Source organism: Hydrogenophaga sp. RWCD_12 (genome assembly GCF_046604225.1).
Classification (GTDB): domain Bacteria; phylum Pseudomonadota; class Gammaproteobacteria; order Burkholderiales; family Burkholderiaceae_C; genus Hydrogenophaga.
Map to the genome: position 1 here is coordinate 883,626 of NZ_JBKIXC010000002.1, position 53,775 is coordinate 937,400.

The window sequence follows — 53,775 nt, forward strand, 5'->3', positions numbered from 1 at the left end:
TGTGGATGCTGTGGCAGCAGACGGCGCACCCGCCCCGGGTGCTGACCCAGAAGGACATCGACGCCGCCGTGCTGCGCAGCGTCACCACGCAGAATCTGCCTTCGCGCGCGGCGCGCGCCGCCGAAAAGATCCGGCCTTCGGTGGTGCGGGTGGTGTCCTACGTGAAGGACAAGAAGGGCGAAGACGTCGAACACGGCGTGGGCACCGGCGTCGTGATCCAGGACAAGGGTGTGATCCTGACCAACCTGCACGTGGTGCAGGCCGCGCAGTCGATCCGGGTGGTGTTCGCCGACGGCAGCGAGTCGGTGGCGAGCATCGCCGGCCTGCAGCCGCAGCACGATCTGGCGGTGCTGCAGGCGCAGACGATTCCCGATGACCTGCACGCGGCGACGCTGCGCACCACCGCCGACCTGGTGCCCGGCGACGAAGTGGTCGCAGTCGGTTTCCCCTTCGGCATCGGCCCCTCGACCTCGGCCGGCGTGATCTCTGGCCTGGGCCGTTCCTTCAAGTCGCACGAGGGTGTGCAGGAGATCCCCAACCTGATCCAGTTCGACGCCGCGGCCAATCCGGGCAACTCCGGCGGACCGCTGGTCACGATGGACGGCGAGGTGGTTGGCGTGGTCACCGGCATCCTCAACCCGACGCGCGCCCGGACTTTTCTGGGCATTGGCTTTGCCGTTCCGATCGAGAGTGCGGCCTCGGCCGCCGGCCTCCCCCCCTTCTGACACCCAGGAGTCTTCATGAGCGACAACACCCATCCCGACACCGCCCGCCTCATGGAGCAGATCCTGTACGAGGTCAAGCGCGTGGTGGTCGGGCAGGACCGTTTTCTGGAACGCGTGATGGTGGCGCTGCTGTCGGGTGGGCACCTGCTCGTGGAAGGTGTGCCAGGGCTGGCCAAGACGCTGACGGTGAAGACCCTCGCCAATGTCGTGCAGGGGCGCTTCAAGCGCATCCAGTTCACGCCCGACCTGGTGCCGGCCGACCTCGTGGGCACTCGCATCTACAACCAGAAGACCGGCGACTTCTCGACCGCGCTGGGCCCGGTGTTTGCCAACCTGTTGCTGGCCGACGAGATCAACCGCGCGCCGGCCAAGGTGCAGAGCGCGCTGCTGGAGGTGATGCAGGAGCGGCAGGTCACGATCGCGGGCGAGACACACCGCGTGCCAGAACCCTTCCTCGTGATGGCGACGCAGAACCCGATCGAGACCGAAGGTACCTACCCGCTGCCCGAAGCGCAGGTCGACCGCTTCATGATGAAGGTGCTGGTCGAGTACCCGACCGACGAGGAGGAATACGTCATCGTCGAACGCGTCACCGGTCCGGCGGTGCAGGTCAACGCCGTGGCCACGACCGAGCAGCTGGCCGCGCTGCAGGCGCTGTGCCGCGAGGTCTATGTCGACCCCTCGCTGGTGCAGTACGCGGTCAAGCTGGTGTCGGCCACCCGCACGCCCGACAAGCATGGCCTGAAGGACACGGCAAGGCTCATCACCTACGGAGCCAGCCCGCGCGCGACCATTGGCCTGGTCGAAGGCGCACGCGCCCTGGCCCTGCTGCGCGGTCGCAGCTACGCGCTGCCGGAGGACATGATGGATCTGGTGCCCGATGTGCTGCGCCACCGCGTGGTGCTGTCGTACGAGGCGCTGTCCGAAGGCCTCACCAGCGAGGCGCTGGTCCACCGCATCATGAAGGCGGTTCCACCCCCGGCACGGCCGCTGGACCACGAGAGAAAAGCAGCCTGAACGGAGCACCACCATGCTGCTGAGCCTGTTCAAACGCCGAACCGCCGATCCACCGGTCGCTCCCGTCGTGGGAGACCAGGGCCGCACAGAGGCATTGCTGCGCCGGCTGGAATGGACCGTGATCAAGCGGCTCGACGGTCTGCTGCAGGGCGATCACCGCACGCTGATGCGCGGCACCGGTCTGGACCTGGCCGACCTGCGGGAGTACCAGCACCACGACGACGTGCGCCACATCGACTGGAACGTCACCGCGCGGCTGCAGCAACCGCATGTGCGGGTGTTCACCGAAGACCGCGAGATGGCGGCCTGGTTCCTGCTTGACCTCAGCGCCTCGGTGGACTTCGGCTCGGGCGAGCGCCGCAAGCGGGAGGTGCTGCAGGCGTTCGCGGGTGTGCTCGCTCGGCTCATCAGCCGCCATGGCAACCGCGTCGGTGCGATGCTGTACGGCTCGCGCGGCGCGGCCGCGGTCGACGCGGTGCTGCCGGCGCGCGGTGGTCGGCTGCAGGTGCTGCGTCTGTTGAACATGTTGAACACCCCCGTCGCGCTGCGCGCGACCCCCTCAAGGGGGCGACACCAGCCGTCCGGCAAAGCCGGCCCGGCGGTGTCCTCGGCGAATGCAGGGCCCAAGGCATCCGCGCAAGCGGTCGGCGGTACTACGCGGCTGTCGGACCTGCTGCGCGCCGCAGCCCACACGGTGCGCCAGCGCAGCACGGTGTTTGTGGTGTCCGACTTCATCAGCGAACCGGGCTGGGAAAAGCCGCTCGGTGAACTCGCACGGCGACACGACGTGGTCGCGGTGCGTCTGGTCGATCCGCTCGAGCTGGAACTGCCCGATCTGGGTCTGCTGACGATCCGGGACGCCGAGTCCGGCGAACAGCTGTTGGTCGACACCCACGACAAGGGCTTCCGGCAACGCTTCGCCCGCATTGCGGCGCAACGCGAGGCGCAGTTGCTGGAGTCGCTGGGAAGGTCCGGTGTCGACACGCTGGAGCTGTCGACCGACGACGACCTGGCCGAGGCGATCCTGCGTTTCGTGGCGCTGCGACAGCGGCGGGTCCAGCGGCGTGTGGTGCCGGCCGGCCTGCGCCCCGCCCACATGTCCGGGGAGGCTGCATGAACGCGCTGCCGCTCAACTTCCTGTGGCCGCAGTTCCTCTGGCTGCTGGCGGCGCTGCCAGTGTTGCTGCTGCTGTACTGGTGGCTGCTGCACCGCCGCCGCAAGACGGCGCTGCGCTACGCCAGCCTGTCCATCGTGCGCGAGGCCATGGGCCGGGCGCCGAACTGGCGGCGCCACATCCCGCCGTTTCTGTTGCTGCTGGCCCTGGCGGCGATGTTGCTGGCCGCGGCACGCCCGGTGGCGACCATCACGCTGCCCTCGAGCCAGCAGACCATCATCCTGGCGATGGACGTTTCGGGAAGCATGCGCGCGACCGATGTGCAGCCCAACCGGCTGGTGGCTTCGCAGAACGCGGCCAAGGCCTTCCTCAAGGACCTGCCGCGCCATGTGCGCGTGGGCATCGTCGCGTTTGCCGGGTCGGCCCAGGTGGTGCAGCCGGTCACGCTCAGCCGTGAAGACCTCAACGCTGCCATCGACAAGTTCCAGATGCAGCGCGCCACCGCGATCGGCAGCGCCATCGTGGTCGCGCTGTCCGAGCTGTTCCCGGGCCAGGTCGATCTGGCCAGCGTGACCTACGGCCGAGGCAACAACGATCCGTTCGCGCCGCCGGGCAGGGCGATCGACCAGCCGAAGACCGAGAAGAAGCCGCTGGAGCCGGTGCCGCCCGGGTCGTACAACTCGGCTGCGATCATCCTGCTGACCGACGGACAGCGCACCACCGGCGTCGATACGGCGGAGGCAGCGAAGATGGCGGCCGACCGGGGCGTGCGGGTCTACACCGTCGGCATCGGCACGGTCGATGGCGAAGTGATCGGCTTCGAGGGCTGGTCGATGCGCGTCCGGCTGGACGAAGACACCCTCAAGAACGTCGCCCGCGAGACCAAGGGCGAGTACTTCTACGCCGGCACGGCCGACAACCTCAAGCAGGTCTACCAGTCGCTGAGCACGCGGCTGACGGTCGAGAAGAAGGAGACTGAAATCTCGGGCCTGCTGGCGCTGGCGGCGGCGGTGCTGGTGCTGCTGTCGGCGGGGCTTTCCCTGTTCTGGTTCCACCGGGTACTGTGACCCGCACCGGACCGTCGTCACCAGTCCCTGACCTTTGTCAACGCCGGGGCCATTCGGCCCGGCACAATCGGCGCCCATGAACAACAAGGTGGTCGTTGCCGGTGGTGGCATCGGTGGGCTGGCGACTGCGCTGGCTCTCTCGCGTGCCGGTGTGGAAGTGGACCTGCTGGAGCAGGCGTCCGCCTTCGGCGAGGTGGGGGCGGGCCTGCAGCTCGGTCCCAACGCTGTGCGGGTGCTCGACGCCTGGGGCCTGATCGACGAGCTGCACGCCTGTGCCGCCTTCCCCGAGTCGCTGCAGGTGCGCGATGCACACCACTCGAACACCCTGGGCCAGCTGCGCCTGGGGGCGCTCAGCAGGGCCCATTACGGGCAGCCCTACGCGACCATCTACCGCGTCGACCTGCATGCGCTGCTGCTGGAGGCCGTCCGGCATGAACCGCGCGTTCGCCTGCACCTGGACACGCGGCTGGCCGGCTACGAAGAGGCTGGCAATGGCGTGCGCGTGACCTGCGAGAACGACAAGGTGTTCGAGGTGGGCGCCCTGGTGGGGGCCGACGGCCTTTGGAGCCGGGTGCGGCAGGAGATGCTGGGCGCACAGCCGGCGCGGGTGAGCGGCCATCTGGCCTACCGCGGCATGGTGGCGGCCGGCGACCTGCCGGGCGTGTTGCGCGATCCGGTGGTCACCGCCTGGCTCGGTCCGAAGCTGCATGTGGTGCATTACCCGGTGCGCCGGGGCGAGTGGTTCAACGTGGTGGCGGTGGTCGAGGGCATGCTCGGCCACGGCCACGGCGGACCGCCCGGCAGCGACCCCCAGAGCTGGAGCCACGAAGCCCGGCAGGCCGACCTGCTGCGCGCGCTGGGGCCGGTCTGTGCCGAACTGAAGACGATGCTGGACCAGGTCGGAGAGTGGAAGCTGTGGGCGCTCAACGACCGCCATCCGGTGGCCAGTGCAGACGAACATGCCCGCGGCCGGGTGGCGCTGCTGGGCGATGCGGCGCATCCGTTGCGGCCCTATCTGGCGCAAGGCGCGGCGATGGCGATCGAAGACGCCTGGACACTGGGCCGGCTGGCCGGTGCGGCCAATGGCGCGCCCGACTGGCCTGCGCTGTTTGCCCGTTTTGCGCAGACCCGCTGGCAGCGCAATGCGCGCGTGCAGAGCCGGTCGCAGCGCAACGGCACGATCTTCCACGCCAGCGGTCCCTTGCGCATCGCGCGCAACGCAGCCATGGCGATGCTGGGTGAATCGCTGATGGACAATCCCTGGCTGTACAGCGGTCCGCCCGATCCCCTGGCGGACTGATTCACCGTCAAGGATTCGCCACATGTTCCAGACCCGCCGTCATGCCATCGCCGCCGCCCTGGCGCTTTGCTTCAGTGCCTCCGCCGTCTTCGCCCAGACCGCCTGGCCTAGCCACCCTGTCAAGCTGGTGGTGGGTTTTCCGGCCGGGTCTTCGCCCGACCTGATGGCGCGCACCATCGCCGAGCCGCTGTCGCAGGCGCTGGGCCAGCCGGTGGTGGTCGAGAACAAGGTGGGCGCTGGTGGCAACATCGGCGCCGACGCGGTGGCCAAGGCGACCGACGACCACACCCTGGGCCTGATGATCAACGGCAACCTGACCATCGCCAAGATCCTCAACCCGGCGACGACCTACGACCCGCTCAAGGACCTGCAGCCGGTGTCGTTGCTGGCGGTCTCGCCGCTGGTGCTGGCGGTGCCGGCGGGCACGGCGGCGAGCGGCAAGGCCTTCTTCGACGAGGCGCGCGCCAGTGGCGACAAATGGAACTACGGCACGCCGGGTGTCGGGACCGTGGCGCACCTGGGCATGGAGCTGCTCAAGGGCAAGGCTGGCATGGTGCCGGTGCACGTGCCCTATCCGGGCAATCCGCAGGTGATCACGGCCCTGATCGGCGGCCAGATCCAGATGGCGCTGCTGCCGCCTGGCCTGGCGCTGACCCAGGTCAAGGCCGGAAAGCTCAAGGCCATCGGCGTCACCTCCGCCGGCCGCAGCAGCGTGGCCCCCGAACTGCCCAGCCTGGGCGAGGCGGGCGTGCAGGGTCTGCAACTGGAGATCTGGAACGCGGTCGCCGCACCGGTGGGTTTGCCCAAGGCCCATGTGCAGAAGCTGGCCACCCTGTTGGCCGAGATCGTGCGCCGTCCCGACATTCGCCAGAAGATCCTCAACCAGGGCTGGCAGGTGGCAGGCACTTCGCCCGAAGGTCTGGCCAAGCGCATCGCGGTGGACACGGCGGCCATGTCCGATGTGATTCAGAAGAACAACATCAAGGCGAATTGATTCGTCACACCCCCGCCGCGCTGCGCGCGACCCCCTCAAGGGGTCGATGCGTGTGACCCGGCGGAGCCGGTTCCACCGCATCCTGGATGAGACACGCGCTCCGGGTCAGTTCTGTGCCAGCTCAAGAAAGCTGCTCATGTCTGCGAGTTCGGCGTCCAGCGCCTGCCGGTAGGCAGCTTCCTTCGGCGCCTGTCCGCTGACGTAGCCGATCTCTGCCTGCAGCCGGCCGTCGGTCACCGACAGGTTGCCCCAGCCGATGACCTGGTCGTGCCAGAGCAGGGGCATGGCGTAGTAGCCGCGCACGCGTTTGGCGGGAGGCGTGTAGGCCTCGAAGCGGTAGGCCCAGCCCCACAGGCGTTCGAAGCGGTCGCGGTCCCAGACCACCGGGTCGAACGGTGCCAGCAGGCGCACCCGCTCTTCTGGCTTCCATCGCCGCGAGCCCGGGTCTTCGCCTTCTGGCCAGAACCAGCACACACCGTCCACTTCCGAACTCGCCAGGCGTTGCATGGCACGTTGCAGCGCGGTGCGCAACTGCCCTTTCCATTGCGGCACGGCGTGCTGGAGCATGGCCACCAGCTGGCGCAGGCCTGGTTGGGGCAGGGGCGCGTATTTGTTGACCAGCACATCGACCAGTTGGTCCAGCACGGCCGCCATGTCCTCGGGCGCGGTCTGCGGCTGGTGCGCCGCGTAAAGGCGGATGCCGCCTTCGCGCCGCGCCACGCGCAGCAGGCCACGGTAGTGCATGGCATCCAGCAGTTGCGTGCTGGCTTTGGACTGCCCGCCAAAGCCGTTGGTGGTGTGGCCGTGGGCGAAGTGCGCGTCGACCTCACGCGGGTGGGCTTCGCCCAGCGTCTGCACGAAGTGCCAGACCGCTTCGGCCTGTGCCCAGCGCTCGGCCGGCCATTCGCGCAGCGCGCTGCGCGGGTGCATCAGCGCGTGCAGCGCGGGCGTGACGAAACCGTAGTTGACGAAGAAGTCCTCTTCCACGTCGAGCGCCGCGTAGCGCCGTTCCAGGTCACCGACCCGGTAGCCCTTGACCCGGTGGCGGAGGGTCAGGTCCTGCGCCCGCGCAGGCGCGCGGATCGGATCGGCCTGCACAAAGCCCAACCGTGCGATGGCTCTGGGCAAAGTGGTCGGGGTGAAGAGGCTGCGCGCCACGGCGTGGCGGCGCAGGTCGGCAAGGGTGAGAGCAGGCATGGACGAATCATGCCGCAGGCATGTGCCGTTCGGCGCTGACCCTGGCCGGTGGGCGTCTCAGGCAGCGACGGGATCGGGCGCCGGAAAGCCGTTGCGGCCCGGGAACTCCGGCGCCAGCGCACGCGCGTTGCCCATCTTGAGCCACAGGCGGATCATCTTGCGCCGCTGCGACAGGTCGGGGTCGTCCTCGAAGGCGGTGCGCGAGTGCAGCACCGCGTAGTTGTTGGCGAACTGGATATCGCCGGGCTCCATCATCATGTCCAGCCGGATGGCGGGGTCGTGCATGACCTCGTCGAACAGATCCAGCGCCGCGATTTCCACGCGCGAGAGCGGCTGTTGCATCACCTCGTGGCCCAGTTCGAGGTACTGGCGCAGATAGCGGCAGCTGAGCTTGCCCTGGTGGTAGCTGAAGATGGGCGAGAGGCTGGGGCGCGGTTCGCACAGGTGCTCGAAGTACATCGGCCGGTAGTACAGGCCGATGAATTCCGGGTGGCGGCGCAGGATTTCGTTGTGCACCGCGGCCACGCTGACCAGGCTGCTCAGGCCGCCCTGCATCGCCTTGCGCACGCACAGCAGGCCCACCACGTCGGACGGGTCGGAGTGGTAGGGCAGGTAGAGGTTGGTCTCGTAGACGCGCGTGGTCTTCTTGGTCACGTCGCCCACGTTCATCACCGCGCCCAGCAGTTCGCCGCGCGGGTTTTGGCGCACGGGCGTTCCCATGTGCAGGCCCAGGCCGTAGTAGAGCGCATTGAGCTCGTCTTCGCTGTAACGCTCGACCGGCAGGCCGCGCAGCAGCAGGAAGCCGCGGCCGTTCTCCAGTTCGTCGGCGAAACGGGCCAGTTCCGGCGCCAGAGCGTGAATCGGGAAGTCGTCGCGGCCGAAGTCCGGGAAGCGCAGGCCGCGCGCCTTCAGTTGTGCCAGCGCCGCGTCGAACAGCGCGATGTGCTCCGGCGTGAGGTGGTGGATCCAGCGCGTGTCACCGTCGAAGTCCGGACCGCGCCAGGCAGCGGGGCCGGTGATGGGCTGGGTGCGCACGATGTCCATGGGCGTCTCCTGTGTCTTGTGCGCTGGCGCATCCGCGTCACAGGGCCGTGCGCAGCGTCCAGATCTCCGGAAACAGTACCACGTCCAGCATCTTGCGCAGGTAGCTCACGCCACCCGTGCCGCCGGTGCCGCGTTTGAAGCCGATCACGCGCTCCACCGTGGTGACGTGACGGAAGCGCCAGAGGCGGAACGCGTCTTCCAGGTCGGTGAGTTCTTCGCCGAGCTGGTAGAGGTCCCAGTGCTCCTTGGGGTTGCGGTAGACCTGCAGCCAGGCCTGTTCCACGGCGTCGCTGGCCTCGTAGGGCTGGGTCCAGTCGCGCGCGGTGTGCGACGGCGGCACGGCGATGCCACGGCGCGCCAACAGGCGCAGGCACTCGTCGTACAGCGAGGGCGCTTCGTAGGCCGCCTGCACCATGGCCGCGCGCTCCACGTGGTGCGCGTGCGGCTTGAGCATGGCGGCGTTCTTGTTGCCCATCGCGAATTCGATGCAGCGGTACTGGAAGCTCTGGAAGCCGCTCGAATGGCCCAGGTAGGGCCGGATGGCGCTGTACTCGGGCGGCGTCATGGTGGCCAGCACATCCCAGGCATGCACCAGCTGCTCCATGATCTTGGAGACGCGCGCCATCTGCTTGAACGCGGCGTTGAGTTCGTCATTGGCGATGTTGCGCACGGCCGCCGTCAGCTCGTGCAGCATCAGCTTCATCCAGAGCTCGCTGGTCTGGTGCTGCACGATGAACAGCAGCTCGTCGTGCGCAGGCGAGAGCGGCTTCTGCGCGTTCAGGATGGCGTCGAGCTGCAGGTAGTCGCCGTAGCTCATGTCGCGGCTGAAATCCAGCTGCGCCTTTTCGTCGCGCACGATGGCCTCGGTGACCGAGGCCGGGGTGCTGTCGCCGGTGTCGTGGTAGGGGCAGGTCATGGTGCGTCTCCTTCAGGTCACCGCGTGCTTGCGGTTGAATTCGGGGCGCTGCCATTCGCCGCTGTCCAGCACCTGCTTCAGGTGTTCGACCGCGTTCCACACGTCGACAAAGCCGATGTACAGCGGCGTGAAACCGAAGCGCAGGATGTCCTTGTGGCGTCCGCCGTCGCCGGCGCGGTAGTCGCCGATCACGCCGCGCGCGATCAGGGCCTGCACGATGGCGTAGGCACCTTCGTCTCTGGTCAGGCAAACCTGCGAGCCGCGTTGCGCGTGTTCGCGCGGCGTCGCCAGGCCCAGTACGTGGCCTGCGCAGCGCTCTTCGACCAGCTGGATGAACAGGTCGGTCAGCGCCAGCGACTTGGCGCGCAGCGCGGCCATGCCGCCCAGCGGTTCAGCCCCCAGCAGCGTGTCGACGCCGCACTCCAGCGCGGCCAGGCTGATCATGGGTTGTGTGCCGCACTGGTAGCGCGTGATGCCCGGCGCGGGCTGGTAGTCGGGAGTGAAGGCGAACGGCGCGGCGTGGCCCCACCAGCCGGCCAGCGGCTGCCAGAACCGCTCGGCGTGTTGCGGGTTGACCCAGACGAAAGCGGGAGCGCCCGGGCCGCCGTTGAGGTACTTGTAGCCGCAGCCGACCGAGAAGTCGGCCTTGGCCTTCTTCAGGTCCACCGGCACCGCACCCGCGCTGTGCGCCAGGTCCCACACGGTGAGGATGCCCTCGGCATGCGCGGCGGCGGTCACGGCCGCCATGTCGTGCATCGCACCGGTGCGGTAGTTGACGTGCGTGAGCATCAGGATGGCGACATCGGCCGTCAGCGCCGAGGCGATCTCTTCGGGCTCGACCAGCACCAGCTCCATGCCGTGCTGCCTGCACAGTGCCTCTGCGATGTAGAGGTCGGTCGGGAAGTTGCTGCGCTCGCTCACGATGCGCTTGCGTTGCGGGGCATCGGCGGCGGCGATGTTCATGGCGGCGGTCAGCACCTTGAACAGGTTGACCGAGGTACTGTCGGTGGCCACCACTTCACCCGGCCCTGCGCCGATCAGGCGCGCGATCTTGTCGCCCACTTTCTGCGGCAGCTGGAACCAGCCGTGCTTGTTCCAGCTCTGGATCAGGTCGGTGCCCCATTCCTGGGTCACCACCTGGGCCACACGGCCGGGTGCACTGCGTGGCATGACGCCCAGCGAGTTGCCGTCGAGATAGATGGTGTCGACCGGCAGGTTGAACTCGTCGCGCAGGTCGCGCAACGGGTCCTGAACGTCGCGTTGCAGGCAGTCTTCTCTGGTGATCATGGCGTTGTCTCCGTCGGGTTCAAAGTTCTCGAAGCACCGCGCGCACCGGGCTGGCGTCGGCGGTGATCAATTTCAGGGGCAGGGCGATCAGCTCGTAGTCGCCTTCGGGCACGTCGTCGAGCAGCAGGTTCTCCAGCACACGGAGGCCGCGCTGGCGGATGGTCTGGTGGCTGTCCAGGGACTTGCTCTCGGCCGGGTCGATGCTCGCGCTGTCGATGCCGATCAGCAACACGCCGCGGTCGGCCAGCAGCGCGACGGTCTCGGGCGCGAAGGCGGGCAGGGCGGTGTCGAAGCGGTCCTGCGGCATGCGCTCGTAGACCCGGACCAGCACCCTGGGTGGCAGCCGGTCCATGGCATGGGCGAGGTGTTCCGGCCGTACCAGCGGTCCGCAGCCGATGGCGTGGATCACGCGGCAGGGGCCGAGGAAGGCCTGCAGGTCAACCGCGCCGATGGCCGCGCCATTGGGGTCGTAGTGCAGCGGCGCGTCGGCGTGCGCGCCGACGTGCGGGCTCAACGTGATGGCGCTGACATTGACCGGGCAGCCCGGGCCAATGCTCGCGACCCATTGCTGCATGTAGGCGGTGTCGCCCGGAAACACCGGCGACGCGGCGTGCACGGGCGGGGAGATGTCCCATAGCTTTTTCATGGCGGATGAAGGTAGCACCGCGTTTTGGGCCGTGGTGTCGGTAATTTCCAACGAGAAGCAAAAATACTTGAAGCCTAAACAAAATCATCAAGAGCCAGAAAACAGGCGAGACCTTGATAAAAGCTAAATGCGAAACATTACTATTACGGTATATTGATGCCATTCCAACGCCACCGCCACCATTGCCATGCCTGAAGCCACCATGCGTCTGAACATCCCGACCGACGGGGCGGCTGTGCCACCTTCCACGTCCTGGATCGGGCTGGATGCGTGGCCGCCGCAGCGACCTGCCGAGCTGGTGGCCTTGGCGCCGGCGCGCGACGACGAGCAGGCACGCACCCTGCACCGGCTGGCCGAGATCGGTTTCCTGCCGGGTGAGGTGTTGCGGGTGGTTTCGCGCGGCTGGCTGCGGGGCGGTCCGATCGCGGTTCGTGTGGGGCAGTCGACCTTTGCCTTGCGGTCCTATGAGGCGGCGTTGCTGCGCGTGCGTGCCGCTCATCCGGAAGCCTGAGCATGGACACCGTCGCCCCCAAACTCGCGCTGCTGGGCAACCCCAACTGCGGCAAGACCGCGCTGTTCAACCTGCTGACCGGCACCCGGCAGAAGGTCGCCAACTACGCTGGCGTCACGGTCGAGCGCAAGTCGGGCTGGGTCACGACTCCCGCCGGCCATCGCGCCCAATTGCTGGACTTGCCTGGCACCTACAGCCTGGCCCCGCTGAGCCACGACGAGGTGGTCACGCGCGATGTGGTGACCGGCCGCCTCGCGGGCGAGGCGCGGCCCGACCTGCTGGTCTGCGTGGCCGATGCGACCAACTTGCAGCTGAACCTGCGGCTGGTGCTGGAGGCGCAGGCGCTGGGTCTGCCGATGGTGCTGGTGCTCAATATGTTCGACGTGGCGCAGGCGCAGGGCATGCGCATCGACCATGCGAAGCTGGGCGAACGTCTGGGCATGCCGGTGGTGACGGCGGTCAGCGTGCACGGTGACGGGGCCAAGGATCTGCTGGCCCAGCTGGACGCCTCTCTGGCGCAGGGGCTGGCCGTTGCGTCGCCAGCCGTGGCCGGCGACGTGGGGGACATCGATCCGGTCTGGCTCAACATCCGGGTGCGCGAGCTGCTGGCCGATGTGCTGCAGGTGCCGCCGCGCCGCTGGGCGCTGAGCGACCGCATCGACCGCTGGGCCATGCACCCGTTCTTCGGTTACGTGCTGCTGGCCGCCTTGCTGATGCTGATGTTCCAGGCGGTGTTCGCCTGGGCTGCCTGGCCGATGGACGCGATCGAGGCCGGCATGGGCTGGCTGGGTGAGCAGGTGTCGACCCACATGGCCGACGGACCGCTGCGCAGCCTGCTGGTCGACGGTGTGATTGCCGGGGCGGGCGGCGTGCTGGTGTTCCTGCCGCAGATCCTGATCCTGTTCTTCTTCATCTTCCTGCTCGAAGACACCGGCTACCTGCCCCGCGCAGCCTTCCTGATGGACCGGGTGATGGGTACGGTCGGCCTGTCGGGCCGTTCCTTCATTCCGCTGCTGTCGAGCTTCGCCTGTGCGGTGCCCGGCATCATGGCCACGCGCACCATCAGCCACTGGCGCGACCGCTGGCTCACCATCCTGATTGCTCCGCTCATGACCTGTTCGGCCCGGCTGCCGGTGTACGCGCTGCTGATCGCGGCCTTCATCCCGCAACGCGAGGTGGCCGGCCTGTTCAATCTGCAGGGGCTGGTGCTGTTTGGTCTGTACGTGGCGGGCATCGTCAGCGCGATGCTGGTGGCCTTCATCGTTTCGCGCCGCACGGCGGGCGGGCAGCAGACGCCACTGCTGATGGAACTGCCAGCCTATCGCCTGCCCAGCGTGCGCAACATCGCGCGCGGCCTCTGGGAGCGCGGCAACATCTTCGTCAAGCGGGTCGGCGGCATCATCCTGGCGCTGATGGTGTTGCTGTGGTTCCTCTCCAGCTACCCCGCGCCGCCCGAAGGCTTCACCGGGCCGGCGGTCGAGTACAGCGCCGCCGGTCGCCTGGGACATTTCCTGGCACCGCTGTTTGCACCGCTGGGCTTCGACTGGCGCATCGTGGTGGCGCTGATTCCGGCGATGGCAGCGCGCGAGGTCGTGGTCGCGGCGCTGGGCACGGTGTACGCGCTGAGCGCCTCCGGTGACCAGGTCGCCGAGGCGCTGGGCGGCGTGATCGGTCAACAGTGGTCGCTGCCGACGGCGCTGTCGCTGATGGTCTGGTTCATCTATGCGCCGCAGTGTGTGGCCATGCTCGCGGCCGTCAAGCGCGAGGCTGGCGGTGCGCGCCATGTGGCGATCGTCACTGCCTACCTGTTTGCCCTGGCCTACCTGGCTTCGTGGCTGACCTACCGCATCGCCTTGCACTGGAGTGCCGCATGAATGCCCAGACCCTGATCGTCGTCTTTTGTGTGCTGGCGGCCTTCGTCTACCTCGTTCGTCCGCCGGTGCGGCGCTGGCTGGCGCAGCGGGCCGCAGGTCCGGTGGCGGTTTCGGTGCGCACGGACAAAGCCGCTGGCCCCGCCTGCGGTGGCTGCAAGGGCTGCGGCAGCGCGTCCGGCGGCTGCCACTGAGCCGCCCCGGTCAGCGCTTCACAGCGGTGGCAGCGACGCCACCATCACCTTCAGCGCCCGGTCGGGCGACACGTCCGCGAACACGGCCGGGTTGGCCAGCCGCTGCTCCATCACCATCGACGGTGCCTCGGCCGCCAACTGCTCGCGCAGGAACGATTCGGGAATCTCGGGCGCGTTCAGGCAGAGCAGGGCGCGACCGCCGGGCTTGAGCAGGTCCGGCAGGCGCCGCAGCATGCGCGGCCAGTCCTTGGTCGCGACGAAGCTGCCCTTCTGGTAGCTGGGCGGGTCGGCGATCACCAGGTCGTACGGCCCCATGCGCGTGACCTTGCCCCAGGAGCTGAACAGGTCGTGCGCGAGGAACTTGGCGCCACTGTTCAAACCGTTGAGCTGGTGGTTCTGCTGACCGGTGGTCAACGCGCCTTGCGCCATGTCGATGTTCACCACTTCCTTCGCGCCGGCTTCCAGCGCCACCACCGAAAAGGCGCAGGTGTAGGCGAACAGGTTCAGCACCTTGGCGCCTTTCGCATGCGCGCGCACCCAGCGCCTGCCTTCCGCCATGTCGAGAAACAGGCCGTGGTTCTGCCCGCGCTGCAGGTTCACGCGGTATCTCGTGTCGTCTTCCGTCACCAGGTGCGGCTCGGGCACGCTGCCGGCGAGCACATTGGTCTCGCTGCGCCCTTCGCGGCGGGTCTGCAGCACCACATTCAACGGCGCCTCGGGCGGAGCGACCTGTGAATGCCGCGCCTGCAGCGCAACCGTCAGCGCGGCTATCTCTTCCGGCGTTGCTTCTCCGAACTTGGTGAGCAGCCAGACGGGTGGAAAGGCGTCGAGGTTCCAGGCTTCGCAGCCCGGATACCGCCCGCCACGGCCGTGAAAGATGCGCTGCGCATCGGTCGGCATGACAGCGCTGGCGATGGCGTCGAACAGGGCCTGCATGGATGGGTCTCAGGAAGTCGGGCGTTCGCCGATGGGTGGCAGCCCGTGGCGGCGGCGGGCCTGGCCGCAGGCGTCGCTGCCTTCTTCAAACTCGCTGCACGGGTTGGGTCGCCACTCGTAGATGCCACAAACGGCTCTTTCGCCGACCTTGCCCGAGAGTGCGGCGCAGCGTGGGCTGCCGTGGTCGGTGCCGCGCATGCGGCTGATGCTGTCGGTCACCGGTACCCACAATCCGTCAGGCACGCTGCCGCCTTCGGACTGGGTCTCGAACACCGAGAAGTCCACGCGGAAGCTGGCGCAGCAGGCGCCGCAGGACGTGCAGGCGCTCATGCCGGGGTCAGGCCAGCTTGCCCAGCAGCAGATACTCCATCAGCGCCTTCTGCACGTGCATGCGGTTCTCCGCCTCGTCCCAGACCACGCTCTGCGGTCCGTCGATGACCTCGGCAGTCACTTCCTCGCCGCGGTGGGCGGGCAAGCAGTGCATGAACAGCGCGTCGGGCTGAGCGGCGGCCATCATGGCCTCGTCCACGCGCCACTGCTTGAAGGCGGCGCGGCGCACTTCGTTCTCGGCCTCGTAGCCCATGCTGGTCCAGACGTCGGTGGTCACCAGGTCGGCGCCTTTGCAGGCTTCATTCGGGTCGCTGTAGACCTTGTAGCAGGCCGGGTTGGCAATGCCGGCCAGCTTCGCGTCCACCTCATAGCCGCTGGGCGTGCTCACGTGCACCGTGAAGCCCAGCAACTCGGCCGCCTGCAGCCAGGTGTTGGCCATGTTGTTGCCGTCGCCGACCCAGGTCACGACCTTGCCCTTGATGGCGTCCAGCGGATCGCCGCTGGCGGCCGGGCGGTGTTCGACCAGGGTGAACAGGTCGGCCAGGATCTGGCAGGGATGGAACTCGTTGGTCAGGCCGTTGATGACTGGCACGCGAGAGAACTGCGCGAACTTCTCCAGCTTGTCCTGTCCGAAGGTGCGGATCATCACGATGTCCACCATGCGGCTGATGACACGTGCGCTGTCTTCAATGGGTTCGGCCCGGCCGAGCTGGCTGTCGCCGGTGGTCAGGTGCACCACCGAGCCGCCCATCTGGTACATGCCGGCTTCGAAGCTCACACGGGTGCGCGTGCTGGCCTTCTCGAAGATCATGGCCAGGGTGCGGTCCGGGTCGGCAAAGGGCTGGTATTTTTCGACCGCCTTGAACTTGGCCTTGATGAAGGCGGCGCGGCGCAGCAGGTAGCCGTACTCGTCGGCCGAAAAATCCTTGAACTGCAGGTAGTGGCGGATGCTCATGCGGTGCGCTCCGGGCAATCAGCCCTGTTCTTTGAGGAAGGTCTCGATGATGGGCAGCAGGCGGGCGACGATCTCGTCGGCCTCGGCGGCGCTGATGATCAGCGGCGGCACCAGCCGGATCACGCTGTCGGCCGTGACCGACAGCAGCAGGCCGGCGTCGGCCGCGCGTTGGGTGATCACGCCGCAGGGCATGTCCAGCTCGATGCCGATCATCAGGCCATGGCCGCGCACTTCCTTGACGCCCTTCTTGCCCATCAGGGCGGTCAGCAGCCGGGTCTGCAGGTGCAGGCCGACCTTCTCGGCATTGGCCAGCAGGCCCTCTTCTTCCATGATGCGGATGGTCTCGACCCCCGCGCGCATGGACAGCGGATTGCCGCCAAACGTGGTGCCGTGATTGCCCGGCTGGAAGATGTTTGCGGCCTTAGGGCCAGCGACCACCGCGCCGATCGGCACGCCCGAGCCCAGGCCCTTGGCCAGCGGCATCACGTCGGGCTGGATGCCCGCCCACTGGTGTGCGAACCACTTGCCGGTGCGGCCCATGCCGCACTGCACTTCGTCGATCATCATCAGCCAGTCGTTGGTGTCGCACAGGGCGCGCACCTGCTGGAGGTACTCGATGCGCATCGGGTTGATGCCGCCTTCGCCCTGGATGGTCTCGAAGAAAACGGCGACCACGTTGGGATTGCCGGCCGTGGTCTTCTTCAGCGCGTCGATGTCGTTCACCGGCACGCGGATGAAGCCTTCGACCAGCGGGCCGAAGCCGGCCTGTACTTTGGGATTGCCGGTGGCCGACAGGGTGGCGATCGAGCGGCCGTGGAAGGCCTTTTCATAGACCACGATCTCCGGACGCTCAATGCCCTTGTCGTGGCCGTACTTGCGCGCCAGCTTCAGCGCCGCTTCGTTGGCTTCCAGGCCGGTGGAGCAGAAAAAGACGTTGGTCAGGCCCGAGCGTTCCACCAGCAGCTTCGCCAGCTCTTCCTGGCCGGGCACGTGGTAGTAGTTGCAGCAGTGGATCATGTTGGCCACCTGCTCCTGCAGCGCTTTCACCAGTTTGGGGTGTCCATGCCCCAAGGTGTTCACCGCGATACCCGCCAGCGCGTCCAGGTATTCCTTGCCGTTGACGTCCCAGACGCGGCAGCCCTTGCCGTGCGACATGGCGATCGGCAGGCGCCCGTAGGTGTTCATCACGTGGGGCGACGACGGGACGACGGGGGCAGACACAGCGGCGTTCATGCGGACTCCAGAGGATCGGGAAGGGCCAAAAGAAAGCGGCTCAACGCAGGTTGAGCCGTTGAAAAGCGATTTTAGGCGCAGGATTGGGCATCATCTTTGCTTGTTCCGCATCAGAGCCATGCGGCACACTGCGGTCACCTTTGGGTGGCCCGCTGCGCGGCCGGGTTAACCCTAGGCTCAAGTCTTATATAAGATAGAATACCGCCATCCGCAACGGCATCTCATTCCATGGCTGAGACCCCCACCGCCAAACAAGTGTTCATCCAGGGTGTGACCCGGGGTGGACGCACGTTTCGGCCCAGCGACTGGGCCGAGCGGCTGGCGGGCGTGATGAGCCAGTTCCGCCCCGGCGGCGGCTCCGCCCGCATCGGCAGCCACATTGCGTATTCCCCCTGGTGCGTACCGACCGTGATGAACGGAGTGAAGGTCGTGATCGTGCACACCGACCTGCGCGAAGCCGAGCCCATGGCCTGGGACTTCTGCATGAACTTCGCCAAAGACAACGACCTGCAGGTCGTCGAGGGCTGCCTGCTGCCGGACGTGAAGTAGCGCGCACCCCTGCCGCGCTGCGCGCGACCACCTCAAGGGGGCAACGCGGTGCTGCCTGGGGGAGCCGGTTCCGCCGAGTTCTGGCATAGGGACACCCCGTTTCGTCTTCCGCTATCCTCCGCCGATTGCGGCGTGTGCCGTGTTTGCGGAGCGAATTTCATGGCAATGGACGTGGTGGACTACTACCTGCATGGCGACGACATGCAGTTCATCGAGATCGAGCTGGACCCCGGCGAGGCCGCGGTCGGCGAGGCCGGCAGCATGATGTACATGGAGGACGGGATCGCGATGACCACCGTCTTCGGCGACGGTTCGGCGGGTTCGTCGGGCGGCGGCCTGTTTGGCAAGCTGCTGGGCGCGGGCAAGCGCCTGATCACTGGCGAGTCGCTGTTCACCACGGTCTACACCAACCAGGGCAACGGCAAGCGCAAGGTCGCGTTCGCAGCGCCCTACACCGGCAAGATCATCCCGTTCGACCTGTCGCAGCTGGGCGGCACCCTGATCTGTCAGCGCGACGCCTTCCTGTGTGCGGCCAAGGGCGTGTCGCTGGGCATTGCCTTCCAGCGCAAGCTGGGCACCGGATTCTTCGGCGGCGAAGGCTTCATCATGCAGAAGCTCGAAGGCGACGGCCTGGCCTTCGTGCACTCGGGCGGCACGGTGCTCAAGCGCGATCTGGCGCCGGGCGAGGTACTGCGGGTGGATACCGGCTGTGTGGTGGCCTACACGACGGGGGTCGACTTCGACATCCAGTTCGTCGGTGGCGTCAAGACGGCACTGTTTGGTGGCGAGGGCCTGTTTTTCGCGACCCTGCGCGGCCCGGGCACGGTCTGGATCCAGTCGCTGCCGTTCGCCCGTCTGGCTTCTCGCATCTTTGCCGCCGCGCCCCGGACGCAGGGCGGCGGTGGCTCGGGTGGCGAGCAGGGCGGCCTGACGGCGGGCATTCTGGGCGGTGGTCTGCTGGGTGGTCTGATCGGCGGAGACGACGACTGAAACCGATTGCCCAAAGAAAAACCGCCCCGAGGGGCGGTTTTCTTTTTTGCTGGCAGCGCACCGTTTCAAACGGCAGACCAGGGAATCATGGATTCGATGGTCCGGGCTGATGGCCTGCCGGGGCAGGCCGTTGGCCGCTGCTGTTAAGCGGCGGTGGCCAGGGCCTTGACCTTGGCGGACAGGCGGCTCTTGTCGCGGGAAGCCTTGTTCTTGTGGAAGATGCCCTTGTCGGCCACGGTGTCGACCACGGCTTGCATCTTGGCGAACAGTTCGGCGGCCTTGGTCTTGTCGCCGGCCACAACGGCCTTCTCGACGTTCTTGACGGCGGTGCGGTACTTGGAACGCAGCGAGCTGTTGGCGGCGTTCAGTTTGACGTCCTGGCGGGCGCGTTTGCGGCCAGACGCCAGACGGGGGTTCTTTTTCTTCGGCTTGGTTGCCATGGTGTAAATCCTTTAAGTGTTTGGGGATGTTGCCAGCAAAGCCCGCGATTCTATCACGCACCCCCAAGCCAGGCCAGTCTGCCCGCCCGGCAGGGAGGGTGGGCAGTACACTGCCCCGGTGTCGCTCTTCAAGTCCGCCTCCCTCGTTTCCCTGCTGACCCTGGCCTCGCGCATCACCGGTCTGGTGCGCCAGCTGCTGATTGCCGCGCTGTTCGGCGCCAGCCCGCTGACCGACGCCTTCAATGTGGCGTTCCGGATTCCCAACATGTTCCGCCGGCTGTTTGCCGAAGGGGCCTTCAGCCAGGCTTTCGTGCCGGTGCTGGCGGGCGTGCGGGCCAAGGAAGGCGACGAGGCCACGCGCGACTTGGTCGACCAGATCGCCACCGTGCTGGTCTGGGCGCTGCTGCTGACCTGTGTGGCAGGGGTGGCACTGGCGCCGGTACTGGTCTGGGCCATGGCCAGCGGGCTGAAACAGAGCGTGGATGGATTCGAATCCGCGGTGTTCATGACCCGCTGGATGTTCCCGTACATCGGTTTCATGTCGCTGGTGGCCCTGTCGGCGGGCATTCTCAACACCTGGAAGCGGTTTGCCGTGCCCGCGGCGACGCCGGTGCTGCTCAACATCGCGATGATCGCGGCCGCGTCGCTGGGTGCCCCGTGGTTCCGGTCGATCGGCATTGCGCCCATTTATGCGCTGGCGGCGGGCGTGATGCTGGGCGGCATGCTGCAACTGGGCGTGCAGATTCCGGCGCTGCTGAAGATTGGCATGCTGCCGCGCATCGGCTGGCGCTGGTCGCAGATCAGGGCGGCCTGGTTCTATCCGGGCACGCGCCGCGTGACCAGCCTGATGCTGCCCGCGTTGCTGGGGGTGAGCGTGGCCCAGATTTCGCTGCTGATCAACACGCAGATCGCCTCGCATCTCGCACCCGGCAGCGTCAGCTGGCTTTCGTACGCCGACCTGCTGATGGAGTTTCCGACCGCCATGCTGGGCGTGGCGCTGGGCGTCGTGCTGCTGCCGCAGCTGGCCGCGGCGAAGGCGACCGACGACGGTGCCCGCTACAGCCAGCTGCTCGACTGGGGCCTGCGCCTGATGGTGCTGCTGGCGGTGCCCAGTGCGCTGGCGCTGCTGACCTTTGCCAAACCGCTGGTGGCGGTGCTCTACCACTACGGGGCGTTCACGGCCCGCGACGTGGAGCAGACTTCATACGCTCTCATGGGATATGGCGCCGGCCTGCTCGGGCTGGTGGCGATCAAGGTGCTGGCGCCCGGTTTCTACGCACGGCAGGACATCCGCACGCCGGTCAAGATTGCCATCCTGGTGCTGACACTGACGCAGGCCATGAATTTCCTGTTCGTGCCCCGGCTGGCGCACGCGGGACTGGCCCTGTCGATCGGGCTGGGCGCCATGGTGAATGCGACCCTGCTGCTGTTGGGGCTGATCCGCCGTGGCGCCTACCAGCCGTCCAGTGGCTGGGGCCGGTTCCTGATGCAGGTGCTGGCCGCGAGCGCGCTGATGGCGGTGTTCCTGCTCTGGAGCGCCGAGACGGTGAACTGGACCGCGTTCGAGGGCGGTCGCCTGCTGCGCGTGGGCCTGCTGGCGGCGATCGTGGCGGGCGCGGCCGCGCTGTATTTCGCTACGCTCACACTTTCGGGTTTAAAACTTCGGCAATTCGTCCGAAAATGAATCTGAGGGCGCGCTGACGGCGTCCGCCGAACGACCATGCCCACGCCCTTCGAACTTCCCTCGTCAACCCCGCTGGCCTACTTTGCCGCGCTGGTGAAAGACGACGACAGCCTGCCCCTGCTGGAGGCGGCGGCGTCCATCGCCCAGGACGAATACCCCACCCTGGATGTGCAGGAAGTGCTCGATGAAGTCGACGTGCTGATCTCGCGCCTGCGCCGCCGCTGCCCGTCCGATGCCGATCCGCTTCAGCGCCTGCGGGTGCTCAACCAGTTCTTCTTCCGCGACCTGGGTTTCGGCGGCAACGTCAACGATTACCTCGACCCGGACAACAGCCACCTCAACGTGCTGCTGCGCACCCGCCGTGGCATCCCGATTTCGCTGGCCGTGCTCTGGCTGGAGCTGGCGCAGGGGATGGGCCTGAAGGCCCGCGGTGTCAATTTTCCCGGCCACTTCCTGGTCAAGATCAACCTGCCGGAAGGGCAGGTGGTGATCGACCCGTTCAGCGGCCAGTCGCTCAGCCGCGAGGAACTGTCCGAGCGGCTGGAACCGTACAAGCGGCGCAACGGCCTGGTCGACGACTTCGATGTTCCGGTCGGGCTGTACCTGCAGGCCGCGCCGTCGCGCGACATCATCGCGCGCATGCTGCGCAACCTCAAGGAAATCCACAAGACGCAGGAAGACTGGCTGCGGCTGATTGCCGTGCTCGACCGACTGCTGGTGCTGCTGCCCGATGCCTGGGTCGAGTACCGCGATCGCGGCCTGGCGTGGGCCGAGATGGGTGATGCGCGGCTGGCGCTGACCGATCTGGAGCTGTACGTCGCGAACACCGACGACGCGCTGGACCGAGACGCGATCCAGGCGCGCATCCGCGAGCTTCGGCGCGAGACCAGCCGTGATTGATCAGAGCCCCCACGCTCCGCCGCTGCGCGGGTCGCTGCCCCCCGGGGGGGCTGGGCCTGCCTTGGGGCGGCCCGGCGGCTGGCCCTCCTGCTCCCGCGTTCTACCGCTGCGCGGGCTGCTGTCATGACGCGGCTGATGCTGCTGGGGGCGACCGGACTGGTGGGGCAGTCGGCGCTGCAGCGGGCATTGGCGGATGAACGTGTGACGCAGGTGGTTGCGCCCACACGGCGCGCCTTGCCCGCGCAGCCGAAACTGCTCAACCCGGTGCTCGACTTCGCAGAGCTGCCCGAAGACGCGCCGTGGTGGTCGGTCGACGCCGTGGTCTGTGCGCTGGGTACCACGATCAAGGTGGCCGGTTCGCAGGCGGCGTTCTACCGGGTGGACCACGACCTGCCCCTGCAGGTGGCTCGGCTGGCGCTGCGGCAAGGCGCACGCGCCTATGCACTCAATTCGGCGCTGGGCGCCAGCGCGGATTCGCGGGTGTTCTATTCGCGGACCAAGGGTGAGCTTGAACGCGACCTGCGTTCGCTGGGCTATGCGTCGTTGACGTTTGTCCGGCCCGGTCTGATCGGCGGTGATCGCCAGGAATCGCGGCCGGCCGAGCGCCTGGCGATTGCGGTGACGCGGGGGCTGGAACCGCTGCTGCCGCGCCGTTACCGCGTGGTGCCGGCCAGCCAGATCGCGGCCCACCTGCTGGCGGCGGCGGTGGCTGCGAAGCCCGGCGTTCATGTGCTGGAGTCCGAGCGCCTGCTCGACCCCGTGCCCGTCCGGTGATGATCAGTGAGGCCGGTCCCGGCCAGTGGCCTGGGCAGGAGCGCCTTCGTGGCCGTGCCGGTGCCAGGCGCGCCGCAGCTGTGCGTCGGAGCTGAACCCTGCGATCTCCGCGGCCTGTGTCACGTTGCGGCCACTGCGCAGCGCGGCCTGCGCCACCGCCAGCCGGATCTGCTGCAGGTAAACCAGCGGCGACACGCCCGCATGTTCCTCGAACAGCCGCCCCAGGTGCCGCGGCGAGGTGTGGCCGCATTCGGCCATGCGTGGCACGCTCCAGTCTTCCTGCGGCGCCTGACTCACGGCGTCCTGCACACGGTGCACCACCGGGTGCAGGTGGTTGCGATGGTTCAGAAAGGGAGACAGCTCAGGGTCCTGTGGTCCGCGCCTCAACGCTACCACCATGGTCTGTGCCACTTCGGCGGCCAGGGTTGGTCCGAGGTGGGCGGCAATGCGGTGCAGTGTCAGGTCGATGCCGGTGGTCACCCCCGCGCTGCTGAACACCGGAGCATCGAGAACGAACACCCGGTTGGCGAGTACTTCGCAATCGGGCGCGGCCTGCCGCAGCTCATCGAGATGGTGGTGGTGCGTGGTGGCCTTGTGGTGTGCCAGCAGGCCTGCGTGCGCCGCGATCACGGCACCGGCGCAGATGCACATCAGCTCGATGCGGCCCTCTGCCAGCCTCAATCCTCGCAGCCAGTGCAGCATGGCGCGCGCGGGTTCGCTCTCCAGTTCGATCTGGTCACCAGGCTGGCCAACCAGAACAATCCACTGAGGTCGCTCTGCATCCGAGAAGTCCGAGAGCGGTTCCAGTCCGGTGATGACCGCACCCACCGAGCTGCGGGTCTGTGCCTGTGGGCCGGCGAAATGCAGGGCAAAGGCGGGTGGCAATCCACGTGCCTGTAGACACCGGTTGGCGAAGCACAGCGCTTCGGCCGGGCCCGCCCAGTCCAGGATCAGGCTGTCGTCGAGCAGCACGAAGTGCACGTCGACAATGGGCTGGGCCTGGTGGTTCACAAGGGGTTTTTCAGCCATCGGTAGTCCATCTGTCGCGCCGTCCGTTCCGCCAGCGCTGAGCAGGTCAGTCGCGCCACCAGGTGCAGCGACATGTCGATGCCGGCACTGATGCCGGCCGAGCTGACGATGCGGCCGTCCTCGACCCATCGCACGCCGTCCTGCACGCGCAGCGCTGGCGATTGCGCGCGCAGGTCGTCCAGGTCTTCCCAGTGCGTGGTCATGCGCTCAGTGTGCACCACGCCCGCCGCCGCCAGCAGGAAGGCGCCGGTGCAGACCGAGGCGGTGAGGGCCGCGCCTTCGCTGTTCCGTCGCAGCCAGGCCAGCGTGTCGGCGCAACGGGCTGCGGCGTCGACCACACCGCCGGGGACGACCAGCAGGTCGATCGGTGCCGGATCGGCGAAGTCGCGGGTCGGCAGCACACGCAGGCCTGCACGCGCCCGAATCGGCGCCAGTGTGCGCGCCACGCAGTCGACCTGCCAGCCGGCCGCGAGATCGCGCCCCGGCCAGTCGGCGGCTTCGGGCCGGGCGGCCATGCGTGCGGCGGTGGTGAAGACCTCGTAGGGGCCGGCCAGATCCAGTGCCTCGACCTCGTCGAACGCCAGGATCGCGATGGCGTAGGGCCGGCTCACGCTGCCGCCTGCGCGCGCGACAGGGCCTCGTCGACGCTGCACAGCGTGCAGAAACGGTCCTGCAGCACGGTGGCGGTGCGTGCCTTGATCTCGGCAGCGGTCAGTGGCGACCCGTCGGGCTGCGTCATGTCGAAGGTCAGCGTCGCATCGGTCACGTAGTCGACCTGCCAGCCGAGATCGGAAGCGTGGCGCGTCGTGGTCTCGCAGCACTGCTCGGTGCGGATGCCGCTGACGATCAGGCGGCGGATGCCGTGTTCGGTCAGCCAGACGTCCAGGCCGGTGCCGACCAGGGCGCTGTGGCGGTGCTTGATGAAGGTGGATGCGGCATCGAAGCCGGTCAGGCCGGCGAGCGGCGAAACATGGCCGCTGGCCAGTGCAAACGCGTTGTTGGCCGTTTCCGGACCATCGCTGTGCAACACCCGGATCACCGGAATGCCGAGGCGGATGCTCCCTTCGATCAAGGCGTTCTGGGCCGCGAGGAAGTCCGGCAGGTCGCGGTCGGTGAAATAGGGCTCGTACCGGAAAGACGACTGCACGTCGATGACGATGAGGGCGGTGTGGCTGGTGGACATGGGCGAACTCCGTGGTGTGGGGATGTCTGCCATTCTGGCCATTGCCATCCACGCTGTCCGCCCGGTCAGCGACCGGTTTCGTTCGTTTTCGGACAGGTCAGCCCAGGGCGGGTGCGCTGGCTTCTGTCGCGGATTTCTGTGTCGCAGGGACGGGCTGCGGCGCTGTCCGGTCGGTGGCCTGGGCAGCTTGTGCGCTGGGCTGGCTGGCAGCTGCGAAGTGCTCTTCGGTGCTGCGATGCAGGGCCTGGGGAATGTCCAGTTCGGACAGTTGCCGTCCCGGGTGCATGACGCCCAAACGCTGGCCGTCCTTGCTCACGAGAAACTGCTCCGGTGGTCCCTTCTCCCCGTGGCGGGCGCAGTGCCCCACCGCTGCCGCGCAGACCTGCCCCACCTCCGCGGGAGACAGACCCGCATCGCGCAACCGGTCGCCGGTCTGCCGCCAGGCCATCACGAACTGGGCCTGCTGCTCGGGGCTGAGACTTTTCGCAGCGGTCCGGGTTCCAGACTCCTCCACGCGCAAGGCCACCGTTTCGGAATGGACGGGTTTGCCCTGTGCATCGAACTCCGTGACCCGGGCTGGCTGGTGGCGACGCTCGTTCATCTCAATCCGCATGCGCCGCCCATCCTTGCCGTAGTGATCGATGTCGATGCCGCCGTTGGAGCTGTCGACGCTGATGTGCTGCTGGCTGCCGTCCTCCCGCGTGACCACGAACCGGTCGCAGGGCGACGAAGGTCCGCGCGTTTCGGAGCAGATGGTTTTGACCACCGGCGACTCGGACAGGCGAGCGAACAGCTTGCGGGCCCCAGGCGGCAACTGCGCGAAGTCGGCATGACCTTCTGGGATGATGTAGCGGCCGTCTTTGCCTACAGAAAGGCCCTGCTGTCCGTCGACCAGTGCCTTGTTGGCGTGGTCGCTGGCCATCACGGAACCCGCGACGAGGGTGCCGCTGCCGCTGGCCATCAATACGGTCTTGAGCGGGGTCGGCAGCGACGAACCCGGCAACATCGTGGGACCCGGGGGCACATGCTGGCTGAGGTACTGGTCCTGCCTGACGCCACCATAGAAGTAGGTCGCGATGTCGTTGGGTGTGCGCACGTCGTGCACCTGGCGGCCGGAGGCCTGGTAGCGCGCCAGTGCCGCCGCGTAGCCACCCGCGTCCTTGAAGTAGTCACCCTCAATGGTGTCGCGGGCAACCGGCAGGCTGTTGTAGACGTAGGCGTCGAGGTTGTTCCTCAGCGCAAAACTCTGCGCCATGCCGCCGCCCAGGCTGTGGCCGGTGGTGGCGAAGCGGTAGTCCTTGTAGTCCGGGTTGTCCTTCAGGTACTCGTACGCTGCCTGCGCCTTGGCCTGGATCTTGGCAAATTCCGAGGCACCGGCGTTGCCCAGATCGGACTTCCAGTTGCTCCAGGCGTCGGAGCCCTTGAAGTCGAAGGTGATTTCGTGCGTTTCACGGTTGACCGAGACCTGGAACTGGTTCTCCAGTTTGCCCTCGGCGTTGTGTTGGGTGTTCCAGCCCTCTTGGGTCAGGACTGGTCTGCTGTTGGAATCGATCGCGTATCGGGCTTCTTTCCAATCGACAGGAAGATGGGTTCCTGGCTGGGCGTGTACCCAGTTCTGCGGGTACTTTGTCAGCTTCTCAGCCTGCTGGACATTTCCATGTGGATATGCCCAGTAGGCCAAAGACATTCCGACTTTTGAATCAAGCCTGTTAAATGCGCCACTCGGACTAGCTTTGAAGGGTGCTCCGGCATCCATGCTTCAGCCCTTGTGATTGGCTTCGCCCAGCCACTCGTCACTCGGTCGCCTGCAGTTGCGGTGAATTTCTTCCCATACTTTTTGCCGCTCTGAGTCTTTTGGAATCAGAGTTTCCCACTGTCCCTGTCTATTTTTGTATGAGCTGCCGTCACGAAAAGTCGGCCAGATCTCGTATGCAATGGAATACGACGTCATTTGAGGACGCCCCGTTTCCAGAACCAAGCGCCGCGCAAAACACTGCTCAGTCAACAGCGGTAGCAGTTTCCCAAGGCCAGCCTCCCAGGCTTGCAGGTTTTGCCGAGGTCCCTTCCCGTAATCCAGCTTCCCCGGAATCGGCTCACTCGTCGCCAACTGCAGCGCCAGCAAAATCTTCGCGTCCATCGACCCCTTGGCCGCGGCCTTCTCGAACAACCGGGTGATGGCCGCCGGGTCCTTGACGTCTTCGATCCATCCGTCGGAATTGCCCAGGGCGTAGAAGTAGTCGCCCAGCGGGTCGCCCTTGTCCTGCAGTGCCTTGATGTGTGCCCGCAGCACAGCGATGCCTTTGTCGAGGTCGCGTTGCGCAGAGGACCGCTCGATGGCGTTGACCGCCTGGACCGGTGCCATGCAGCCGGCATTGAGCGCGGCCAGAAGAATGGCGAGAGCGCCAGTGGCGATGTGTGAACGGATGTTGTGCATCTCGGTGTTCCTTCCCTTGGCGGCCGAATGTACCGCAAGCAACCCAAAAGACCACTGGTGCCGGCCCCCTCTTGGGGCATATGCTGGTTCAGGACGATCGAGCAGCCGGAGACATCGGCCGCAGCATCAGCACCAGCAGCGACAGGGCGGCCAGCCCCATGCCGGCGCCGAACGTGGCCCCGGCGCCCAGCTGGTCCCAGAGCAGGCCGGCCAGGCCGCTGGCGATCAGCATGGCCACGCCGGACACCAGGTTGAACAGGCCGAAGGCTGTTCCGCGCAGTTCCGGCGGCGAGGTGTCGGCCACCATGGCCGCCAGCAGGCCCTGGGTCATGGCCATGTGCACGCCCCAGAGCGCGATGCCTCCCCAGGCGACCAGGCCCTGGCCGCTCCATGCCAGCAGGGCGTCGGCGCCGATCAGCACCACCACGCCCATGGCCAGCAGGGAGCGCCGGTCCATGATGTCGGCCAGCCGCCCGAACGGGTAGGCGCCCAGCGCATAGATGGCATTCATCACGATCAGCACCATCGGTACCCACGCGATCGCCAGCCCACCCTGTTGTACCCGCAGCACCAGGAAGGCCTCGGAGAAACGCGCCAGCGTGAAGACGGCCCCGATGCCCACGACCCACCAGTAAGCGCCAGAGAGCTTGCGCAAGTTCTCGCGCGAGATCGGTTGCGTGCGCGGTGCGCCCGCGGGCCGCTCCGGCTCCTGCACGCCGAACATCAGCAGCAGGACGCAGAGCGCTGCCGGAATCACCGCAACCCAGAACACGGCCCGGAAATCGTTGTGCCAGAGCAGCATCAGGCCCATGGCCAGCAGCGGGCCGAGAAAGGCACCCACGGTGTCCAGCGACTGACGCAGTCCGAAAGCGGCGCCGCGCATGTCGGGCGGCGCGATGTCCGCGACCAGCGCATCGCGCGGGGCGCCGCGGATGCCCTTGCCGATGCGGTCGATCAGCCGCGCCGCAATGACCGGTTCGATTGTGGTGGCCAGGGCAAACAGGGGCTTGGTGGCGGCGCCGAGTCCGTAGCCCAGCAGCGCCAGCGGCTTGCGCTTGCCCCACCAGTCGCTCAGCGCGCCGGAGAACACCTTGACGATCAGGGCGGTCGCTTCGGCCGCACCTTCAAGCAGGCCCACAGTCACCATGCTGGCGCCCAGACCTGTGACCAGGAAAACGGGCAGCAGGCTGTGGATCAGCTCCGAAGAGATGTCCATCAGCAGGCTGACGAAACCCAGCGCCCAGATGGCGCCCGGGAGCCGGCGCCGGGATGTCGGGGCGCCGGTCATGCAGGCATCGTCAGGCGACGATCACCGATGCGCCGTCGCCCTTGGGCGCGATGGCGCCGATCTCGTAGACCGTCTCGCCCAGTTCGCGCAGCGTGGCGGCGCAGGCGGCAGCCTCTTCGGCGGCGATCACCACCACCATGCCGATGCCGTTGTTGAAGGTGCGGTTCATCTCGATGTCGTCGATGCCGGCCACCTTCTGCAGCCAGGCGAACAGCTCGGTCTGCGGCCAGCTGCCCTTCTTGAGGTGGGCGGCCGTGCCTTCGGGCAGCACGCGCGGAATGTTCTCCAGCAGGCCGCCCCCGGTGATGTGGGCCAGGGCCTTCACCGGGTGCTTGGCCAGGGTGGCGAGCACGTTCTTCACGTACAGGCGGGTCGGCGCCATGATGGCCTGCTTGAACGGCTGACCATCCAGCGTGGCGGGCAGGTCGCTGCCCGCACGCTCGATGCACTTGCGCACCAGCGAGAAGCCGTTGGAATGCACGCCGTGCGAGGCCAGGCCCAGCACCACGTCGCCGGGCTTGACGTTCTGGCCGGTCAGGATCTTGCTCTTCTCGACAGCGCCGACGCAGAAGCCCGCCAGGTCGTACTCGCCAGCCGGGTACATGCCCGGCATTTCGGCGGTTTCGCCGCCGATCAGGGCGCAACCCGACAGTTCACAACCCTTGGCGATCCCGCCGACCACGGCCGCGGCCGTTTCCACGTCCAGCTTGCCGCAGGCGAAGTAGTCCAGGAAGAACAGCGGCTCGGCGCCCTGCACCAGCACGTCGTTGACGCTCATGCCGACCAGGTCGATGCCCACGGTGTCGTGCAGGTTCCATTCGAAAGCCAGCTTGAGCTTGGTGCCCACGCCGTCGGTGCCGGAGACCAGCACCGGTTCCTGGTAACGCTTGGGCACTTCGAACAGGGCGCCAAAGCCGCCGATGCCGGCCAGCACGCCTTCGCGCATCGTCTTTTTGGCCAGCGGCTTGATGCGCTCGACCAGCGCGTCGCCCGCGTCGATGTCAACGCCGGCGTCTTTGTAGGAGAGGGGGGTGGTGCTGGAGGTCATGGGAAAGGGAGGCGGGGAGAGTGGCGGCGCAAGCCGGAGACTAGAATTTGCCCCTGATTTTAAGGGTTTGCCTCTGCAGGCCCGCCCACCGACGAGGCTCCCCCGTACATGACCTTCACCCCCGCACAGCTGCGCTCCCTGACCTGGGCCGCGATTGCCGTGGCGATCTGGGCCGCGCTGGCGGTGCTGTCGCCGGTGTTGATGCCATTTGTGATGGCGGCAGTGCTGGCCTATGCACTGCATCCGCTGGTCGAGAAACTCAACGACCGGCACATTCCGCGCTGGCTGGGTGCCGGCGTGGCGATCGCGATGCTGATGCTGGTGATGTTGGCCGTGGTGCTGTTGATCGTGCCGGTGATCACCAGGCAGCTGCCGTTGCTCAACGAGCAGGTGCCGGCGCTGCTGGACCAGATCAACCTGCAGCTGGTGCCACTGGCGGCCCGGCTGGGCATCGACCTGCAGATCGACACGGCGCAGGTGCGCGACTGGCTCAAGGAACTGGTGACCGGCCACGAGCAGGAGCTGCTCAAAGGTCTGCTGTCCTCGCTGCGCATTGGCGGCAGCGCGCTGGGCGCCGTGTTCGGCAACCTGGTGCTCACGCCCATCGTGGCGTATTACCTGCTGCTGGACTGGACGGGCATGGTCGAGCGCATGAAGCGCCTGATTCCGCCACGCTGGCTGCCGTCGGTGCAGAGCTTCCTGGACGAAACCGACGATGTGCTGGGCCAGTACCTGCGGGGTCAGTTGCTGGTGATGGGTGTGCTGGCGGTGTTCTACACCGTGGGGCTGGCGATGGTCGGGCTCAAACTGGCACTGCCGATCGGTGTGTTCACCGGGCTGGCCGTGTTCGTGCCGTATCTGGGGTTCGGTCTTGGCCTGGTGATGGGGCTTCTGGCGGCGGTGCTGCAGTTCCAGAGCCTGACCGGGGTGTTGCTGGTGGCGGCGGTGTACACGGTCGGCCAGATCGCCGAGAGTATGTATGTGACGCCGCGCCTCCTGGGCGAGCGCATCGGCTTGCACCCGATCTCGGTCATTTTTGCGTTGATGGCCTTTGGCCAGCTGTTCGGCTTTGTCGGCGTGCTGATCGCGCTGCCGGCCAGCGCGATCCTGCTGGTGGGCATCCGGCGCGCCAAGAAACACTATCTTGCCAGCGACCTCTACCAGCCCCAGGCGCCTCTGCCTGCCCAATCGATCGCGCCGCCCACGCAGGACGCTGCGGAATGAACCAGGGTCAACCGCCCATGAAGCAGATGGCGCTGGACATTGGCCTGGCGCCGGTGCCGACGCTGGGCAACTTCGTGCCCGTGGGCAACGAGGCGGTACTGGAGCATGTGCGGCTGTGGACCGGCAACCCGATGCGCTCACCCGTGCCCACCTTCCTCTGGGGCGAGGGTGGCAGCGGCAAGAGCCACCTTCTGCGCGCGGTGCGCGAGGCGTTGCGGGAACACGGCGCCCGTGTCGGCTGGATCGACGCGGCGAACCTGAACCCCGGCGAATTCGACGACGACTGGGAAGTGGTCATCCTCGACGACTGCCAGCTCTACACCGCCGAGCAGCAGGCCGCGGCCTTCAACTGGTTCGTCAATGCCCAGACGCCGGCCCATGGCCCGGCGCGCTGGGTGCTGGCGGCAGCCGACCGTCCGCCGGCCGACCTGCAGTTGCGCGAAGACCTGCGCACCCGCCTGGGCTGGGGGCATGTGTTCCAGCTCAAGGCGCTGGGCGAGACCGAACGCCGCGCGGTGTTGCGCCGGGCCGCCGACGAGCGCGGTGTGTTCCTTGGCGACGAGGTGATGGACTTCATGCTCAACCGCTTCTCGCGCGACCTGTCCAGCCTGATGATGCTGCTGGACCAGCTCGACGCCTACGCCCTGCGCACCCAGCGCGCCATCACGATTCCACTGATCAAGTCCATGCTGGACAACGAATAGACCCGAATGCGCCTCGCCCTCTTTGACCTCGACCACACCCTGCTGCCACTCGACTCGGATTACTCCTGGGGCCAGTTCACCGTCACCATCGGCTGGCGGGACGCCGAGAGCCACACCCGCGCCAACGACGCTTTCTACGAGCAGTACAAGGCCGGCACGCTGGATATCCACGAGTACACCCGCTTCTCGGTCGCGCCGCTGGCCGAACACGGCGTCGCGCAGTCCGATGCCGCCCACCGGCGGTTCATGGACGAAGTCATCCTGCCGGCCATGCGACCCGCTGCCGTTCAGCTGGTGTTCCAGCATCAAGTTGCCGGTGACGAGGTGCTGATCGTCACCGCCACCAACGAATTCGTCACCCGACCGATCGCCCAGGCCTTTGGCGTGCCGGAGCTGATCGCCATCGAGCTCGAGCGCGACGCGCAGGGCAACCCGACCGGTGAAATCCGGGGCACACCGTCGTTCCGGGAGGGCAAGGTCGCCCGTGTGGAACAATGGCTGGCATCGCGTGGCCTGTCCTGGGCAGATGTCACGCACAGCAGCTTCTACAGCGACTCCATCAACGATCTCCCGCTGCTGGAGAAAGTCACAGAGCCGGTGGCGACCAATCCGGACCCCCGCCTCAGCGCCATCGCCACCGAACGTGGCTGGCGCATCCTGAACCTATTCGAATGATCAAGAAATTCATCGACAAGCTGCTGGGCAAAGCCACCGGCAAGAGCGCCAAAGGGGCCAAGTTCGGCAAGCGCGAAGACGTGCCGGCTTCCGTCCATGGCATCGACCCCAAGCTGGTCGACCAGCGCGCGCTTGACGTGGTCCACACGCTCAAGCAGGCGGGCTTTGAGGCCTACATCGTCGGCGGCGCGGTGCGCGACCTGTTGCTGGGCCTGCGTCCCAAGGATTTCGACGTGGCGACGAGCGCCACGCCCGAGCAGGTCAAGAACCTGTTCCGCCGCGCCTTCATCATCGGCCGGCGCTTCCGCATCGTGCACGTGGTCTACGGCCGCGGCCGCGAACACGAGGTGATCGAGGTCTCGACCTTCCGCGCCTACCTCGACAGCGCCGATGCCGAACAGGTCTCGGGCAACGAACGCACCTCCAAGGGCGAACTCTCCAGCATGAAGCACGCGGTGGACGCCAGCGGGCGTGTGCTGCGCGACAACGTCTGGGGCCCGATCGAGCAGGACGCCGCTCGGCGCGACTTCTCGATCAACGCCATGTATTACGACCCGGTGTCGCAGGTGGTGGTCGACTTCCACCACGGCATCCGCGATGCCAAGAAGCTCACTCTGCGGATGATTGGCGATGCACCCACGCGCTACCGCGAAGACCCGGTGCGCATCATCCGCGCCGTGCGTTTCGCCGCCAAGCTCAACGCACTCGGGTTCAAGTTCGACGCCAAGACGCGCGAGCCGCTGGTGTCCTCGCTCACCCTGCTGCAGGATGTGCCGCAGAGTCGCCTGTTCGACGAGATGCTCAAGCTGCTGCAGACCGGGCATGCGCTGGCCAGCGTCGAGGCGCTCAAGGCCAACGGCCTGGCCAAGGGCATCTATCCGCTGCTCGACCTGGTGGTGCAGCGCGCCGACGACGACTTCGTCAAGCTCGCGCTGCAGGACACCGACCGCCGCGTCGGCGAGGGCAAGCCGGTGGCACCGAGCTTCCTGCTGGCCTGCGTGCTCTGGGCCGACGTGCGCCAGGGCTGGAGCCGCCGCCTGCAGCCGCGCGGCAACCAGCGTCCGCCGACGCCGTTCGCGGCCTTGCAGGACGCGGTCGACGAGGTGTTCGACGCCCGCATCGGCGACGTGTCGGGCCGCGGCAAGCTGGGCACCGACATGCGCGAGATCTGGCTGATGCAGCCGCGTTTCGACAAACGCGTGGGCAGCGGCCCGTTCAGCCTGGCCGAGCAGCCGCGCTTCCGCGCTGGCTTCGATTTCCTGCGCCTGCGTGCACAGACCGGCGAGGTCGACGAAGAGCTGGCGCACTGGTGGGAAACCTTCAGCACCGCCGACGACGACCACCGCCAGGACATGATCGATGCACAGCGCCGGGCCGGTCAGCCCAAGGGCAGTGGTGGCGGCAAGGTGCGACGCGTCAGAAAGGGAGATCCCGACCATCCGGCGGCATCGACATCGGCCGCCGACTCGCCCGAAGAAGATCCGCGTTTCCGCCCGGTCGCCGATGCGGACGACCGTGGCGATGACGATCAGGACCACGACGACGATCACGAACAGTCCGACCAGCCGGCACAGGGCATCCCGCCTGACGGCATCGCGCCGGCCAGGAAGCGCCGCCGCCGCCGCCGCAAGCCCGGTGGCGGTGCGGGTCGCGCCGAGGGCGAAGCGCCGTCTTCGGGCGAGTGATCGCCAGCCGGCAGACCGTGGACAGGGCCGAAGTCACTGCATGGGTGGCCCTCGGCGCCAACCTTGGCGATGCCGTGCAGACCCTGCGCGAGGCGATCACCGTGCTGGCCGACCTGCCCGGGGTGCGGGTGGTCAAGGCGTCCAGCCTTTACCGCACCGCGCCTATCGAGTCCAGCGGCCCGGACTACATCAATGCGGTGGCTGAAGTCGCCACCACGCTGACAGCGCCCGACCTGCTGTCGGCCCTGCAGGACATCGAGCAGGACTTTGGCCGCGAACGCCCGTACCACAACGCCCCGCGCACGCTGGACCTGGACCTGCTGCTCTACGGCGGCGCCAGCATCGACTCCCGGGCGCTGACCGTGCCGCATCCCCGGATGTGGTCAAGGGCCTTTGTGCTCGTGCCGCTCGCCGAGATCGCGCCGGCGCTGGTGTCCGAGGCCGACCTGGCGGCAGTGCAGGAACAGGGCATTGCGCGCTCGGATGACTCGTCGCCCGCTCAGACCTGAGGCATCAGGCCGGCCAGCTTTTCGCGCAGTGCCTGCATGCGCACCGGTTTGGGAAGAAAGTCGTCCATGCCCGCGGCCATGCAGCGCACCCGGTCGCTTTCGAACGCATTGGCAGTGAGTGCGACGATGGTGGGCTGCTGTGGCAGCTCCAGGCCGCGGATGAACTCGGTGGCCTGGGCGCCGTCCATACCGGGCATCTGCATGTCCATCAGCACGATGTCCACGCCGCCTTCGGTGACGCGGCTGACCGCATCCTCGCCGTTGGACACGGCCTCGGCGACCATGCCCAGCTTGCCCAGCATGGCAAGCGCCAGCGTGCGATTGACCAGATCGTCGTCGACCACCAGCACCTTGGGCATCCTGCGATCCACGGCCCTGGACGGAATGGGCGACAGCGCAGCGGGGACCGTCTCCTGGCTGCGTTCGGCGGAGGTCAGATGGACCGAGAAGCGGAAGGTGGAGCCAGCGCCGGGCTGGCTGGTCACGCGGATGCTCCCGCCCATGGCCTGACACAGGCGCGCGCAGATCACCAGGCCCAGACCGGTGCCGCCGTATTCGCGCGTGGTGGAGGTATCCACCTGCGAGAACGCCTGGAACAGCCGGTCCTGGCGGTTGGCAGGGATGCCGATGCCGCTGTCGTGCACCGCGACGTCGAGCATCAGCCCATGGTTCAGCCATTCGCCGACCCGGACGTTCACCCGCACATGTCCCTGCTGGGTGAACTTGATGGCGTTGCCGATGAGATTGGAGAGGATCTGCCGCAGCCGTGTGCGGTCGCCACGCACATGGACAGGAAGGTCCGAGGAAAGCTGCAGCTTGAGGGTCAGCCCCTTGCGGTCGGCCAGCGGCCGGTACAGGTCCATCGTGCTGACCAGCGCCCGTTCGAGGGCAAAGTCCTGAGCCTCCAGCACCAGCTTGCCCGCCTCGATCTTGGAGAAGTCCAGGATGTCGTCGATCAGCACCAGCAGCGCATCCCCGCTGCCGCGGATGGTGTTGACGTAGCTGCGCTGCTCGTCACTCATCACCGTGAGTTCCAGCAGCTGAGCCATGCCCAGGATGCCGTTCATGGGCGTGCGGATTTCGTGGCTCATCATGGCCAGGAATTCGCTCTTGGCCCGGGTCGATGCTTCTGCACGTTGCAGGGCCAGCTGCAGTTGCGCGGTGCGCTCGGCAACCTGCCGCTCCAGATCGTCGGCGAGGGACTGCAGCGACTGGTTGGCGTGGAACAGCTCCAGGCTCTTTTCTTCCAGCAGGCGCTCGGCCTCTTTGCGGGCCGCGCGCTCACGTTCCAGCCGTCGGGCGTGCCGGGCTTCGTCGTCTTGCATGGTGGTTCAGGCCTGGCGGGTGAGCGTGAAGCGTTGTCCGGTCGCGCCCGCGGTGGTGGATGCCTCGCGCTCGATGCGAATCACCTCACCAAAGTGCGCCACGCAGCCGTGCATCAGTCCTTCGGCCAGATCCTCGAAGTGGCGCGGCGACTGGTAGAGCAGCACCAGCGTCCGGGCATCCTGGTGTTCCACGATGAAGCGCGGCAGCTCGGCATCGGGGTAGAGCTTGAGCACTTCGGCGTGGATGATGTCTTCGATGCCCGAGAGAAACTGGAAGGCATCGGTCACGCCAGTGAAGAAGCTCGGGTAGGCCTGCACGAAGCGGCCGAACAGGTGCTGTCCGAAGGTGCGGACCAGGTCCGGCACCGCCACCCCCGAACGCTGCGACAGCGCCACCACCATGGCGACGATTTCGCTGTGGGGATAGGTGCCGACCGAGGTGTAGACACCGCCATGGGGCAGTTGGGCATCGTCAATGATGTCGTCGACCATGTCGGCCGAAAACCGGCCCTCGACCATCTCGAGGAACTCTGTGAAAACGACGCCTTTCATGGCGGACTCCTGCAGGTGAAGCGGTGGGTGCCCGCCCCGGCATCCGGGGAGAGTCATCTCCGCCTATTTCGGCAGAGCCCGGTTCAACTGAAGCGCGATCCCGCTGTCGGCGGGCAATCCCTGTCGCCGCCCGGACAGGTCAGGGCGCCAGCCGTTCCCGCAGCCAGTCGCCGCCAGGCTGCAGCGTATAGCGCAGCCGGTCGTGCAGCCGGCTCTTGCGGCCTTGCCAGAACTGCCAGTTGTCGGGCTTGAGGCGGTAGCCGCCCCAGTGCGGCGGGCGGGGCGGGCGCAGCAGGAACTGCGCACCGTATTTCGCGGCGTTGGTCACCAGCACCGTGCGGCTGTCGATCACTTCGCTCTGCGGGCTGGCCCAGGCTCCAATGCGGCTGTCCAGCGGGCGGCTGTGGAAATACGCGTCGCTCTCTGCGTCGCTGACCTTTTCGACCAGACCCTCGATGCGCACCACGCGTTCGAGCTCGACCCAGTGGAACTGCAGCGCGGCGTACGGATTGCCCGCCAGCTGGCGCCCCTTCTGGCTGTGGTAATTCGTGTACCAGACGATGCCGCGCTCGTCGTAACCCTTGATCAGCACCACGCGGGTGCTGGGCCGCAGGTCGGCGCCGACGGTGGCGAGGGTCATGGCGTTGGGTTCGGGTACTTCGCCCTGGATGGCTTCGTTGAGCCACTGGTCGAACTGTTTCAGCGGGTCGGCGTGCGAGGCGGACTCGCTCAGCTCGGCCTTCTCGTAGCTCTTGCGCAGGTCGGCGATGTTCATGGGGTCAGTATAGGAGCCGGGTCAGAGGTCGTCGGCCAGTTTCAGGATGCGGGCCAGTGCACGGTCTTCGATGCCATGCGCGCGCAGCCCTTCAAGGGTCTGGCGGGCGTAGTCCAGGGTGGTTCCGTAGCGGCCGCGGGCGTGCTGGAAGATCTCGCGGTAGCGCTCGTCGCTCAGGGGGCCGGTGTGGTTGGGGCTTCGAGGCGACAGTGTGAAGGCTAGGGCCCGCACCGGCCCTTTTGCGGTCTGGCACAGCAACCATTTCGGGTCGTAGACCGGGTTGGGCATCTCACGGGCCCAGAGCGCGGGCATGCTGGCCTCGACCTTTTCGTGCGGCAGGCGCAGGGCCATGCCAGTGCAGCTGCCGCCCGGCATGAGCGCGAACACCAGGCCCGGACGCTCGGGCGTGCCGCGGTTGACGCGGCTGTACATGTGCAGGCAGCGGTGGAAGCCGTGCACGCGGGCGATGCGCTGCTCGGCGGCTTCGAACTCGGGGCGCCAGACCAGCGAGGCGTAACCGAAGACCCAGAGGTCGGCGCGTGGCCCCAGCGAGCGCCACTGTGCCAGCGTGTCGGCCATCATTTGCGCCCCATTGCGCCGGGACGGCTCCCAGGTGGTGGGGGCGGGGCAGCGGGGCGCCGGGGGCAACTGGGGAGCGCGCGATGCGGCCATTTACAATGCTGGGTTGTTTGTGTTCGGCCGGTCTTCTGAGGCAGGGTCCGGGCGCCGGCGGTTTCCCCATCCCCCATTATTCTTCACGGAGTGTTACCCATGTCTTCTCAGGACGAAGAACAAGAAGGCCGCATCGTCGCGGCTGTGCTGATTGCGGCGCTGGTGCTGGCCGTTGGTCTGGTCGTCGGTGTGGCGATCCAGAAGGCCCGTTCGTTTGGTGCGAAGAAGGCTGCCCCGGCAGCGGCTGCGGTGGTCGCTCCGGCTGCCGATGCGCATGCTGCGGCCCCTGCTGCTCCCGCCGCCGACGCCGCTGCTGCCACTCCGGCCGCCGCTGCCGCAGGCAAGGACGACGCCAGCGTGGTGGTCGAAAACGGCGTGGTGAAGTTCTACTTCGCTTCCGGCAAGTCCGACCTGGCCCCGGGTGCCGTGGAAGCGCTGGGCGACGCCATCGCCGCCGGCAAGGCCGGCAAAAAGCTGGTGATCTCCGGTTTCCACGATTCGACCGGTGACCCGGCCAAGAACGCCGAACTCGCCAAGTTGCGCGCCTTCGCCGTGCGCGACGCGCTCAAGGGTGCTGGCGTGGCCGAGTCGGGCATCGAGCTGAAGAAGCCCGAAACCGCGACCGGTACCGGCAACAACGCCGAAGCCCGCCGCGTGGAAGTGGTGATTGCGCCCTAATCTGGCGCGGTTCCCGACAAAAAAGCCCGCTGGTTCAGCGGGCTTTTTTTGTGTCCTGCCGGGTCAGCGCAGACCCTGACCGGTCTGGGCGTCGGCGCGCTGGATCAGTTCGATCTTGTAGCCGTCGGGGTCGGTGACGAAGGCGATCACCGTGCTGCCGCCCTTGACCGGGCCGGCTTCCCGGGTGACGTTGCCGCCGGCCGCCTTGATCTTGTCGCAGGCCGCGTAGGCGTCTGGCACCCCGATGGCGATGTGGCCGTAGGCCGTGCCCATCTCGTACTGCTCGACACCCCAGTTCCACGTCAGCTCGATCTCGGCCTGGCCGGGGTTGCCGCCCTCGAAGCCGAGAAAGGCCAGCGAGTACTTGTACTCCGGGTTCTCGGAGGTTCGCAGCAGCTGCATGCCCAAGACCTGGGTGTAGAAATCGATCGAGCGCTGCAGGTTGCCCACGCGCAGCATGGTGTGAAGAAGTCTCATGGATCAGAAGGAGTTGGACGGTGATGTGATCGGCAAGGTGCCCATCATCGGGCCTTCGAGGGCTTCATGCCGGTGAGCGCTGCATAGGCCCGCTGGGTTGCCGGAGACACCGTGTCCAGCGCCTGCGCGAGCGTGGTCTTGTGCCGCGCCATCAGGCGGGCCGTGGCCAGGCTGCGCGAACGGCAGAACCAGTGGCAGCTGTGCTGCATCAGGTACACCTCGGCCAGCAGGGCGCGGGCCCGGTCGCTGGGTGAGAGCCGGTCTTCGTTGGCCACTGTCCGTTCGATGCCGCTCGCATGCATCCGCATCAGTTCCCGGGCGTCGCAACCGGGCACCAGGAATCCGGGCAGCCAGCGGTGGGCGTAGGGAAGGGGGATGAAGTTGATCCTCGCGTGGACGGCCTCGGTCTTGCCGAAGGATTCGGCAAAGCGCCGGAACTGCCCCGCCAGTTCGCGCTCGGTGGACTCCTGCAGCGGCCAGATCTGGGCCCGACGGGCGGGATCGCCTTCGGCCAGGGCGCGCTGGTAGCCCTCGTGCAGCCGTTCCATCAGCTTTTCAATCTGGAACGGTCCGAGCTGGCCGGACAGCAGGGCGATGCGCTGGCGCTGCTCGCCGGTCCGCAGCATGAAGCCCACGGCGGCGAACACAAGGGTGGTGGTGAGAAGGTCCATGGGATCGGGGCAAGAGGGGCCGCCAGTGTAGTGATTCCGTAAGCGCGGAACTGCGCGGCAGCGCTGGCGCTGTTTGCCGATTCAAGTCTCAGTCTGAGACGGACGATAAGGGAATGGCCAGAAAGGCGCGGGCAAGGTTCTGCTCGCCCGCTTGCCGGTGAATTTCAGAGAGGTCCGTCATGTTCAAGTCGTTGCGATTGTCCATCCTGATCCTGGGCGCCATTGGCGTCCTGGCTGCGCTCGGCGTGGCACTGCAGGGTTACTGGTCGCAGGGTCGCATGAGCCAGAGCGCCACCGAGGTGTTCATTTCCAAGGATGTGGTGGCCGACATCCTGCCGCCGCCGATGTACCTGATCGAGACCCGGCTGGTGCTGTCGCAGGCCGCCGAGGGCACGATGCAGGCCGAAGAGGCCCAGCGCCAGTTCCAGCGCCTCAAAGGTGAGTACGAAGCCCGCGCAAAGCATTGGCAGGCGAATCCGCCCTACGGGCTGGAGCAGCACCTGCTGGGGCCGCAGCATGCCGCCGCGCAGCGCTTCCTCACGGCGGCCGAAGACAAGATCATCAAGCCGCTGCTCGCCGGCGACCGCGAGCTGGCGCGGCGCAATCTGCCCGATGTGCAGCTGATCTACCAGGAACATCGCACCGGGGTCGACCGGACCGTGGCCGAGGGGAACAAGTTCGCCGAGGCGTCGATGGTGTCGTTCGAGGCCGTTCATTCGCTGTCGATGAAGGTCGCGGCCGCGATGGCGCTGTCGGCCGTGGCGCTGGTGGTGCTCGTGTATGTGCTGGTGCTGCGCAGCATCGACGGGCCGGTGCGCCGCTGCACCCTGATGGCGCAGCGCATCGCTGGTGGCGATCTGTCAACAGGGACGGGCGTCGAGAACGACCGTGTCGATGTGATCGGCCGGCTCGAACGTGCTCTGGAAGAAATGCGCAACCATCTTTCGGGTGTGGTGCGCGGCGTGCGCGAATCGGCCGACGCCGTGGCCACCGCCAGCTCGCAGATTGCTTCGGGCAACCTGGACCTGAGCCGCCGCACGGAGCAGCAGGCCGCTGCTTTGGAGGAGACGGCCGCGTCGATGGAAGAGCTGGGTTCCAACGTGCAGCTCAACGCCAACAACGCCCGGCAGGCCAGCCAGCTGGCCGATGGCGCCTCGCAGGTGGCGGCCCGCGGTGGTAACGTGGTGGAGCAGGTGGTCACGACCATGCAGGGCATCCAGCATTCGGCCCAGAAGATCGCCGACATCAGCAGCATGATCGACAGCATTGCCTTCCAGACCAACATCCTGGCGCTCAACGCGGCGGTCGAGGCCGCGCGCGCAGGCGAGCAGGGACGGGGCTTTGCGGTGGTGGCGGGCGAGGTGCGCAGCCTGGCACAGCGCAGCGCCGAGGCTTCCCGCGAAATCAAGGGACTGATCGGCACCAGCGTGGACGCGGCGACGCAGGGCGCGACGCTGGCCGACCATGCCGGTCACACCATGCAGGAAATCGTGGCGTCGATCCGGCGTGTGACCGAGGTGGTCGGGGAGATTTCCCTGGCCTCTGGTGAACAGAGCACCGGGGTAGCGCAGGTCGGGCAGGCCGTGGTCCAGATCGACCAGGCCACCCAGCAGAACGCCGCACTGGTGGAAGAGAGCGCCGCCGCGGCCGACAGCCTCAAGCAGCAGGCCGACCGGCTGGTGCAGGCGGTCTCGGTCTTTCGCCTGACGGCCTGAGCGCTCAGTTCGCCGGCAGGCCGGCGAAGGCGGCCAGCGCCGCCGTTTCCATCGCGCCAGCGCGCGCGACGACCTGTCCGGTGGTCGCATTTTTGGTCACGACATAAGGCACGGAATCGGCGCCCAGCCGGTCCAGCAGTCGCGTGTTGGCCTTGATTGCGGCCTCGATCTCGGCTGGGATGCTGGCGGAGGCGGACATACCGCCCGCGCCGGCCAGAAGGGCCTTTTCGTGCGCCGTCATCGCTTCGACCGGTTGGGCCGATTGCAACAGGGCCGCGCCTTGCGGCAGGCTCTTGGGCCCGATGATCGCCACCGGCGCCCAGACGAACTTGACCTTGGTCAGCAGCGGCTGTGCGGCTTCCCACAGATGGCTGCAATGCGGGCATTGCGGATCGAACAGCACGTAGACCGTGTGCGCGCTCATCATCGCGCCGGCCGTGAATCCCTTGGCTTCGGCGGCCAGTACGTCAAAGGCCTTGGCGGTGTCGATGTGCTCGTCGGCGGCTGCGGGAGCGGTCTTGGTGCCGGAAGTTTCCTGGGAGCAGGCGGCCAGCCAGACGGCGGGGGTGGCGAGCAGGGCGAGCGCGAAGCGTCGGTTGAGCATGGGTTTTCCTTGAGTACGTGTGTGAGTTCGCCGCGGTGGCAAAAAGTTCAGGTGCCGGGCCTCAGACGCGAGCACGCCAGCCTTGCAGCAGGGCACCGGCGAGAATGCCAGCCAGCGCCCAAAGCAGGTCCCAGTTGCCGGTGCCCAGTCCCGCGATGGCAGGCCCTGGGCAGACGCCGCACAGGCCCCAGCCCGCGCCGAACAGGGCGGCACCGAGGAAGGTGTCGCGGTTCCAGACGCTGACATGCTGGTGGAAATACCCGCCCAGCAGCGGCTGGCGCAGCAGCTTCGGGCCGAAGCGGTAGGCCAGCAGGGTGACCACCACCGCGCCGCCCATGACCAGCATCAGGCCCATGTCCTGGAAGCGCAGGAAGCTCAGCACCACCTCCGGCCGGATCATCGTCGCCAGCGACAAGCCGAAGCCGAACAGTGCGCCGCTGGCGAGCACGGCCAGCGCCTTGGACGGAGTCATCGTGAAGGCGCTCATGCGAACCGCCCGAACAGGTTGGCGACCAGGAAGGCGGTGGCCATGAAGGTCAGCACCGCACCCAGCGAAGGCAATTGCAGCGAGCCCAGGCCGCAGATGCCGTGTCCGGACGTGCAGCCGTTGCCCAGCCGGGCGCCGTAGCCCACCAGCAGCCCGCCAACGAGCAACTGCCAGGCCGGTATACGCGTCGAACCCTGGCTGTGGTCGGAAAAGAAGTACCACCAGAGCAGAGCGCCCAGGATCAGCCCCGCCGCATAGACCAGACGCCAGGCGCGCGACCCGGTGAACCGATCCTGCTGGAAGAAGGGGCGCTGCACGACAAACGACCAGGTGGAAGAAAACACCGTGCTCATGCCGCCCACCAGCCCGGTGCAGACAAACAGCAGGGCCACACCCGCGCCGATCAGCAGTCCGCCGGCCAGGTAGTGGCCCCAGCCCAGGGGGAAGAGTGAAGAGAGGACATCCATGGGACAGAAGCAAGAAAAAAGCCCTGGCTCTTGCGAACCAGGGCTTTTGATTTGGTGCCGGAGAGAGGAGTCGAACCCCCGACCTTCTCATTACGAATGAGCTGCTCTACCAACTGAGCTACACCGGCGAAGCCCGACATTCTAGCAAAAACTCACTGCGCGGTTTCGGCCTCGCGGTGATAGGCGGTGATGCGCTCGACTTCGTTCTTCGAGCCCAGGATCACACTGACCCGCTCGTGCAGCTTGGTCGGGGTGATCTCCAGGATACGGCTGTGACCATTGGTGGCGGCGCCGCCGGCCTGTTCGACCAGCCAGCTCATCGGATTGGCCTCGTACATCAGGCGCAGCTTGCCCGGCTTGTCCGGATCGCGCTTGTCCCAGGGGTACATGAACACGCCGCCACGGGTCAGGATGCGGTGCACGTCGGCCACCATCGAGGCCACCCAGCGCATGTTGAAGTCCTTGCCGCGCGGGCCTTCCTTGCCGGCCAGGCATTCGTCGACATAGCGCGTGACCGGGGGAGCCCAGTGACGCATGTTGCTCATGTTGATTGCGAATTCCTTGGTGTCGGCGGGGATCGTGACGTTTTCCTTGGTCAGCACGAAGGAACCCTGTTCGCGGTCCAGCGTGAACATCGCCACGCCATCGCCCACGGTCAGCACCATCGTGGTCTGCGGACCGTAGACGCAGTAGCCGGCCGCGACCTGCTGGCTGCCGGGCTGCATGAAATCCTGCTCGCTGACGCCGGGGCTGCCTTCGGCCTTCTTGAGCACGCTGAAGATGGTGCCGATCGAGACGTTGACGTCGATGTTGGAGGAGCCATCGAGCGGGTCGAACATCAGCAGGTATTCGCCTTGCGGATAGCGGTTGGGCACCACGTAGATGCTGTCCATTTCCTCGGACGCCATCGCTGCCAGGTGGCCACCCCATTCGTTGGCTTCGATCAGCACCTCGTTGGCGATGATGTCCAGCTTCTTCTGCACTTCGCCCTGCACGTTCTCGGTCTCGGCCGTGCCCATCACCTCGCCCAGGTCGCCCTTGTTGACGGCCTGGCTGATGCGCTTGCAGGCGCGCGCGACCACTTCCAGCAGCAGACGCAGGTCGCCGGGGATGTGGCCGTCGACGCGTTGCTGCTCGACAAGGTAGCGGGTGAGGGAGATGCGTTTCATGGTTCCTCCAGGAAATACTCTAGAAAGTGGGTCAAAGGCCGCAGCGCAGGGCCGCCCCAAGCAGGGCCAGCCCCTCGGGGGCAGCGACCCGCGAAGCGGCGGAGCGTGGGGCTGTCATTCCGCCAGCGCGCGGGTGACGACCTCGCGCGTGTCGGGGCTGAGATCGGACTTGGCGGCGACGCGGGCAATGGCTTCGCGGGCGGCGCTGCGGAAGGGTTCGGCCAGCTTCTTCCAGCGGTCCAGTGCGCGCGCCAGGCGGGCGGCGACCTGCGGATTGATGGCGTCGAGCTCGAGCACGCGCTCGCTCCAGAACACATAGCCGGCGGCGTCGTTGCGGTGAAAGCCTGCAGGGTTGGCGGAGCAGAAGCTGAAGATCACGCTGCGGGCGCGGTTGGGGTTCTTCAGGTTGAAGTCCGGGTGGTTCATCAGCTGGCGCACGGCGGGCAACACGTTGCCGCCGCGGTCGGGCGCGCCGGCTTGCAGTGCGAACCACTTGTCGATCACCAGGGCCTCGTTCTTGAACAGGGCATGGAACCGCGCCAGCGCCTCTTGCGCCAGCGGCTGACCGCTGACCACCAGGGCCGACAGCGCGTTGAAGCGGTCGGTCATGTTGCCGGCGTCCTTGAAGCGCTGGTAGGCCTTGCCTGGCCAGACGGTGTCGCCGCTTTCGCGGGCAGCCAGGCACAGCATGGTCAGCGACAGGCCGGCCAGCGCACGGCGGCCGCTGCTCAGCGGATCGGGGCGGTAGGCGCCGTTGTCCTTGTGCTGCTCGAAGGCCCAGACCCAGTCGGGCTGCAGCGCTTCGGCCAGCTGCTCGCGCATCGTCTCGCGCACCGCGTGGATTCGCTGCGGGTCAACTTCGTCGAGCTGCTCGGCGATGTAGGTTTCGGACGGCAGCGTGAGCACCAGTTCCTTGAGCGCAGCGTCCAGCGTCGGGTGGCGCAGCACCGCGCGCATGGCTTCAACGAAGGCCGTATCCAGTGGTGCCGGGCTCACCGGCCCATCGGCACGAACTGCCTGCACCGCCAGGCGCAGGGCCAGCTGCTGGCTGGCTTCCCAGCGGTTGAAGGCGTCGCCGTCGTGGGCCAGCAGATGGAGCAGCTGGGTGTCGGTCAGGCCGCTGTCGAGCACGACCGGGGCCGAGAAGCCCCGCAGCACCGACGGCACCGGCTCGGCGTCGATGTCATCGAACACGAAGGTCTGGCTGGCTTCGGAGAGCACCAGCAGGCGTGTCGTGCCGGCAGCGGCAGCCTCGCCCTGCAGGCGCAGCGGCAGGTCCTGGCCGCTGGCATCGACCAGGCCGACCGCCACCGGAATCACATAGGGCTGCTTCTCGCTCTGGCCCGGCGTGGCAGGGCAGGACTGGCTCAGGGTGAGCGCAAAGCGGCGTTCGGCCGCGTTGTACTGGCCGCTGACGCGGACGCGCGGCGTGCCAGACTGGCTGTACCAGCGCTTGAACGGGGTCAGCTGGCGGGCGAGTTCGCTGTCGGGGTTGGCGTCGGCGATGGCCTGGGCGAAGTCGTCGCAGGTGACGGCGTGGCCGTCGTGGCGCTGGAAATACAGGTCCATGCCCTGGCGGAAGCCGTGGCGCCCCGAGGGATCGGACTGGTCGTTGCCGACCAGGGTCTGCATCATGCGCACGACCTCGGCGCCTTTTTCGTAGACCGTGACGGTGTAGAAGTTGTTGATCTCGACGTACTGGTCTGGCCGCACCGGGTGCGCCATCGGTCCGGCGTCTTCGGGGAACTGCATGGTGCGCAGCACGCGCACGTCCTCGATGCGCTTGACCGCGCGCGCCGAGGCGTCGGCGCACAGGTCCATGCTGAACTCCTGGTCGCGGAAGACGGTCAGGCCTTCCTTGAGCGAGAGCTGGAACCAGTCGCGGCAGGTGATGCGGTTGCCGGTCCAGTTGTGGAAGTACTCGTGCGCCACCACCGATTCGATGTTGGCGAAGTCGGTGTCGGTCGCGGTCGCGCTGCTGCCCAGGACGTACTTCGTGTTGAAGATGTTCAGGCCCTTGTTCTCCATCGCGCCCATGTTGAAGTCGCTGGTGGCGACGATCATGTAGCGCTCCAGATCCAGCGCCAGGCCGAAGCGGGCCTCGTCCCAGATCACGCTGGAGATCAGCGAGTTCATCGCGTGTTCGGTCTTGTCCATGTCGCCGGGGCGCACGTAGACCTGCAGCAAATGCTCCTTGCCGGCGCGGGTGACGATGCGCTGCTCGCGCGCGACCAGTCGGCCCGCCACGAGGGCGAACAGGTAGGACGGCTTGCGGTGCGGGTCGACCCATTTGGCGAAGTGGCGGTTGTCGGCCAGTGCGCCTTGCTCGACGAGGTTGCCGTTGGACAGCAGCACCGGGTACTTGTCCTTGTCGGCCCGCAGCAGCACCGTGTAGCTGGCCATCACGTCCGGACGGTCCAGGAAGTAGGTGATACGCCGGAATCCCTCGGCCTCGCACTGCGTGAAGAAGTCGCCCTGGCTCAGGTACAGGCCCGAAAGCTGGGTGTTCTTCTCGGGCGAACAGGTGGTGAAGATTTCCAGCTCGAAAGGCTCCGGGCCTTCGGGCAGGTTTTCCATCACCAGGATCTGCCCGTCCATCTTGAACGAGCAGCCGCCGCCATTGAACATGACGCGCGCCAGGTTCAGGTCTTCACCGTGCAGGCGCAGCGGCTGGGCCGGCACCTCGGTGTTGCGGCGCAGGCTCATCTTGTTGAGCACGCGGGTCTTGGCCGGGTCCAGATCGAACGTGAGTTCGATGCGGTCGATCCAGAACGGCGGCGGTGTGTAGTCTTCGCGACGGATCACCATCGCGGGGGCATCGCCCTCACGCAGTTGTGGCATGAACGGTCTCCAGGAAACGGGATGTGATCAGGGCGTGGTAGTCGGGAACGCGGGCCAGCACATGCGGTCCGCCCAGTTCGTCGGACGTGTGTGAACTGCAGATCGCGACCGCGCGCATGCCGGCGCGGCGCGCGGCTTCGATGCCCAGCGGCGCATCTTCGAAGACGATGCAGTGTTCGGGCGCGACGTCCAGCCGGCGCGCCACCTCCAGGAAGATGGCCGGCTCGGGCTTGCCTGGCAAACCTTCGTCGCCGCCGACGGTGTGCAGCGTCTGCCCCAGCGAGAGACGCTGGTAGGCGAAGGCCTGGTTGTGCCGGTCGCCGGCGGTGCCGACACCGACCGACAGGCCGCGCGACTGCGCATGGCCCAGGAAGGCCTTGAAGCCGGCGATCTCGCTGAACACAGGTGCGAACAGCTCGCGGTAGATGGCTTCCTTCTCGTCGACATGGGCCTGGGCCTGTTCGCGCGAAATGTCGCCGAACAGCTCGACCATGCACTCGATGCCGGTTCGGCCGGTGGTGCGCCGCATGAGATCGGGCACGTCGATGTCCAGGCCCTGGCGCTCGCAAAACGCGACCCAGCTCTTCTGGTGCCAGGGCATCGAATCGATCATGGTGCCATCCATGTCGAAGATCAGGGCCTTGACCATCAGACGCCCTGCTTGAGCGAGGCTTCGATGAACGGATCGAGATCGCCGTCGAGCACCTTCTGCGTCGCTGAAATTTCCACGTTGGTGCGCAGGTCCTTGATGCGGCTGTTGTCCAGCACGTAGCTGCGGATCTGATGACCCCAGCCCACGTCAGTCTTGGTGTCTTCCAGCTTCTGCTGCTCTTCCTGGCGCTTGCGCAGTTCATGGTCGTACAGGCGCGAGCGCAGGCGCTTCCACGCGACATCGCGGTTGCTGTGCTGCGAGCGACCGTCCTGGCACTGCACCACGATGCCGGTCGGGATGTGCGTCAGGCGCACGGCCGAGTCGGTCTTGTTGATGTGCTGGCCGCCGGCGCCCGAGGCACGGAAGGTGTCGGTGCGCACATCGGCCGGGTTGATGTCGATCTCGATCGAGTCGTCGATCTCGGGGTAGACGAACAGTGAGGCGAACGAGGTGTGGCGACCGCCCGAGCTGTCGAACGGGCTCTTGCGCACCAGTCGGTGCACGCCGGTCTCGGTGCGCAGCAGACCGAACGCGTACTCGCCTTCGACCTTGATGGTGGCGCTCTTGATGCCGGCGGTATCGCCAGGGGTTTCGTCTTCGACCGTGGTCTTGAAGCCCTTGCGCTCGGCGTACTTGAGGTACTGGCGCAGCAGCATGCTGGCCCAGTCGCAGGCCTCGGTGCCGCCTGCGCCGGCCTGGATGTCGACAAAGCAGTTCAGCGGGTCGGCCGGGTTGTTGAACATCCGGCGGAACTCGAGCTTCTCGACTTCGGCGGCGACCTTGGCGGCTTCGCCCTCGATGGTGATCAGGCCGGCGTCATCGCCCTCGGCCTCCGACATCTCGAACAGCTCGCTGTTGTCGGCCAGTTCGCTGGAGAGGCGGTCGAGCACCAGCACGACGTCTTCGAGCGATTTCTTTTCCTTGCCCAGTTCCTGGGCGCGCTTGGGGTTGTCCCAGACGGTGGGGTCTTCCAGCGCGCTGGAGACCTCGGAGAGCTTCAATGCCTTGGCATCGTAGTCAAAGATACCTCCGGAGCTCGACCACGCGTGCGCTCAGGTCGGCCAGTTGATTGCGGATGGCGTTGGTGCGTTCGGCTTCCATGGTGTTTTCTCGTTCGGTGAGTCGGTGCGGAGATCCGCGAAATCGGGAATCTTGCGGATCTCCGCGAAACCCCTGATTTTCTCACGCGGGGCGGGTCAGTAGTGCCACGCCGCGCCGAACATCACTGCCGCCGTGCCCAGGACATGGGCCTCGACCGACAGCTGGGGTGTGATCTGGTAGCCCAGGGTCGGCACGATGGCCGGGGAAAAGCCCTTGACGTTCAACGGCACCTTGTGCTGGTAGGGCGAGACATAACCGTAGAGCAGGCCGGCGCTGACGGAGCCATAGAGCCGGGGCAGGCCAGGCACCAGTTCTGGCCAGCGTTTGCCCACGAAGATGTAGGTCGAGGGCTGTCCGAAGGAGTTGGTGAACAGGCTGAATCCGCAGAACCGGTCGTTGGCCAGGCGCTGGTGCACGCTCAGGGCACGCACCCGTTGGTGCTCGTCCGACGGCGTCCAGTGGTGGGTGTAGTTCGAGAGGAACAGGTCCCGCTCGCCGGTGCCGGCTGGCTGGGCCAGCGCGTGCTGCAGCCCCGGGCAAAGTTCGAGGTCGACATCGAAGTCGAGGGCGTGCGCAGGCTGGACCGACAACGCAAGCGTCAGCAGGAGGCCGGCGGACAGCGGCGATGAAATACGATGCTCAGCCATGGACATGGTGGAAAGGTTCCCGGGCCGAGCCGGGGTGTGGTGCCTGATGTTGACGGCCCTGCTGTTGCAGGGCTGTTCGTCGCTGGACGCTTGGTCCAGGGGCAAAGTGTATCGGCCCACGCCGGTGGCCGAGTCGACCGCCTGGCAGGCCATGCTGGCGCAGCGTCCGGAGGTCTCTTCGTTCGAGGTGCCGGTCGGCGAGGGCGAGCAGGTCACCGTGCTGAAGGTACCGGCCGTGGCGGGGGCCTCCAGCCGCATTCGTGTCTTCTATCTGCACGGTACCTTCCGTCACGCGTTCCAGAACCTGCCCAAGGCCGTGCCGATGCAGGCCGCAGGACTGGATGTGTACCTGCCGGACTATCGGGGCTGGGGTGTTTCCAGCCCGCGTGTGCCGGATGAGGTTTCGATCCACGAGGACGCCTGGGCGGCCTGGCAGGCGGTGCAGCAGCGGGCGAATGCAGAGGGTGGTCCGCCGGTGCGCTGGGTGATCTACGGCCACTCGATGGGGTCTGCGGTCGCAGCCCGGCTGGCACGCCGCGTGGCGGGCCAGCAGGCCTATTGCGCGCTGGTGCTGGAAAGTGCGCTGACCAGCTTCACCGATGTCGCGACCGAGGCGGTCGGCTGGCTGGGCCACGGGCTCGTGGCACTGGGGTCGCAGCGCATGGCGCTATCAGAAGACATCGGCAAGGTCGATCCGCCGGTCTGGTTCATCCACGGCACGCTGGACAAGACGGTGCCCTGGTCGCTGGGTCGCCGCGCCTACGAACTGGCGCCCGAACCCAAGCACTGGGTCGCGCTGCCGCTGGGACACAGCAACCTGCAGCAGGACGACACCGGGACCTACGCCAGCGCCTGGCGCGAGGTGGCCGCGCACTGCGCGCAGCCCTGAGCACTTCGCCTGTTCAGTCCCGCAGGAAGTCTTCGAGCAGCCGGGCCAGCGCCTCGGGCTGGTCGTGCTGCAGCATGTGGCCTGCGTCGCCGATCTGTGCCTCGGTCAGTTGTGGCACGTGGCGCAGGCGCTCGCGGTACTGTTCGATCGTGAAGCGGCCCTTCCACCATTGCGTCAGGCTGTCGTCGCTGGCGGTGACCGAGAGCACCGGCGCCGTGATGCGGGCGTACAGGGCAAGGGCTTCGGGCAACTGGTAGAGGTTGGCGTTGACGACCTTGTGGGCGGCGTCGCCGAGGATGGTCCAGCGTCCTTCGGCATCCGGCGCCGCCCATTGCCGGGCCAGCCAGTCGGCCTTGTCTGGCGAGAGCCGCGGGTTGGTCTTCATCAGCCGCCGCGCCACGCCGTCGGCGCTGTCGTACGGCTTGAGGTCCATGTCGCCCCGGTGCAGGGCCTTGAGTTCGTCGATCCACTGCGCGTAGCGGGTAGGAGCCTGGGCGGGGCGCGTTTCGGGCATGCCGAAGCCTTCGAGGTTGACCAGCCGGCGGATGCGTTCAGGGCGCACTCCCGCGTACATCATGGCCACGTTGCCGCCCATGCTGTGCCCGACCAGATCGACCGACTCGCCGGGCGCCAGCGCGTCGAGCAGGAAGTCCAGGTCGGCCAGGTAGTCGGGGAACCAGAAATTGTCGGCAGGCGGCTGGCCCGACTTCGTCAGGCCGTAGCCGCGCCAGTCGGGCGCGACGATCCAGCGCTGTTCGCGCAGCGCGTCGACCATGAACTGCCACGAGGCCGACACGTCCATCCAGCCGTGCACCAGCACCAGGGGCGCGCGTCCGGGCTGGCGTTCGCCCCACTGGCGGACGTGGTATGAGAGCTGGCGCACTGGCACGAAGGTGCTGCGGGATTCGTTCAGGGCTTGATACATTCGATCCATCATAAGGAACGAGACGGAGACCGGTGATGCGCCAGCGTCAACACAGCGACACCCCGAACAGCAAGGCCACGGGCACCACCGCCGACGGTTACGTCGATCTGCACCGGCGATTCGGCTGGAAGGTGCCGCCGCGTTTCAACATGGCCGAGGTCTGTTCGCGCCGCTGGGCGGCCAACCCTGTCATGGCGGCGCATACCGCGGTGATCGCCTGTTCACCCGGACGGGAGGACCAGCGCCACAGCTTCGCCGAGCTGCAGGACCAGGCCAACCGCCTGTCCAACGCGCTGGCCGCGCTCGGGGTGCAGCGCGGCGACCGGGTGGCCATCGTGATGCCGCAACGCTTCGAGACCGCGGTGGCCTACATGGCGGTGCTGCAGATGGGGGCGGTCGGCATGCCGCTGTCGCAGCTGTTCGGTCCCGAGGCGCTGGAGTTCCGGCTGCGCGACAGCGAGGCGGTGGTGGCGGTGTGCGACGCCGGCACCCTGGAGGCGTTGCAGTCGGTGAGCGGGCAATGCCCGATGCTGCGCAGCGTGATTGCGGTCGGCGCCGGCGCCCAGGGCGTGCTTGACTGGACGGCGGTGTTGTCGCAGGAACCGGCGCACTTCGATGCGGTGCACACCCTGGCCGACGAGGCCGCAGTGCTGATCTACACCAGCGGCACAACCGGCAACCCCAAGGGCGCGCTGATCCCGCACCGCGCGCTGATCGGCAACCTGACCGGTTTTGTCTGCAGCCAGAACTGGTTCGGCTTCGACCCGTTCGACACCTCGGTGCAATCGCAGGCGGTGTTCTGGTCGCCGGCCGACTGGGCCTGGACCGGGGGGCTGATGGACGCGCTGCTGCCTTCGCTGTATTTCGGTCGGCCCATCGTGGGCTTCAACGGCCGCTTCACGCCGCAGACCGCCTTCGAGCTGATGCAGCGCCACGGCGTGACGCACACCTTCCTGTTTCCGACCGCGCTCAAGGCCATGATGAAGGCCTACCCCTCGCCGCGCCGGCAGTTCGACCTGAAGGTCGAAGCCATCATGAGCGCCGGCGAAGCAGTCGGCGATGCGGTATTCGCCTACTGCCGCGACGAACTGGGTGTGACGGTCAACGAAATGTTCGGGCAGACCGAGATCAACTACATCGTCGGCAACTGCGCGCGCCTGTACCCCGCGAAGCCTGGCAGCATGGGCAAGGGCTATCCGGGCCACCGCGTGGCGGTGATCGACGATGACGGCAAGGAGTGCCCGGTCGGCGTGCCGGGCGATGTGGCGGTGCACCGGCTCGACATCCACGGCGATCCCGACCCGATCTTCTTCCTGGGCTACTGGAAGAACGACGGTGCGACGCGCGCCAAGTTCACCGGCGACATGGCGGACTCGTGGTGCCGCACCGGCGACCTCGCGGTGCGCGACGCCGACGGCTACCTCTGGTACCAGGGTCGCAGCGACGACGTGTTCAAGGCCGCGGGCTACCGCATCGGCCCCAGCGAGATCGAGAACTGCCTGGTCAAGCACCCGGCGGTGGCCAATGCGGCCGTGGTGCCCAAGCCGGACGCCGAGCGTGGCGCGGTGGTCAAGGCCTATGTGGTGCTGACGCCGGGTGCGCAGGGTGACAACGTGCTGGTCGCCAGCCTGCAGGCGCACGTGAAAGGCAAGCTCGCGCCCTACGAATACCCCAAGGAGATCGAATTCGTCGATGCGTTGCCCATGACCACCACCGGCAAGGTGCAGCGGCGCGTGCTGCGGCTGCAGGAAGAGGAACGCGCGCGTCAGCGCGGGCTTTGAATCGCTTCTAAACTCGCCAACAGTCTTCCGTTTTCATCCCTTTCCAACCCACCCATGAACCACGTCACCCTGGGCCAGAGCGGCCTGCAAGTCACCCCCATCTGCCTGGGCACCATGACCTTCGGCGAGCAGGTCAACGAGGCCGACGCGCACACCATCCTTGACCGCTCGCTGGCGCGCGGCGTGAACTTCATTGACGCCGCCGAGATGTACTCCGTGCCGGCCAAGGCCGAAACCTGCGGATCGACCGAGACCATCATTGGCAACTGGTTCGCGAAGAATCCCGGCGCCCGGCAGAAGGTGGTGCTGGCGACCAAGGTGGCCGGCCCGGCGCGCGGCATGCCCTGGATTCGCGGCGAAGTCAGCAAGGCCGGCATCATCGAAGCCTGCGAGGGCAGCCTCAAGCGCCTGCAGACGGACGTGATCGACCTCTACCAGATCCACTGGCCGGCCCGCAACACGCCGGTGTTCGGCGCGATCTATTTCGACGGGTCCAAGGACCGTCCCATGCCCTCGATCGAGGTGCAGCTCGAAGCGCTGGCCGAACTGGTCAAGGCCGGCAAGGTGCGGGCCATCGGTCTGTCCAACGAATCGCCGTATGGCGTGCACGAGTTCGTGCGCATCGCCGATCAGATGGGCCTGCCGCGCGCTGCGACCGTGCAGAACCCGTACTGCCTGATCAACCGTGCCTATGAAAACGGCCTGGACGAAACCTGCCACCGCCTGGGCGTGTCGCTGCTGGCCTACTCGCCGCTGGGCTTCGGTCTTCTGACCGGCAAGTACGACGACACCGGCCTGGTCGGCGACCACGGGCGCATGGCGCTGTACGACAGCATGAAGGCGCAACGCTGGGGCCGGCCCGAGGCGCTCGCCGCCGCGAAGCGCTACAACGCG

At 67.1% G+C, this 53,775-nt stretch carries 56 protein-coding genes and 1 tRNA gene (2 of these 57 running past the window's edge); 24 read left to right on the top strand and 33 right to left on the bottom strand.

The window, feature by feature from the left end:
* From ACLIJ1_RS11350 to ACLIJ1_RS11375, 6 genes are all read left to right on the top strand, one after another.
* On the top strand, positions 1–725 hold the 3' portion of the coding sequence (locus ACLIJ1_RS11350; RefSeq protein WP_411365617.1) for a S1C family serine protease. The gene continues 196 nt to the left of window position 1, outside the view; the window shows 725 of its 921 coding nt (coding positions 197–921); its start codon lies off the left edge, out of view; it ends in the stop codon at positions 723–725.
* Positions 726–740: 15 nt separating this feature from the next.
* A complete protein-coding gene (locus ACLIJ1_RS11355) occupies positions 741–1,742 on the top strand; it encodes an AAA family ATPase (RefSeq protein WP_411365618.1) in 1,002 nt (333 codons plus the stop codon).
* Between the two features lie 13 nt (positions 1,743–1,755).
* Positions 1,756–2,859 (top strand): DUF58 domain-containing protein, encoded by a 1,104-nt coding sequence (locus ACLIJ1_RS11360; protein ID WP_411365619.1) that lies wholly within the window; start codon positions 1,756–1,758, stop codon positions 2,857–2,859.
* Positions 2,856–3,923 carry a VWA domain-containing protein gene (locus ACLIJ1_RS11365; RefSeq protein WP_411365620.1) on the top strand — a complete coding sequence of 356 codons (1,068 nt, stop codon included), beginning with the start codon at positions 2,856–2,858 and terminating at the stop codon, positions 3,921–3,923. The genes ACLIJ1_RS11360 and ACLIJ1_RS11365 overlap by 4 nt, the downstream gene beginning before the upstream one ends.
* Before the next feature lie 76 nt (positions 3,924–3,999).
* Positions 4,000–5,223, top strand: a complete 1,224-nt coding sequence (locus ACLIJ1_RS11370) for an FAD-dependent monooxygenase (protein WP_411365621.1) — start codon at positions 4,000–4,002, stop codon at positions 5,221–5,223.
* Between the two features lie 22 nt (positions 5,224–5,245).
* Entirely contained in the window at positions 5,246–6,217 is a 972-nt protein-coding gene (locus tag ACLIJ1_RS11375; RefSeq protein WP_411365622.1) for a Bug family tripartite tricarboxylate transporter substrate binding protein, read from the top strand.
* 105 nt (positions 6,218–6,322) lie between these two features.
* Here the strand turns inward: ACLIJ1_RS11375 and ACLIJ1_RS11380 are convergent, their stop codons facing one another.
* Genes ACLIJ1_RS11380 through kynB form a run of 5 tightly spaced genes read right to left on the bottom strand, consistent with a single transcriptional unit; the run spans position 6,323 to position 11,307 of the window.
* The gene (locus tag ACLIJ1_RS11380) at positions 6,323–7,414 is read right to left on the bottom strand and encodes a DNA glycosylase AlkZ-like family protein (RefSeq protein WP_411365623.1); all 1,092 of its coding nucleotides are present in this window, start codon (positions 7,412–7,414) and stop codon (positions 6,323–6,325) included.
* Positions 7,415–7,471: 57 nt separating this feature from the next.
* Positions 7,472–8,458: a TauD/TfdA family dioxygenase gene (locus tag ACLIJ1_RS11385; protein ID WP_411365624.1), complete on the bottom strand. Its 987-nt coding sequence runs from the start codon at positions 8,456–8,458 to the stop codon at positions 7,472–7,474.
* A gap of 37 nt (positions 8,459–8,495) precedes the next feature.
* Positions 8,496–9,374 (bottom strand): tryptophan 2,3-dioxygenase, encoded by an 879-nt coding sequence (kynA, locus tag ACLIJ1_RS11390; protein WP_411365625.1) that lies wholly within the window; start codon positions 9,372–9,374, stop codon positions 8,496–8,498.
* Positions 9,375–9,386: 12 nt separating this feature from the next.
* The gene (gene kynU, locus ACLIJ1_RS11395) at positions 9,387–10,661 is read right to left on the bottom strand and encodes a kynureninase (RefSeq protein ID WP_411365626.1); all 1,275 of its coding nucleotides are present in this window, start codon (positions 10,659–10,661) and stop codon (positions 9,387–9,389) included.
* A gap of 19 nt (positions 10,662–10,680) precedes the next feature.
* On the bottom strand, positions 10,681–11,307 hold the full coding sequence (gene kynB, locus ACLIJ1_RS11400) for an arylformamidase (RefSeq protein WP_411365627.1): 627 nt from the start codon (positions 11,305–11,307) through the stop codon (positions 10,681–10,683).
* Positions 11,308–11,494: 187 nt separating this feature from the next.
* On the opposite strand from kynB, the gene ACLIJ1_RS11405 reads away from it, so the two are divergent.
* Genes ACLIJ1_RS11405 through ACLIJ1_RS11415 form a run of 3 tightly spaced genes read left to right on the top strand, consistent with a single transcriptional unit; the run spans position 11,495 to position 13,883 of the window.
* Positions 11,495–11,818 carry a FeoA family protein gene (locus ACLIJ1_RS11405; protein ID WP_411365628.1) on the top strand — a complete coding sequence of 108 codons (324 nt, stop codon included), beginning with the start codon at positions 11,495–11,497 and terminating at the stop codon, positions 11,816–11,818.
* Between the two features lie 2 nt (positions 11,819–11,820).
* The gene (gene feoB, locus ACLIJ1_RS11410; protein ID WP_411365629.1) at positions 11,821–13,692 is read left to right on the top strand and encodes a ferrous iron transport protein B; all 1,872 of its coding nucleotides are present in this window, start codon (positions 11,821–11,823) and stop codon (positions 13,690–13,692) included.
* Positions 13,689–13,883: a hypothetical protein gene (locus ACLIJ1_RS11415; RefSeq protein ID WP_411365630.1), complete on the top strand. Its 195-nt coding sequence runs from the start codon at positions 13,689–13,691 to the stop codon at positions 13,881–13,883. The genes feoB and ACLIJ1_RS11415 overlap by 4 nt, the downstream gene beginning before the upstream one ends.
* Positions 13,884–13,901: 18 nt before the next feature.
* Here ACLIJ1_RS11415 and ACLIJ1_RS11420 read toward each other — a convergent pair whose 3' ends face one another.
* Genes ACLIJ1_RS11420 through ACLIJ1_RS11435 form a run of 4 tightly spaced genes read right to left on the bottom strand, consistent with a single transcriptional unit; the run spans position 13,902 to position 17,325 of the window.
* Positions 13,902–14,819, bottom strand: coding sequence for a class I SAM-dependent methyltransferase (locus tag ACLIJ1_RS11420; RefSeq protein WP_411365631.1), 918 nt, complete (start codon positions 14,817–14,819; stop codon positions 13,902–13,904).
* A 9-nt stretch (positions 14,820–14,828) separates the two neighbouring features.
* On the bottom strand, positions 14,829–15,149 hold the full coding sequence (locus ACLIJ1_RS11425; protein WP_411365632.1) for a YkgJ family cysteine cluster protein: 321 nt from the start codon (positions 15,147–15,149) through the stop codon (positions 14,829–14,831).
* Between the two features lie 7 nt (positions 15,150–15,156).
* The gene (gene argF, locus ACLIJ1_RS11430; RefSeq protein WP_411365633.1) at positions 15,157–16,104 is read right to left on the bottom strand and encodes an ornithine carbamoyltransferase; all 948 of its coding nucleotides are present in this window, start codon (positions 16,102–16,104) and stop codon (positions 15,157–15,159) included.
* Positions 16,105–16,122: 18 nt separating this feature from the next.
* A complete protein-coding gene (locus ACLIJ1_RS11435; RefSeq protein ID WP_411365754.1) occupies positions 16,123–17,325 on the bottom strand; it encodes an aspartate aminotransferase family protein in 1,203 nt (400 codons plus the stop codon).
* Between the two features lie 240 nt (positions 17,326–17,565).
* On the opposite strand from ACLIJ1_RS11435, the gene ACLIJ1_RS11440 reads away from it, so the two are divergent.
* Both ACLIJ1_RS11440 and ACLIJ1_RS11445 read left to right on the top strand, forming a co-directional pair.
* Entirely contained in the window at positions 17,566–17,886 is a 321-nt protein-coding gene (locus ACLIJ1_RS11440) for a DUF3579 domain-containing protein (protein WP_411365634.1), read from the top strand.
* 159 nt (positions 17,887–18,045) lie between these two features.
* Positions 18,046–18,876 (top strand): TIGR00266 family protein, encoded by an 831-nt coding sequence (locus ACLIJ1_RS11445; RefSeq protein WP_411365635.1) that lies wholly within the window; start codon positions 18,046–18,048, stop codon positions 18,874–18,876.
* Positions 18,877–19,019: 143 nt separating this feature from the next.
* Here the strand turns inward: ACLIJ1_RS11445 and rpsT are convergent, their stop codons facing one another.
* Entirely contained in the window at positions 19,020–19,316 is a 297-nt protein-coding gene (gene rpsT / locus ACLIJ1_RS11450; RefSeq protein ID WP_411365636.1) for a 30S ribosomal protein S20, read from the bottom strand.
* A gap of 118 nt (positions 19,317–19,434) precedes the next feature.
* Here rpsT and murJ point away from each other — a divergent pair, with 118 nt between their 5' ends.
* The 3 genes from murJ (at position 19,435) to ACLIJ1_RS11465 (ending at position 22,674) form a co-directional block, all read left to right on the top strand.
* A complete protein-coding gene (gene murJ / locus ACLIJ1_RS11455) occupies positions 19,435–21,000 on the top strand; it encodes a murein biosynthesis integral membrane protein MurJ (RefSeq protein ID WP_411365637.1) in 1,566 nt (521 codons plus the stop codon).
* A 36-nt stretch (positions 21,001–21,036) separates the two neighbouring features.
* A complete protein-coding gene (locus tag ACLIJ1_RS11460; RefSeq protein WP_411365638.1) occupies positions 21,037–21,900 on the top strand; it encodes a SirB1 family protein in 864 nt (287 codons plus the stop codon).
* Positions 21,901–22,023: 123 nt separating this feature from the next.
* On the top strand, positions 22,024–22,674 hold the full coding sequence (locus ACLIJ1_RS11465; protein WP_411365639.1) for an NAD-dependent dehydratase: 651 nt from the start codon (positions 22,024–22,026) through the stop codon (positions 22,672–22,674).
* A gap of 3 nt (positions 22,675–22,677) precedes the next feature.
* On the opposite strand, the gene ACLIJ1_RS11470 is transcribed toward ACLIJ1_RS11465, so the two are convergent.
* The 7 genes from ACLIJ1_RS11470 to purM all read right to left on the bottom strand — a co-directional run bounded on the left by ACLIJ1_RS11470 (position 22,678) and on the right by purM (position 29,656).
* Positions 22,678–23,703: a GlxA family transcriptional regulator gene (locus ACLIJ1_RS11470; RefSeq protein WP_411365640.1), complete on the bottom strand. Its 1,026-nt coding sequence runs from the start codon at positions 23,701–23,703 to the stop codon at positions 22,678–22,680.
* Positions 23,682–24,314: a DJ-1/PfpI family protein gene (locus ACLIJ1_RS11475; protein WP_411365641.1), complete on the bottom strand. Its 633-nt coding sequence runs from the start codon at positions 24,312–24,314 to the stop codon at positions 23,682–23,684. The genes ACLIJ1_RS11470 and ACLIJ1_RS11475 overlap by 22 nt, the downstream gene beginning before the upstream one ends.
* Positions 24,311–24,886 (bottom strand): cysteine hydrolase family protein, encoded by a 576-nt coding sequence (locus ACLIJ1_RS11480; RefSeq protein WP_411365642.1) that lies wholly within the window; start codon positions 24,884–24,886, stop codon positions 24,311–24,313. The genes ACLIJ1_RS11475 and ACLIJ1_RS11480 overlap by 4 nt, the downstream gene beginning before the upstream one ends.
* 97 nt (positions 24,887–24,983) lie before the next feature.
* A complete protein-coding gene (locus ACLIJ1_RS11485) occupies positions 24,984–26,573 on the bottom strand; it encodes a hypothetical protein (protein ID WP_411365643.1) in 1,590 nt (529 codons plus the stop codon).
* A 72-nt stretch (positions 26,574–26,645) separates the two neighbouring features.
* Positions 26,646–27,320: a hypothetical protein gene (locus tag ACLIJ1_RS11490; RefSeq protein WP_411365644.1), complete on the bottom strand. Its 675-nt coding sequence runs from the start codon at positions 27,318–27,320 to the stop codon at positions 26,646–26,648.
* Positions 27,321–27,408: 88 nt separating this feature from the next.
* Entirely contained in the window at positions 27,409–28,608 is a 1,200-nt protein-coding gene (locus ACLIJ1_RS11495) for an MFS transporter (protein ID WP_411365645.1), read from the bottom strand.
* 10 nt (positions 28,609–28,618) lie between these two features.
* Positions 28,619–29,656 (bottom strand): phosphoribosylformylglycinamidine cyclo-ligase, encoded by a 1,038-nt coding sequence (gene purM / locus ACLIJ1_RS11500; protein WP_411365646.1) that lies wholly within the window; start codon positions 29,654–29,656, stop codon positions 28,619–28,621.
* A 108-nt stretch (positions 29,657–29,764) separates the two neighbouring features.
* Between purM and ACLIJ1_RS11505 the strand changes: the two genes are divergently transcribed.
* From ACLIJ1_RS11505 to folK, 5 genes are read left to right on the top strand one after another with little or no spacing between them, the layout of a single operon-like run.
* Positions 29,765–30,880, top strand: a complete 1,116-nt coding sequence (locus tag ACLIJ1_RS11505) for an AI-2E family transporter (RefSeq protein WP_411365647.1) — start codon at positions 29,765–29,767, stop codon at positions 30,878–30,880.
* 17 nt (positions 30,881–30,897) lie between these two features.
* The gene (gene hda, locus ACLIJ1_RS11510; protein ID WP_411365755.1) at positions 30,898–31,584 is read left to right on the top strand and encodes a DnaA regulatory inactivator Hda; all 687 of its coding nucleotides are present in this window, start codon (positions 30,898–30,900) and stop codon (positions 31,582–31,584) included.
* Positions 31,585–31,590: 6 nt separating this feature from the next.
* Complete coding sequence (locus tag ACLIJ1_RS11515) at positions 31,591–32,259, top strand: HAD family hydrolase (protein ID WP_411365648.1); 669 nt, start codon at positions 31,591–31,593, stop codon at positions 32,257–32,259.
* Positions 32,256–33,944 carry a polynucleotide adenylyltransferase PcnB gene (gene pcnB / locus ACLIJ1_RS11520; protein WP_411365649.1) on the top strand — a complete coding sequence of 563 codons (1,689 nt, stop codon included), beginning with the start codon at positions 32,256–32,258 and terminating at the stop codon, positions 33,942–33,944. The genes ACLIJ1_RS11515 and pcnB overlap by 4 nt, the downstream gene beginning before the upstream one ends.
* 17 nt (positions 33,945–33,961) lie before the next feature.
* Positions 33,962–34,453: a 2-amino-4-hydroxy-6-hydroxymethyldihydropteridine diphosphokinase gene (gene folK, locus ACLIJ1_RS11525; protein WP_411365650.1), complete on the top strand. Its 492-nt coding sequence runs from the start codon at positions 33,962–33,964 to the stop codon at positions 34,451–34,453.
* Here folK and ACLIJ1_RS11530 read toward each other — a convergent pair.
* The 4 genes from ACLIJ1_RS11530 to ACLIJ1_RS11545 form a co-directional block, all read right to left on the bottom strand.
* Positions 34,444–35,778: an ATP-binding protein gene (locus ACLIJ1_RS11530; RefSeq protein ID WP_411365651.1), complete on the bottom strand. Its 1,335-nt coding sequence runs from the start codon at positions 35,776–35,778 to the stop codon at positions 34,444–34,446. The two genes, folK and ACLIJ1_RS11530, sit on opposite strands and share 10 nt — an antisense overlap.
* A 6-nt stretch (positions 35,779–35,784) precedes the next feature.
* Positions 35,785–36,330, bottom strand: coding sequence for a heme NO-binding domain-containing protein (locus ACLIJ1_RS11535; protein WP_411365652.1), 546 nt, complete (start codon positions 36,328–36,330; stop codon positions 35,785–35,787).
* Positions 36,331–36,469: 139 nt separating this feature from the next.
* Entirely contained in the window at positions 36,470–37,105 is a 636-nt protein-coding gene (gene pdxH, locus ACLIJ1_RS11540; RefSeq protein WP_411365653.1) for a pyridoxamine 5'-phosphate oxidase, read from the bottom strand.
* Positions 37,106–37,126: 21 nt separating this feature from the next.
* Entirely contained in the window at positions 37,127–37,684 is a 558-nt protein-coding gene (locus ACLIJ1_RS11545; RefSeq protein ID WP_411365654.1) for a gamma-glutamylcyclotransferase, read from the bottom strand.
* Between the two features lie 192 nt (positions 37,685–37,876).
* Here ACLIJ1_RS11545 and ACLIJ1_RS11550 point away from each other — a divergent pair, with 192 nt between their 5' ends.
* On the top strand, positions 37,877–38,455 hold the full coding sequence (locus ACLIJ1_RS11550) for an OmpA family protein (RefSeq protein WP_411365655.1): 579 nt from the start codon (positions 37,877–37,879) through the stop codon (positions 38,453–38,455).
* Positions 38,456–38,518: 63 nt separating this feature from the next.
* Here the strand turns inward: ACLIJ1_RS11550 and gloA are convergent, their stop codons facing one another.
* Together gloA and ACLIJ1_RS11560 are read right to left on the bottom strand one after the other, a co-directional pair.
* The gene (gene gloA, locus ACLIJ1_RS11555) at positions 38,519–38,932 is read right to left on the bottom strand and encodes a lactoylglutathione lyase (RefSeq protein WP_411365656.1); all 414 of its coding nucleotides are present in this window, start codon (positions 38,930–38,932) and stop codon (positions 38,519–38,521) included.
* Between the two features lie 44 nt (positions 38,933–38,976).
* A complete protein-coding gene (locus tag ACLIJ1_RS11560; RefSeq protein ID WP_411365657.1) occupies positions 38,977–39,603 on the bottom strand; it encodes a hypothetical protein in 627 nt (208 codons plus the stop codon).
* 179 nt (positions 39,604–39,782) lie between these two features.
* Here ACLIJ1_RS11560 and ACLIJ1_RS11565 point away from each other — a divergent pair, with 179 nt between their 5' ends.
* Entirely contained in the window at positions 39,783–41,318 is a 1,536-nt protein-coding gene (locus tag ACLIJ1_RS11565; protein WP_411365658.1) for a methyl-accepting chemotaxis protein, read from the top strand.
* Between the two features lie 4 nt (positions 41,319–41,322).
* Here ACLIJ1_RS11565 and ACLIJ1_RS11570 read toward each other — a convergent pair whose 3' ends face one another.
* From ACLIJ1_RS11570 to ACLIJ1_RS11610, 9 genes are all read right to left on the bottom strand, one after another.
* On the bottom strand, positions 41,323–41,922 hold the full coding sequence (locus tag ACLIJ1_RS11570) for a thioredoxin fold domain-containing protein (protein ID WP_411365659.1): 600 nt from the start codon (positions 41,920–41,922) through the stop codon (positions 41,323–41,325).
* 61 nt (positions 41,923–41,983) lie between these two features.
* Positions 41,984–42,409 carry a DUF6691 family protein gene (locus tag ACLIJ1_RS11575; protein WP_411365660.1) on the bottom strand — a complete coding sequence of 142 codons (426 nt, stop codon included), beginning with the start codon at positions 42,407–42,409 and terminating at the stop codon, positions 41,984–41,986.
* Positions 42,406–42,876 (bottom strand): YeeE/YedE family protein, encoded by a 471-nt coding sequence (locus ACLIJ1_RS11580; protein WP_411365661.1) that lies wholly within the window; start codon positions 42,874–42,876, stop codon positions 42,406–42,408. The genes ACLIJ1_RS11575 and ACLIJ1_RS11580 overlap by 4 nt, the downstream gene beginning before the upstream one ends.
* A 52-nt stretch (positions 42,877–42,928) precedes the next feature.
* Positions 42,929–43,004 (bottom strand) — tRNA-Thr (locus ACLIJ1_RS11585).
* A gap of 24 nt (positions 43,005–43,028) precedes the next feature.
* The gene (locus ACLIJ1_RS11590; protein ID WP_411365662.1) at positions 43,029–44,045 is read right to left on the bottom strand and encodes a class 1 fructose-bisphosphatase; all 1,017 of its coding nucleotides are present in this window, start codon (positions 44,043–44,045) and stop codon (positions 43,029–43,031) included.
* A gap of 114 nt (positions 44,046–44,159) precedes the next feature.
* Positions 44,160–46,886, bottom strand: a complete 2,727-nt coding sequence (gene pepN / locus ACLIJ1_RS11595) for an aminopeptidase N (RefSeq protein WP_411365663.1) — start codon at positions 46,884–46,886, stop codon at positions 44,160–44,162.
* Positions 46,870–47,535: an HAD family hydrolase gene (locus ACLIJ1_RS11600; protein WP_411365664.1), complete on the bottom strand. Its 666-nt coding sequence runs from the start codon at positions 47,533–47,535 to the stop codon at positions 46,870–46,872. The genes pepN and ACLIJ1_RS11600 overlap by 17 nt, the downstream gene beginning before the upstream one ends.
* A protein-coding gene (prfB, locus tag ACLIJ1_RS11605) for a peptide chain release factor 2 (protein ID WP_411365665.1) occupies positions 47,535–48,639 on the bottom strand; the annotation gives its coding sequence in 2 pieces (ribosomal slippage) (positions 47,535–48,557 and positions 48,559–48,639; 1,104 coding nt in all). Before prfB ends, ACLIJ1_RS11600 begins: the two co-directional genes overlap by 1 nt.
* Before the next feature lie 95 nt (positions 48,640–48,734).
* Positions 48,735–49,286 (bottom strand): hypothetical protein, encoded by a 552-nt coding sequence (locus ACLIJ1_RS11610; RefSeq protein WP_411365666.1) that lies wholly within the window; start codon positions 49,284–49,286, stop codon positions 48,735–48,737.
* Here ACLIJ1_RS11610 and ACLIJ1_RS11615 point away from each other — a divergent pair.
* Positions 49,285–50,175, top strand: coding sequence for an alpha/beta hydrolase (locus ACLIJ1_RS11615; RefSeq protein WP_411365667.1), 891 nt, complete (start codon positions 49,285–49,287; stop codon positions 50,173–50,175). The genes ACLIJ1_RS11610 and ACLIJ1_RS11615 overlap by 2 nt on opposite strands.
* Positions 50,176–50,188: 13 nt before the next feature.
* Here ACLIJ1_RS11615 and ACLIJ1_RS11620 read toward each other — a convergent pair whose 3' ends face one another.
* Positions 50,189–51,100, bottom strand: coding sequence for an alpha/beta fold hydrolase (locus ACLIJ1_RS11620; protein ID WP_411365668.1), 912 nt, complete (start codon positions 51,098–51,100; stop codon positions 50,189–50,191).
* Positions 51,101–51,135: 35 nt separating this feature from the next.
* Here ACLIJ1_RS11620 and ACLIJ1_RS11625 point away from each other — a divergent pair, with 35 nt between their 5' ends.
* Positions 51,136–52,881 (top strand): acyl-CoA synthetase, encoded by a 1,746-nt coding sequence (locus tag ACLIJ1_RS11625; RefSeq protein WP_411365669.1) that lies wholly within the window; start codon positions 51,136–51,138, stop codon positions 52,879–52,881.
* Between the two features lie 54 nt (positions 52,882–52,935).
* Positions 52,936–53,775, top strand: the 5' portion of a protein-coding gene (locus tag ACLIJ1_RS11630) for an aldo/keto reductase (protein WP_411365670.1). The gene runs 204 nt beyond the window's last position; the window shows 840 of its 1,044 coding nt (coding positions 1–840); it begins with the start codon at positions 52,936–52,938; its stop codon lies off the right edge, out of view.

Excerpts from the sequence above, each read along its gene's own strand:
- gloA (WP_411365656.1), bottom strand. The coding sequence starts at position 38,932 with ATGAGACTTCTTCACACCATGCTGCGCGTGGGCAACCTGCAGCGCTCG.
- kynA (WP_411365625.1), bottom strand. The coding sequence starts at position 9,374 with ATGACCTGCCCCTACCACGACACCGGCGACAGCACCCCGGCCTCGGTC.
- pepN (WP_411365663.1), bottom strand. The coding sequence starts at position 46,886 with ATGCCACAACTGCGTGAGGGCGATGCCCCCGCGATGGTGATCCGTCGC.
- ACLIJ1_RS11355 (WP_411365618.1), top strand. The coding sequence starts at position 741 with ATGAGCGACAACACCCATCCCGACACCGCCCGCCTCATGGAGCAGATC.
- ACLIJ1_RS11535 (WP_411365652.1), bottom strand. The coding sequence starts at position 36,330 with ATGAAAGGCGTCGTTTTCACAGAGTTCCTCGAGATGGTCGAGGGCCGG.
- rpsT (WP_411365636.1), bottom strand. The coding sequence starts at position 19,316 with ATGGCAACCAAGCCGAAGAAAAAGAACCCCCGTCTGGCGTCTGGCCGC.
- ACLIJ1_RS11490 (WP_411365644.1), bottom strand. The coding sequence starts at position 27,320 with ATGCACAACATCCGTTCACACATCGCCACTGGCGCTCTCGCCATTCTT.
- ACLIJ1_RS11545 (WP_411365654.1), bottom strand. The coding sequence starts at position 37,684 with ATGGCCGACACGCTGGCACAGTGGCGCTCGCTGGGGCCACGCGCCGAC.
- ACLIJ1_RS11570 (WP_411365659.1), bottom strand. The coding sequence starts at position 41,922 with ATGCTCAACCGACGCTTCGCGCTCGCCCTGCTCGCCACCCCCGCCGTC.
- ACLIJ1_RS11560 (WP_411365657.1), bottom strand. The coding sequence starts at position 39,603 with ATGGACCTTCTCACCACCACCCTTGTGTTCGCCGCCGTGGGCTTCATG.
- ACLIJ1_RS11575 (WP_411365660.1), bottom strand. The coding sequence starts at position 42,409 with ATGAGCGCCTTCACGATGACTCCGTCCAAGGCGCTGGCCGTGCTCGCC.
- ACLIJ1_RS11375 (WP_411365622.1), top strand. The coding sequence starts at position 5,246 with ATGTTCCAGACCCGCCGTCATGCCATCGCCGCCGCCCTGGCGCTTTGC.
- ACLIJ1_RS11505 (WP_411365647.1), top strand. The coding sequence starts at position 29,765 with ATGACCTTCACCCCCGCACAGCTGCGCTCCCTGACCTGGGCCGCGATT.
- ACLIJ1_RS11530 (WP_411365651.1), bottom strand. The coding sequence starts at position 35,778 with ATGCAAGACGACGAAGCCCGGCACGCCCGACGGCTGGAACGTGAGCGC.
- pdxH (WP_411365653.1), bottom strand. The coding sequence starts at position 37,105 with ATGAACATCGCCGACCTGCGCAAGAGCTACGAGAAGGCCGAGCTGAGC.
- ACLIJ1_RS11370 (WP_411365621.1), top strand. The coding sequence starts at position 4,000 with ATGAACAACAAGGTGGTCGTTGCCGGTGGTGGCATCGGTGGGCTGGCG.
- ACLIJ1_RS11625 (WP_411365669.1), top strand. The coding sequence starts at position 51,136 with ATGCGCCAGCGTCAACACAGCGACACCCCGAACAGCAAGGCCACGGGC.
- ACLIJ1_RS11460 (WP_411365638.1), top strand. The coding sequence starts at position 21,037 with ATGCCCACGCCCTTCGAACTTCCCTCGTCAACCCCGCTGGCCTACTTT.
- ACLIJ1_RS11440 (WP_411365634.1), top strand. The coding sequence starts at position 17,566 with ATGGCTGAGACCCCCACCGCCAAACAAGTGTTCATCCAGGGTGTGACC.
- ACLIJ1_RS11360 (WP_411365619.1), top strand. The coding sequence starts at position 1,756 with ATGCTGCTGAGCCTGTTCAAACGCCGAACCGCCGATCCACCGGTCGCT.
- ACLIJ1_RS11550 (WP_411365655.1), top strand. The coding sequence starts at position 37,877 with ATGTCTTCTCAGGACGAAGAACAAGAAGGCCGCATCGTCGCGGCTGTG.
- ACLIJ1_RS11480 (WP_411365642.1), bottom strand. The coding sequence starts at position 24,886 with ATGTCCACCAGCCACACCGCCCTCATCGTCATCGACGTGCAGTCGTCT.
- ACLIJ1_RS11495 (WP_411365645.1), bottom strand. The coding sequence starts at position 28,608 with ATGACCGGCGCCCCGACATCCCGGCGCCGGCTCCCGGGCGCCATCTGG.
- kynB (WP_411365627.1), bottom strand. The coding sequence starts at position 11,307 with ATGAAAAAGCTATGGGACATCTCCCCGCCCGTGCACGCCGCGTCGCCG.
- ACLIJ1_RS11590 (WP_411365662.1), bottom strand. The coding sequence starts at position 44,045 with ATGAAACGCATCTCCCTCACCCGCTACCTTGTCGAGCAGCAACGCGTC.
- ACLIJ1_RS11470 (WP_411365640.1), bottom strand. The coding sequence starts at position 23,703 with ATGGCTGAAAAACCCCTTGTGAACCACCAGGCCCAGCCCATTGTCGAC.
- kynU (WP_411365626.1), bottom strand. The coding sequence starts at position 10,661 with ATGATCACCAGAGAAGACTGCCTGCAACGCGACGTTCAGGACCCGTTG.
- ACLIJ1_RS11565 (WP_411365658.1), top strand. The coding sequence starts at position 39,783 with ATGTTCAAGTCGTTGCGATTGTCCATCCTGATCCTGGGCGCCATTGGC.
- ACLIJ1_RS11465 (WP_411365639.1), top strand. The coding sequence starts at position 22,024 with ATGACGCGGCTGATGCTGCTGGGGGCGACCGGACTGGTGGGGCAGTCG.
- ACLIJ1_RS11415 (WP_411365630.1), top strand. The coding sequence starts at position 13,689 with ATGAATGCCCAGACCCTGATCGTCGTCTTTTGTGTGCTGGCGGCCTTC.
- pcnB (WP_411365649.1), top strand. The coding sequence starts at position 32,256 with ATGATCAAGAAATTCATCGACAAGCTGCTGGGCAAAGCCACCGGCAAG.
- ACLIJ1_RS11405 (WP_411365628.1), top strand. The coding sequence starts at position 11,495 with ATGCCTGAAGCCACCATGCGTCTGAACATCCCGACCGACGGGGCGGCT.
- ACLIJ1_RS11610 (WP_411365666.1), bottom strand. The coding sequence starts at position 49,286 with ATGGCTGAGCATCGTATTTCATCGCCGCTGTCCGCCGGCCTCCTGCTG.
- feoB (WP_411365629.1), top strand. The coding sequence starts at position 11,821 with ATGGACACCGTCGCCCCCAAACTCGCGCTGCTGGGCAACCCCAACTGC.
- ACLIJ1_RS11620 (WP_411365668.1), bottom strand. The coding sequence starts at position 51,100 with ATGTATCAAGCCCTGAACGAATCCCGCAGCACCTTCGTGCCAGTGCGC.
- ACLIJ1_RS11615 (WP_411365667.1), top strand. The coding sequence starts at position 49,285 with ATGGACATGGTGGAAAGGTTCCCGGGCCGAGCCGGGGTGTGGTGCCTG.
- ACLIJ1_RS11365 (WP_411365620.1), top strand. The coding sequence starts at position 2,856 with ATGAACGCGCTGCCGCTCAACTTCCTGTGGCCGCAGTTCCTCTGGCTG.
- purM (WP_411365646.1), bottom strand. The coding sequence starts at position 29,656 with ATGACCTCCAGCACCACCCCCCTCTCCTACAAAGACGCCGGCGTTGAC.
- ACLIJ1_RS11485 (WP_411365643.1), bottom strand. The coding sequence starts at position 26,573 with ATGTCTTTGGCCTACTGGGCATATCCACATGGAAATGTCCAGCAGGCT.
- hda (WP_411365755.1), top strand. The coding sequence starts at position 30,898 with ATGAAGCAGATGGCGCTGGACATTGGCCTGGCGCCGGTGCCGACGCTG.
- ACLIJ1_RS11445 (WP_411365635.1), top strand. The coding sequence starts at position 18,046 with ATGGCAATGGACGTGGTGGACTACTACCTGCATGGCGACGACATGCAG.
- ACLIJ1_RS11385 (WP_411365624.1), bottom strand. The coding sequence starts at position 8,458 with ATGGACATCGTGCGCACCCAGCCCATCACCGGCCCCGCTGCCTGGCGC.
- ACLIJ1_RS11515 (WP_411365648.1), top strand. The coding sequence starts at position 31,591 with ATGCGCCTCGCCCTCTTTGACCTCGACCACACCCTGCTGCCACTCGAC.
- ACLIJ1_RS11425 (WP_411365632.1), bottom strand. The coding sequence starts at position 15,149 with ATGAGCGCCTGCACGTCCTGCGGCGCCTGCTGCGCCAGCTTCCGCGTG.
- argF (WP_411365633.1), bottom strand. The coding sequence starts at position 16,104 with ATGAGCATCCGCCACTACCTGCAGTTCAAGGATTTTTCGGCCGACGAG.
- ACLIJ1_RS11380 (WP_411365623.1), bottom strand. The coding sequence starts at position 7,414 with ATGCCTGCTCTCACCCTTGCCGACCTGCGCCGCCACGCCGTGGCGCGC.
- ACLIJ1_RS11600 (WP_411365664.1), bottom strand. The coding sequence starts at position 47,535 with ATGGTCAAGGCCCTGATCTTCGACATGGATGGCACCATGATCGATTCG.
- ACLIJ1_RS11420 (WP_411365631.1), bottom strand. The coding sequence starts at position 14,819 with ATGCAGGCCCTGTTCGACGCCATCGCCAGCGCTGTCATGCCGACCGAT.
- ACLIJ1_RS11580 (WP_411365661.1), bottom strand. The coding sequence starts at position 42,876 with ATGGATGTCCTCTCTTCACTCTTCCCCCTGGGCTGGGGCCACTACCTG.